Raw genomic sequence first — 56,846 nt, forward strand, 5'->3', positions numbered from 1 at the left:
CCCCGGCCGGGCCCCCCGGGGGGGGGGGGGGGGGGCGCGCCCCCCCCCCCCCCCCGGGGGGGGGGGGGGGGCCCCCCCCCCCCCCCGGGGGGGGGGGGCCCCGCCCCCCCGCGGCTCGCGGACATCGCGGCCCAGTCCGGCGTCAGCGAGGCCACGGTCAGCCGGGTCCTCAACGGCAAGGCGGGCGTGGCCGGCGGGACCCGGCACCGCGTCCTGGCCGCGCTCGACGTGCTCGGCTACGAGCGTCCCGTACGGCTGAAACGGCGCAGCGCGGGCCTGGTCGGCCTGCTCGTGCCGGAGCTGACCAACCCGATCTTCCCCGCGTTCGCCCAGGTCATCGAGCAGGTCCTGGCCGGGCACGGCTACACCCCGGTGCTCTGCACCCAGATGCCGGGCGGCGCCACCGAGGACGAACTGGTCGAGCAGCTGGAGGAGCGCGGGGTCACCGGCATCATCTTCCTCTCGGGGCTGCACGCGGACGCCTCCGCCGACCCGGAGCGGTACGTCCGGCTCGCCGCGCGGGGCGTCCCCTTCGTCCTCATCAACGGCTTCAACGAGCGGATCGACGCCAACTTCGTCTCGCCCGACGACCGGGCGGCCGCGCGGATGGCCGTGCGGCACCTGGTCGAGCTGGGCCACGAGCGGATCGGTCTGGCGATCGGTCCGACCCGGTACGTGCCCTCGCGCCGCAAGGCGGAGGGCTTCGCGGCCGAGCTGCACCAGCTCCTGGGGATGGAGCGCGCGGAGGCCGAACGGTTCGTCCGTCCCACGCTGTTCGGCGTCGAGGGCGGGCACGCGGCGGCCGACATCCTGCTGGACCAGGGCTGCACCGGCATCGTCTGCGGCTCCGACCTGATGGCGCTCGGCGCGATCCGGGCGGTGCGCGCCCGGGGCCTCGACGTGCCCGGTGACGTGTCGGTCGTCGGCTTCGACGACTCGCCGCTGATCGCGTTCACCGACCCGCCGCTGACCACCGTGCGCCAGCCCGTGCAGGCGATGGCGACGGCGGCGGTGGGGGCGCTCCTGGAAGAGGTGGAGGGGAACCCCGTGCAGCGCACGGAGTTCGTCTTCCAGCCGGAGCTGGTGGTCCGGGGCTCCACCGCGCAGCCGCCGGCCGGTGCGTCGCTGCAACTCCTTGCGTAACTCGCTGCATTGAGGGGTCCCAAGGGTTGACCGGGGCTCGGGGCGCTCGTACGGTCACGGCTGAAAACAGTTGCTGTCATTTTCGGCAACTTCTTGCGACAGGGACGTCGTCAGGAGGAATCATGGCCAGAAAGACCGTGGCCGCTGCACTCGCCCTCGTGGCGGGAGCCGCTGTGGCCGTCACGGCGCCGCCCGCCCCGGCCGAGGCGGCGGCACCCGGCCCCAAGGACGTCACCGCGGTGATGTTCGAGTGGAAGTTCGCCTCGGTGGCCAAGGCCTGTACGGACCAGCTCGGTCCGGCCGGTTACGGCTACGTGCAGGTGTCGCCGCCCCAGGAGCGGATCCAGGGCTCGACCTGGTGGACCGCGTACCAGCCCGTCAGCTACAGGATCGCCGGACCGCTCGGCGACCGCACCGCCTTCAAGGCCATGGTCGACACCTGCCACGCGGCAGGCGTGAAGGTCGTCGCCGACACCGTCATCAACCACATGGCGAACGCCTCGGGCACGGGAACGGGCGGGACCTCGTTCTCCAAGTACGACTACCCGGGGCTGTACTCGGGCGCGGACATGGACGACTGCCGGGCCACGATCTCGAACTACCAGGACCGGGGCAACGTCCAGAACTGCGAACTGGTCCAGCTGCCCGACCTCGACACCGGCGAGGACCACGTCCGCGGTCGCATCGCCGGCTACATGAACGACCTGCTCTCCCTCGGCGTGGACGGCTTCCGGGTCGACGCGGCCAAGCACATGCCGGCCGCCGACCTCGCGAACATCAAGTCGCGGCTGACCGACCCGGGCGTCTACTGGAAGCAGGAGGCGATATACGGGGCCGGCGAGGCCGTCTCCCCGAGCGAGTACCTGGGCAACGGGGACGTGCAGGAGTTCCGCTACGCACGGGACCTCAAGCGGATCTTCGGCTCGGAGAAGCTCGCGTACCTGAACACCTTCGGCGAGTCCTGGGGCTACATGTCCTCCGGCGCGTCCGGTGTCTTCGTCGACAACCACGACACCGAGCGCGGCGGCGACACCCTCAACTACAAGAACGGCGCGACCTACACCCTGGCGAGCGTCTTCATGCTGGCCTGGCCGTACGGCTCCCCGGACGTCCACTCCGGCTACGAGTGGTCCGACAAGGACGCGGGCGCCCCGAACGGCGGCCAGGTGAACGCCTGTTACAGCGACGGCTGGAAGTGCCAGCACGCGTGGCGCGAGATCGCCTCCATGGTGGGCTTCCGCAACGCCGCGCGGGGGACCTCGGTCGGCAACTGGTGGGACAACGGCAACAACGCGATCGCGTTCGGCCGGGGCGACAAGGCCTACGTCGCCCTCAACCACGAGGGCGCGTCGCTGACCCGCACCTTCCAGACGGGGCTCCCGGCCGGCACGTACTGCGACGTGCAGTCCAACACGCCGGTGACGGTGAACGCGGCCGGCCAGTTCACGGCCACGCTGGCATCGAACACGGCGCTGGCCCTGCACGTGAACGCCAAGAGCTGCGGCGGCGGTACGACCACCCCGCCGCCCGCGAGCGCCGGAGCCGCCTTCAACGTCAACGCCACCACCGTCGTCGGCCAGAACATCTACGTCACCGGCAACCGCGCGGAGCTGGGCAACTGGTCCCCGTCCGCGGCCCTGAAGCTGGACCCGGCCTCGTACCCCGTCTGGAAGCTCGCCGTCGCGCTGCCGGCCGGAACCGCCTTCGAGTACAAGTACATCCGCAAGGACGCGGCGGGCAACGTGACCTGGGAGTCGGGTGCCAACCGCACCGCGACGGTCCCCGCCTCCGGCCAGATCGTCCTGAACGACACCTTCCGCAGCTGATCGCCCCTCTTCTCAGGGCCGCCCCGCCGGGGCGGCCCCCCTTCCCGTACCTCCAGGGAGAACCCCCGTGATACGCAAGAGAACGGCTGCCGTCGTGGCCGCCGCCCTGTGCGCGGCGATGGTGCCCGCCCTCCCGGCCGCGGCCGCGCCGCCGCCACCGCCCCCGCCGTCCGACCGGGCGCTCGCCGCGCAGCCCGCGCGGCACGACCTCACGCGCGAGCAGTTCTACTTCGTACTGCCCGACCGGTTCGCCAACGGCGACCGGGCGAACGACCGCGGCGGGCTCACCGGGACGCGGCTCGAGACCGGTTTCGACCCCGCCGACAAGGGCTTCTACCAGGGCGGTGACCTCAAGGGACTCACCCAGAAGCTCGACTACATCAAGGGCCTCGGCACCACCGCCATCTGGATGGCGCCGATCTTCAAGAACCAGCCCGTCCAGGGCACCGGCAAGGACGCGAGCGCCGGCTACCACGGCTACTGGATCACCGACTTCACCCAGGTCGACCCGCACTTCGGTACCAACGCCGACCTGGAGAGGCTGATCGACCAGGCCCACGCCAAGGGCATGAAGGTCTTCTTCGACGTCATCACCAACCACACCGCCGACGTCGTCGACTACGAGGAGAAGAGCTACGACTACCTCTCCAAGGGCGCCTTCCCGTACCTGACGAAGGACGGTGCCCCCTTCGACGACCGCGCCGCCGCTGCCGACGGAACGTTCCCGCGCGTCGACACGGACTCCTTCCCCCGCACCCCCGTCGTCCCCGCCGGGAAGAAGGACCTGAAGGTCCCGTCCTGGCTCAACGACCCGACGATGTACCACAACCGGGGCGACTCGACCTTCGCCGGCGAGTCCTCCCAGTACGGTGACTTCGTCGGCCTGGACGACCTGTGGACCGAGCGCCCCGAGGTCGTCCAGGGCATGGAGAAGATCTACCAGCGCTGGGTCCGCGACTTCGACATCGACGGCTTCCGCATCGACACCGTCAAGCACGTCGACACCGCGTTCTGGACCCAGTGGGCCACCGCCCTCGACGAGTACGCGGCCCGGCGCGGACGCGACGACTTCTTCATGTTCGGCGAGGTCTACTCCGCCGACCCGGCGATCACCGCCCCGTACGTGACCGAGGGCCGCCTCGACGCCACCCTCGACTTCCCCTTCCAGGACGCCGCCCGCGCCTTCGCCTCCCAGGGCGGCTCCGCGGACAAGCTGGCGAACCTCTTCGGCCAGGACTACCGCTACACCACCGACAAGGCCAACGCCTACGAGTCGGTGCCCTTCCTCGGCAACCACGACATGGGCCGATTCGGCACGTTCCTCAAGCAGGACAACCCGAAGGCCGGCGACGCCGAACTGCTCCAGCGCTACCGGCTCGCGAACGAGCTGATGTTCCTCACCCGGGGCAACCCGGTCGTCTACTACGGCGACGAGCAGGGCTACACCGGCGCCGGCGGCGACAAGGACTCCCGCCAGACCCTCTTCGCCTCGAAGACCGCCGACTACCTGGACGACGACCAGCTCGGCACCGACCGCACCCACGCCACCGACGCGTACGACACCACCCACCCCCTCTACCGCCAGATCGCCGCTCTCTCCGCCCTCACGAAGAAGCACCCGGCGCTCCGCGACGGCATCCAGGAGCAGCGGTACGCCGAGGGCTCCGTGTACGGCTTCTCCCGTACCGACGCCCGTTCCCGGACCGAGTACGTCGTCGCCGTCAACAGCTCCACCGAGGCGAGGACCGTCGAGATCCCGACCGGCTCCGCGCGCGCGGACTTCACCGCGATCCACGGCGGCGAGGCGCGCGTCACCAGCGCGGCCGACACCAAGATCAAGGTGACCGTCCCGGCGCTCGGCTCCCTCGTGCTCAAGGCCGCCAAGCCGCTCGGCGCGCCCGCCGCCACGCCGAAGATCGCCCTCAAGGCCCCCGAGGCCGGAGCCACCGGCACCGTCGAGCTCTCCGCCGAGGTCACCGGCGGGCAGCTCAACCGCGTCGTCTTCGCCGCCCAGACCGGCAACGGGAAGTGGCAGGTCCTCGGCTCCTCCGACCACGCCCCCCACAAGGTCACCCAGAAGATCACCGCGCCCGCCGGAACGGCCCTGCGGTACAAGGCGGTCGTCGTCGACAGCGTCGGCCGCACCGCGAGCGCGACCGCCGCGACCACCAGCGGAGCCCCGGCCGTCGAGCAGCCGCCGACCGCCACCCAGCGCGACTACGCGATCGTCCACTACAAGCGCGCCGACGGGGACTACGCCGACTGGGGCCTCTACACCTGGGGCGACATCGCCGAGGGCGAGGGCACCACGTGGCCCGCGGGCAAGCCCTTCACGGGCCGTGACGCGTACGGCGCCTTCGCCTACGTCAAGCTCAAGCCCGGCGCCTCCTCGGTCGGCTTCATCGCCGTGAACAAGGACGGCGTCAAGGACACCGACGCCGACCGCACCGTCGACCTCTCCAAGACCGGCGAGGTCTGGATCGAGCAGGGCAAGCCCGAGGTTCTCAACGCCGCGCCCGAGGGCGCCTACCCGCCCCAGGACACGACGAAGGCCGTCCTGCACTATAAGCGCGCCGACGGCGACTACGCCGGCTGGGGCCTGCACACCTGGACGGGCGCCGCCAACCCCACCGACTGGAGCAAGCCGCTGGAGCCGGTGCGCACCGACGCCTACGGCGCGGTCTACGAGGTCCCGCTCGCGGCCGGCGCCACCTCCCTGTCTTACATCCTCCACAAGGGCGACGAGAAGGACCTGCCCACCGACCAGTCCCTCGACCTGAAGGCCGTCGGCCACGAGGTGTGGCTGCTCGGCGGCCAGGAGAAGTACCTGCTCCCGCAGCCCAAGGGCAGCGGCGCCGCGCTGGACCTCACCAAGTCCCAGGCGATCTGGATCGACGAGACCACCCTCGCCTGGAACGGCAGCGACGCCGCCGCCTCCAGCGTGCTCCTCTCCTCCCGCGCCGGCTCGATCACGGTCGATAACGGGACGCTCACCGGCGACGACCGCCGGGTGCTGCGCCTGAACCGCACCGAGCTGACCGCCGCCCAGAAGGCCGCCTTCCCGCACCTGAAGGCGTACGGGGCCTTCACGGTCGACCCGCGCGACCGCGACCGCGTCCGCGAGGCGCTCAAGGGGCAGCTCGTCGCCGCCCAGTACGCGGCGAACGGCGCCGTCCTGACCGCCACGGGCGTCCAGCTCGCCGGCGTCCTCGACGACCTCTACGCGCCGAAGGCGACCGGGGCCGACCTCGGTCCGGTCTTCCGGGGCGGCCGCCCCACCCTGTCCCTCTGGGCGCCCACCGCCCAGTCCGTCGCCCTCGAACTCGACGGCAAGGCCGTGCCCATGCGCCGCGACGACGCCTCCGGCGTCTGGTCGGTCACCGGCACGCGCGCGTGGACGGGCAAGCCGTACCGCTACGTGGTGAAGGTCTGGGCGCCGAGCGTCCGGCAGATCGTCACCAACAAGGTCACCGACCCCTACTCCACCGCTCTGACCACCGACTCGGCCCGCAGCCTGGTCGTCGACCTCGCCGACCCGAAGCTGGCCCCCAAGGGCTGGAAGAGCCTGGCCAAGCCGGCGGCCGTTCCGCTGCGGGACGCCCAGATCCAGGAGCTCCACATCCGCGACTTCTCCGTCGCGGACACCACGGCCGTCCCCGCCCACAAGGGCACCTACCTCGCCTTCACCGACACCGGCAGCAGGGGCTCGCGGCATCTGAAGGCGCTCGCCGCCTCCGGCACGTCCTACGTCCACCTGCTCCCGGCCTTCGACATCGGCACCATCCCCGAGAAGAAGTCCGAGCAGACCGAACCCGCCTGCGACCTCAAGGTCTACGCCCCCGACTCCGAGGAGCAGCAGGCCTGCGTCGCCGCCGCGGCGGCCAAGGACGCCTACAACTGGGGCTACGACCCGCTGCACTACACCGTCCCCGAAGGCTCCTACGCCACCGACCCCGAGGGCACCCGCCGTACGGTCGAGTTCCGGCAGATGGTCCAGTCCCTCAACGGCGCCGGACTGCGCACCGTCATGGACGTCGTCTACAACCACACCGTGGCGAGCGGCCAGGCCGACAGGTCCGTCCTCGACAAGGTCGTGCCCGGCTACTACCAGCGGCTGCAGGCCGACGGCTCCGTCGCCACCTCCACCTGCTGCGCCAACACCGCGCCCGAGAACGCCATGATGGGCAAGCTCGTGGTCGACTCGATCGTCACCTGGGCCAGGCAGTACAAGGTGGACGGCTTCCGCTTCGACCTCATGGGCCACCACCCGAAGGAGAACATCCTCGCCGTCCGCAAGGCCCTGGACGCGCTGACCGTGGCCAGGGACGGGGTCGACGGCAAGGCGATCGTGCTCTACGGCGAGGGCTGGAACTTCGGCGAGATCGCCGACGACTCCCGCTTCGTCCAGGCCACCCAGAAGAACATGGCCGGCACGGGCGTCGCGACCTTCTCCGACCGTGCCCGTGACGCCGTCCGCGGCGGCGGTCCCTTCGACGAGGACCCGGGGGTCCAGGGCTTCGCCTCCGGCCTCTTCACCGACCCCAACTCCTCCACCGCCAACGGCAGCCCCGAGGAGCAGAAGGCCCGGCTCCTGCACTACCAGGACCTGATCAAGGTGGGCCTGTCCGGCAACCTCGCGGACTACTCCTTCACCGACACCTCCGGCCGTACGGTCAGGGGCAGCCAGGTCGACTACAACGGCTCACCGGCCGGCTACGCGGCCGCCCCCGGCGACGCGCTGGCCTACGCCGACGCCCACGACAACGAGACCCTGTACGACGCGCTCGCCTTCAAGCTCCCCGCGGGCACGCCGGCCGCCGACCGGTCCAGGATGCAGGTGCTCGCCATGGCCACGGCGACGCTCTCGCAGGGGCCCGCGCTCTCCCAGGCGGGCTCGGACCTGCTGCGCTCCAAGTCGCTCGACCGCAACTCGTACGACAGCGGCGACTGGTTCAACGCGATCCACTGGGACTGCCGCGACGGCAACGGCTTCGGCCGCGGTCTGCCCCCGGCGGCCGACAACAAGGCCAAGTGGGGGTTCGGAAAGCCCCTGCTGACCGCCCCGGCCCTCACCGTCGGCTGCCAGGAGATCGACGGCGCCTCGGCCGCCTACCGGGACCTGCAGAAGATCCGTACGACCGAGTCCGCCTTCTCCCTCGCCACCGCCGGGCAGGTCCAGGACGCCCTGTCCTTCCCGCTCTCCGGCACCGGTGAGACCCCGGGCGTGATCACCATGCGCCTGGGCGGGCTCGTCGTGGTCTTCAACGCCACGCCGGAGCGGCAGACCCAGCGGGTCGCCGCGCTGGCCGGCAAGGGCTACGGCCTCCACCCGGTCCAGGCCGGGGGCTCGGACGCCGTCGTCAAGTCCGCCTCGTACGAGGCCGGTTCGGGCACCTTCACCGTCCCGGCCCGCACGGTCGCGGTGTTCAGGGCCGGGTGAGCGCCTTCTCCAGGAGCGTGACCCCGTAGAACGTGCCGTCGGCGGCGACCTTCCCGGGCTCCTCGCCGACGACCGTGTAGCCCGCGGCTTCGTAGTACGTACGGAGCCGCGGGTTGCCCGTCACACAGTCCAACCGGGCCACCGCCCTGCCGCCGGCCGCGATCCGCTCCTCCGCATGCGCGAGGAGCACGCGGCCGGCTCCGGAGGGCGCGGCCTCCCGGTCGGTCATCAGCCGGTGGACGTAGCCCGCGACCGGCGGCTGCGGACCCCACGCCGGCTCGTCCTCCCACCACAGCTCGTACGCCCCCACGGCCCGGCCGTCACGGGCCATGAGCCACACCTCTCCGGCGGCCATCCGCGTCCGGAAGTGCTCGGCGTTCTTGTCGCCGGGCTTCCACTGGTCGATCCCGTTGCGGACCATCCAGCCCGCGGCCGTGTCGAACAGCCCCACCAGACGGTCCACATCACGGTCGTCGGCCTGCCGGAAGGTCACCTGTGCGTCCATGACGATCACCGTAGACGGTCCGGCTACCCGCCGGAATCCGCGCCCTCGGACCCCGCTACCGCGAGCCCGGACCGCCCTGGGCCGGCACCCGCGGCACCAGCGCCATGAGCCGGTGGGCGAGCTCGCCGAACGGGCCGTCGGCCGGTTCGTCGGCGAGCATGCGGACCAGGAGGTCCGCCATCTCCGCGTCGTAGGCCGCGCTCACCGCCGCGAGCGCCGCGAAGTCGTGCACCAGCTGCAGCTCCAGCTCGGCGCGCGGCACCCGCCGCCCGTCCAGCCAGAGCAGCGCCGTCGACTCGGCCAGCGACACCCATGAGCGGACGACCAGTTCGAGCCGCGCGGAGGGACGCTCGACGTCCAGGTGGGCCAGGATCTGCTCGTACGCGGCCTGCCGCACCTCGTCGATCATCGCGTTCGTGGTCGACGAGCCCACCGCGGGCCCGCCCCGCATCAGCGCCGCGAACCCCGGCCCGTGATCGTCGACGAAGTCGAAGAACCGGCCCATCACGCGCAGCAGACGCGCTCCCAGCGGGCCCTGCGGCGGCTCCAGGAACCGGGCCGCCAGCTCGTCCGCCGCCCGTCGCAGCGCCGCCTCGTACAGGCTCTGCTTGCCGGGGAAGTAGTGGTAGACCAGCGGACGCGAGATCCCCGCGGCCGCGGCGATCTCGTCGATGGACACCTCGTCGGGAGAGCGGTGGCTGAACAGCTCGAGGGCCACCCCGATCAGCTGCTGCTTGCGCTCCTCGACGCCCATCCTGCGGCGTACCCCGGTCGTCATGCGAACAGCCTAACGGGCGTCCGTTACGCTCCCTCGACATGAGCACCAACGGTTTGAGCCCGAAGCAGGCCCGCCAACTGCGGATAGCCGCCGCGTCCGTGCTGCTGGTCGCCATGGCGGCGGTCCTGGCGATCCGGCTGGCCAGCCGTACGTCCGTGCTGGTCGTGGGCGTCTACGGACTGGCCATGATCCTCTGCGGTGTCGTGATCGAGCTCTCCCGCAACGGTCGTACGCGGCTGGGCACCTGGCTGCTGGTGGGCGGCCTGGCGGCCGCCCTCGCCTTCGACTGGCTGATCCTGCCCTGACGCGCCCGCGGGCCCGGGGGCCTGTCTCGGCCCTCTAGAGGTCGAGAACCAGCCGTTCTCCGGCGCAGCGCGAGACGCAGATCAGCATCGAGCCGGCGCGCTCCGCGTCCGTGAGCAGCTCGTCGCGGTGATCGATCTCGCCTTCCAGGACCCGCTGTTGGCAGGTTCCGCAGAAGCCCTGCTCGCAGGAGTACGCGACCCCGGGCACCGCGCCCCGGACGGCGGCGAGGACCGACTGGTCCGGCGCCACCGTCACCGTACGTCCGGAGCGGCGCAGTTCGAGCTCAAAGGGGGCGCCGCCGCCCGTGGCGGCGGGGGAGAAGCGCTCCAGATACGGTGTCCGGCCCGCCGGCATCGCGGCGGCCACCGCGTCCATCAGGCCGTCCGGACCGCAGCAGTACACCGCGGTCTCCTCGGGCACCTCGGCGAGGAAGCCGAGTGCGGGGCGCCCGGAATCCTCCTCGGCGACCACCGTCACCCTTCCCCGGCCCTCGGCCGGGGGGACCCCCGCCTCGCCGCGCGCCCCGCCGAGCTTCTCGATCTCGTCGAGGTACGGCATCGTGGCGCGGCTGCGCCCGCAGTACAGCAGCCGCCACTCGGCGCCCGCCGCCTCCGCCGCGTGCAGCATCGGCAGGACGGGGGTGATGCCGATGCCTCCCGCCACGAAGAGGTACGCGGGCGCGTCGACCAGCGGGAAGCGGTTCCGGGGGCCGCGGATCTCGATCTCGGTGCCCTCGTGGAGCTGCTCGTGCACCTCGCGCGAGCCGCCACGGCCGTCCTCGACGAGACGGGTGGCGACCGTGTACGCGTCGGTGTCGGCCGGGTCCCCGCAGAGCGAGTACTGCCGTACGAGCCCGGACGGCAGCACCAGGTCGACATGGGCGCCCGGCTGCCAGGCGGGCAGGCCCGTGCCTTCGAGCCGGAGCCGTACGACGCCTTCGGCGGACTCGGTGCGCTCGGTGACCAGGACCTTCCGGGTCACGGTCGCGAGCCGGCCGCGGCCGGAGACCGGCTCGTCGAGGGCGGGCAGGGGCCAGAGCGGGGCGGCTTCGATCCGGCGGCGCATGGCCCGCCTGGCGAGGACCGCGACCCCGGCGATCAGGGCGACGGTGAGCGGACGGGGCATGGTCAGCGGCCTCCGTTGGCGCCGGGGGAGTTGGCCAGGTACGCGACGGCCTGGGCCGTGTTCCCCTCCTGGGAGGGGTGGTAGCCGCGGCTGAGGTAGCGCGGGACGGCCCGGAGCAGATCGGGCGTGGACGGCAGCACGCCCTCCCGGCCCTTGCGGACGAGCTGGCCGACCGACGCCCTGCCGTCGAGGAGGGTGGGGTCGTTCGCCATGAAGAAGCGGGTGCCGCGCTGCCAGAGGAAGACCATCGCGGTGAAGGCGGTGGCCCAGGTCCGGGCGCGGCGCCGGTAGCCGCCGTCGAGGTGCATGAACAGTTCGAAGGCCACGGAGCGGTGCTCGACCTCCTCGGCGCCGTGCCAGCGCAGCAGGTCCAGCATCGTGGGATCCGCTCCCCGCCGGTCCAGCTCCTCCGCGTTGAGCACCCAGTTCCCGAGGAACGCCGTGTAGTGCTCGATCGCGGCGATGAGCGCGACCCGCTCCATCAGCCACCAGCGGCGGGCCCGGCCGGGCGGCAGGGTCCGGTCCCCGAGCAGCTTCTCGAAGAACCAGTCCACCTGCGCGGTGTACGGCGTGGGGTCCAGGCCGAGCTTCTTGAGGTGCGGAAGCACGTCGTCGTGGGCCTGGGAGTGGACGGCCTCCTGGCCGATGAAGCCGATGACGTCGTCACGCAGCCGGTCGTCGGTGATGAACGGGAGCACCTGCTTGTACACGTGCACGAACCAGCGCTCGCCGGCCGGGAGCAGCAGGTGCAGCACGTTGATGGTGTGGGTGGTGAACGGATCGCCGGGAACCCAGTGGAGCGGGGTCTCCTCCCAGTCGAAGGAGACCTTGCGGGCCTTGAGTTCGATGTGCTCCGACGCCACCGGTGCAGGCTGCGTATTAGACATGCCGTCAATGTACTGAGGGGTAAGCAACGGACACCAGGGTCGTGCACGCCGATTTTTCCTGCCCCGCCACGCCGCTGTGGGCAGGCGCCCGTCGTGGCAGGTACCCGTGGTGGCAGGCGCTCGTCGTGGCAGGCGCCGTTCAGCGAAGGGCCCTCACGCGCGTCCCGTCGGCCAGCGTCCCCGTCAGGTCCGCCCGGCTGCCGGGTGCCGCCCGGAGGGCGAGCAGCGGGCCGTCCGCCGTGCCCTTCACCCCGCCCGTGGTCCGCAGCGCCACGAAGTCCCCGCTCCCCGCCGCCAGGACGTACCAGTGGCCGCTCTTCGCCTGCCAGAGCACCCCCGCGAGCACCCGGGGCTCCCGCATCCCGCAGGCCGGGGACTCCTCGGCCTGCGCCACCACGGCGGCGGCCACCCCCGGCGCGGGGACCTGGAACTGGGCGAGGACCCGGCCGCCCGTGCCCCGCCAGGTCTCCGCCCGGGCGCACACCCAGGCCGCCCGGCCCCCGTCCTCCGGCAGCCGCTGCTCGGCGAACGGCCAGGCGTTCACCGACCGCACCCCGAGCGAGCGGACCGCCGTGAGCCGGCAGGCCGCCCGCTCCCAGAGCGACCGCGCCGCCTTCCCGGTCACGTCCACGGGCGCCCCGGGCGGTCCCGAGGTCAGCCGGGCGGGCGCCAGTTCGCCGAGATCGGCGAGGAGCCGCACCCCCGTCGTGTCCCGCACCTGGAGCGTGTTCCAGGCCGCGCACCCCCGTGCCTGGGCGGGACTGAGCAACGGCTCCGTGACGCCGTGCACGTCCCTCTCGAGCCGCCAGGGCTCCTTCGTCGGCGCCAACAGGTCACGCACGGCCGCCTCCCGGACCCAAGGGGCCGTCACATAGCGGACGTTGGCCGTCGTGCGGGAGAGTACGAGAGCCGCGGAGCCGATCTCGTCCGCCCCGTCCGTCCGGGCGAAGTCCAGCGCCGCGCCGGCGGTCCCCGCCGACGGCTCGGCGTACCGCACCGCCCGCAGCCCGTCGTGGAACAGCACCACCCGCGAGCCGTCCACCTCGCCCGCGTACAGCAGATGCGGCGAGCCCATCGGCGGCCCCACCGGCGTCCCCGGCGTCGCCGAGGACCGCACCGAGGCGCCGGGCCGCGCCCAGACCGCGAGCGCCCGCCGCAGCAGCGCCCGGTCGTCCACCAGGGCTCCCCGGGCCGGCCAGACCGAGAAGTCCGTCCGCGTCGAGTGCTGCCAGAACCCCGCCGGGACGCGGCGCAGCCTTCCCGGGTCGAGCGCGGCCTCCGCGGCCGGATTGCGGGCGTACGACGGCGCGGAGGCGCCGCCGGGCCCCCAGCCGTCCCCGGGCAGTCCGAGCAGCGTCCCGCACACCAGGACGGCCGCCGCCGCGGCGAGCGCCGCCCTGCCGTGCTGACGGCGACGCATCAGATCCGTCGGCCGGGCCTGGAGGGAGCACGGATCGAACTCGGGCGAGTCGAGCAGCCCCGCCGCCCCGATGCCCAGCGCCGCCTCCGCCTCGTCGGCGGCCACGAGCGCCGCCTCCGCGTCCGGCTCGGCCACCCCGGCCGCCGCGAGCACCCGCAGCACCTCCGGATCGCCCTGGCGCTCCAGCCACCGCAGCACGTACACCGCCCGCGCCGGTCCGGTCAGGGCGGAGAGCCGCTGGTCCAGAGCGAGCTCGTCGGCGCCGCCCGCGCGCGGGAACAGCCGCAGCCCCCACACGTGCGGCAGCAGCGGCGGGAACTGCGCCCGCCGGGGCAGCGCCCGGCGCCGCAGCGGCAACCCCGCCACGAACGCCTGCCGGAGCACCTCGACCCGGACGTACGCGTACCCGGGGTCGACCGCGTCCTCGGAGCGGAGCGGCCCGGGGATCCCGGCCCCGGAGGCCCTCCGTCCCGGCAGTGAGCGCTGGACGAGCGCGTGCGCCGTCAGCACCCTGCGGTTGCGGCCCAGCGAGGGCGGCAGCACGAGGTACGCGATCCGGACCAGCCGCGGGTAGTGCTCGACGAGCGCGGCCTCGGCCTGTTCGACGTCGACCGGGCCGAAGGGGAAGGAGGCGAGTTCCTGGGTGCTCACATTCAGCAGAACGAGCGAATCATCCGATGGTCACCCCGGCGGACGGGCGCCCGGGGGCGGTCGGAACCGGCCCCGGGCATCGTGTCGCGGCTCAGGCGGCGTGGACCGTCAGGCGCTCGCGGATCACGTCCGTCACCTTGTCGGGGACGCCGAGCCCGTCCCGTACGTACCGCTCCATCGAGCCGTGCCGGACCGCCACCTCGTCCAGCGCCGCCTGCAGGTATTCCGGTACGACCCCGATCAGGGACAGCGCCAGCTCAGGGTCGCCGCCCTGCGCCGTGAACCCCTCGATCATCGGCGCGAAGGCCTGCCGTACCGCCGGGTTGACCGACAGGTACTCGGCCAGGACCGTCTTCTCGTCCGCGCCGAGCAGGGTCAGCACCACCGCCGCCGCCCAGCCCGTGCGGTCCTTGCCCGCCGTGCAGTGGAAGAGCAGCGGGCCGCCGCGCGGATCGCCCAGCGCGGTGAGGAACATCCGGTACGCGACGCGCGCGGAGTCGCTCGACACGAAGGCCCGGTACGTCCGGGCGAACGCCTCCTGGGCCCGGCCCCCGCCGAGCGCCTGCTCGGCCAGCACCGGATTCGTGAGCAGGGTCTTCAGCCGGGCGGCGGGCGGCAGGCCGCTGGCGGCCAGATGGTCGGCGAGCACGTCGGCGGCGAGCAGCCTCACGTCCGACGGGACCCGGTCGGGCCGGTCCGCCCGCTCCTGCGCCGTACGGAAGTCGACGACGGTACGGATGCCGAGCGCGGCCACCGGCGGGTCCGCCGGATCGAGCCGGTCGAGCTGCGCGGACCGGAAGAGCCGTCCCGAGCGGACGCTGCGGCCCTCACCGAGGGGGAGCGTGCCCAGGTCGCGGAGGTTGGCGACGGTGGCGGCGGGGATGGCGGGCATGGCGTCGACTCCTCCGTATCGGTACGTCTTCGGGACATACCCCACCAAACCGTAACCGATGGGATTCCGGCCACCTCGACGCGACCGGGCGGGCAGGATGGGCTGATGCTGATGCGCACGCGACGAACGACGACGACGGTGGCCCTTGCTCTTCTGGCGGCGACGGTCGCCGTGACGGGGTGCCAGTCGCAGGCGAAGGCGCCCGAGGAGGCGAGCGGCACCCTGGAGCAGATCGCGGAGCGGGCCGGCTGCGCCCCCGACCTCCAGACGGACGCGGCCGAGCTCCGTCAGGCGAAGTGCGCGACGGACGACGGGACGTACGTCCTGACCACCTTCGCGACCGATCGCGGACAGCGCGAGTGGCTCAACGAGGCGAAGGACTACGGCGGTTCGTATCTCGTCGGCCGCAAGTGGACCGTGTCCTCCGACGCCGGCACGGTGAAGCAGGTACGCGAACGGCTCGGTGGTCAGGTCGAGACCACCGAGCCGCACGCGCCGCACGCGTCGCAGTCCTCCGGAGACGGGTCGGGACCCGGGTCGGGACACGGTTCCGATCACGGGGCGGGACACGGGTCCGCAGGCCACTAGGAACAGAGGCCACTAGGCACAGCGGCGCCCGTCGTTGATGCAGCTCACCACCCTCCGCATCAGCCTCTGGTCGAAGACGTTGATGAAGTCGCCGTGGTCGGTGATCGGCTTGTGGAGCTGCTCCGGGAAGGAGTCGACGGCGAAACCGGGGCCGGGGGGCACGTCGTAGACGATCCGCTGGACGAGCTGCGGGATGGCCCGGAAGCCGTTGCCGCAGCGCCCGCTCGCCGGGTCCGCGAAGGCCACATGGGTGCGGTGGTTGGCGCTGTCGGTGTTCTGTCCGTCCCAGCAGCTCTGGAAGCGGAAGGTCCGCACCACCTTGCTGCCCTCGGGGCAGATCGGGTACTTGTCCTTCAGCTGGCGGTTCTCGAAGCCGGTGCAGGACCAGGACGCGTTGGCGTTCGCGTCGCCGTTGGTGAAGGCCTTGGCGTCGCCCGTGATGATCCGCAGGAAGCGGGGCATCGCGGTGACCTTGGAGACCGGGCTGCCGACGAAGTTCAGGGTGACCTGGGCGGGTGTCTGGATCTCGCCGACGTTCTGGTCCTTGCCGCCGCCGTCCGCCTGCGCGTCGGCCTCCGCCTGTCCGTTCTGCAGACGCAGCACGGGCCAGTAGTACGTCGAGCGGTCGCCCTGGTTGCGGCAGGTGGTCCGGCCCCGTGCCAGGTCGTCGTCACTGGCGAAGGCGTCGTTGGCCTGGTTGCCGACGTAGTCGTGCATGTGGTGGGCGCCGTTGCTCACACCCGGCGCGACGATGACGTTGTCCGGGTTGAACTTGCCGTTCTTGTTCGTGCCGCAGTTGGTGACGAACGAACCGCGCGAGGCGCCCCGGCGCTGCCGGGGGAGGTTCACGTTCGGCTGGACCGTGGTGATGTCGACGAAGTCCGAGGCCTCGGGCCCGTTCCCCGCCTGGCCCTGGTCCTGCTCCTCCTCGCCGCCCTCCTCCGGCTCGCCCTCGCCGCTGCCGTCGTTCCCGCCGCCGCCGTCGTCCCCGCCGGCCGGCTGCTCGTCGTCCGCGCGCAGGGTGCACGGCGCGAGACTCTCGACCTGCTGACCGGTCATCTGGCCGATCCGCTGCAGGATGTTGAGCCGCTCGTTCCTGAGCGGGGTCAGGATCTGCTGCTCGGCGAAGGCCGGGTCGCTCTCGACCCGCTCCTTGTTGTCGGCGAGGCGCTGGTACGCGACGGTGATCTGACTGTCCAGCGTGGCGAGTTCGCGGTCCACCGCGGTCCGCGAGGACTCCGGGACCTGGGTCAGCTCGTCGCCGACGTCGGGACAGTCGATCGTCGAGACCGCGTTCTGCCCTTCCGGCGGCGGCTGCTGCTGTTGGTTGCCCCAGCCCTGGCCGGCCGAAGCGTAGACATTGGCGGCGATCAGGCCGCCCCCGCCCAGAATCAGGGCGACGGAGGCGGCCACCGCTCGTTTCGCGCGTGTCGAACGTTTTCTTGTGCGTCGCATGGGACTTCATACGGACGACAGGGCCCCTGCGTTCAACGCGATGGATACGGACGTCAGTCCGAGAGGAGTGCCGCCTCCCGCTCCGGGTCGAGTCCCACCGACGGCCGGTCCGCGCGCTGCGGGGCCACCCCGCCGATCGACCGGAGCCACTCCCAGGTGTCCGCGACCGTCTCGGCCACCGGGCGGCAGCGCAGCCCGGTCGTGAGCGCCTTGGAGACATCGGCGTGGTGCATCGCCTCGTACAGCTCGCCCGGCGGGATCCAGATCGGCAGGTCGGACCACGGCTCGACACCGGCGGCGAGGAGCTTCTCCGGTTCCGTCCAGCGCAGTTCGGCGTCCGAGCCGGTCACCCGCACACACGCGTCGAGCAGTTCCTCGGTCGTGGTGTGCCCGGGCGGCGAGACCAGGTTGTACGCGCCCGAGAGCCCGGCCGCGGCGGCGTCGGCCGTCCACTCGGCGAAGTCGCGGACGTCGATGTACTGGAGCGGCAGCGCGCGGGGTCCCGGCGCGAGGACCGGGCCGCCCCGGTCGATCCGCCCCAGCCACCACGGCAGCCGGCCGATGTTCTCGTACGGCCCGATGATCAGCCCCGCGCGGACGAAGAGGGTGCGGTCCGGGCCGAACGCCTCGACGGCCGCCAGCTCGCCGCCGCGCTTGGCCTCGGCGTACGGGACGTCGCCGGCGTCCGGCGAGCCCTCGACCAGCGGCCCGTCCTCGGTCAGCCCCGCCGGCTGCGGCCAGGCGTAGACCGAACGGCTCGACACGTAGACGAAGCGGTCCACGCGGTCCGCGAGCAGCCGGGCCGCGTCGCGGACCACCGAGGGCGCCGCCGACCAGGTGTCCACGACCGCGTCCCAGCCGGCATTCCCGTCGGAGGCGAGGGCGGCCAGCCCGCCCGGGGCGGTACGGTCGCCGATCAGCGAGACGGCCCCTGCCGGGGGCTCGTGGCGACCGCGGTGGAAGACCGTCACCTCCCAGCCCCGCGCCAGCGCCGCCTCCGCCACCGCGCGCCCCACGAACTCGGTACCGCCCAAGATCAGAAGTCTCATGCCACGACTGTGCATCGGGGGGCCGGGCAGCGCCCAACGATTCCTCCACGGGTGAAAACGGGAGGCGGTCTCCCGCTCCGGGCCGGTGGATGTCACCATGGCCGGATCATGACGGATGCCCGCTCGCCGATACGCGCACTGCGAGCCGCCCTCTTCGCGGCGGTGTGCGTGACATTGGCCGCTGTGGGGCATTCCTCCATGTCTGCGCACTCACTCCCTCCGGGCTCGCTGTACACGGCCTTCGCCGTGACGGGCGCTCTCGCCTGGCTGGCGGGCGGCCGTCGCCGGGGCGCGTTCGCGATCGCCGGGGGACTCGCGGCCGTACAGGCGGGCCTGCACCTGATCTTCTCCGCGGGCGAGGGGCACGGCGGCGCCGCGGACCACGCGGCGATGGACCCCATGGCGATGGACCCCATGGCGATGGACCCCATGGCGACGGCCGACCACGCGACCACGGCGCACATGGCGATGGACCCGGCGACGATGTCGGCCATGGCCTCCGTCATGGAGGGCGCCACCGGCCACTCCTCCGCCGGCATGATCGCCGCCCACACTCTCGCCGCCCTTGTCTGCGGCCTCTGGCTGGCCAGGGGCGAGGCCGCGCTCTTCGCGCTCGGCCGGACCGTCGGAGCTCTCGCCTTCACCCCGCTGCGGCTGCTGCTCGCCGTCGTCCGCGTACCCGAACTCCCGCACCCCGTACGCCCGCGCCCGCACACCCGCCGGCTGCACGGCGTCGTCCTCGCGCACACCCTCTCCCGGCGCGGCCCGCCCCGGCTGTCCGTACCCCGCGCCACAGCCCTCGGAGTCCACGTCTGACCCGGGGGCCGATTCCCCCTGTCGACACCGACTCCTAGGACAGTCATGACCATCGACGACCTCGCGCGCCCGGAATCCCCCGAAGCGCCACCCGAGCAAACCGCCACCCGCCCCGGGACCTGGAGCGCGCTGCGCCCCCTCGTCCTGCGCCTGCACTTCTACGCCGGCGTCCTCATCGCCCCCTTCCTGCTCGCCGCCGCCGCCAGCGGCCTGCTCTACGCGCTCTCCTTCCAGGCGGAGAAGATCGTCTACGCGCACGAGCTGGAGGTCCCCGTAGGCGACAAGGTCCTGCCGCTCTCGCAGCAGGTCCACGCCGCCACCAAGGTGAACCCCGACGGCACCGTCACCGCCGTCTGGCCCTCCGCGGAGGACGGCGCCACCACCCGTGTCCTCATGGCCGACCCCGACGTCGAGGAGGGGAAGTCCCTCGCCGTCTTCGTCGACCCGTACACCGCCGAGATCCGGGGCCAGCTGCCCAGCTACGGCAGCTCCGGCGCGCTCCCGCTGCGCACCTGGATCGACGAGCTCCACCGCGATCTGCACCTGGGCGACCTGGGCCGCAACTACAGCGAGCTGGCCGCCAGCTGGCTCTGGGTGATAGCCCTCGGCGGCCTGGCGCTCTGGATCGGCCGGCGCCGCAAGAACCGCCGTGACCTCTTCGTACCGGAGCGCGGACCCAAGTCCCGCCGTCGCACACTCTCCTGGCACGGCACGGTCGGTCTGTGGGCGGTCGCCGGACTCGTGGTGCTCTCCGCGACCGGCCTGACCTGGTCGCGGTACGCGGGTGAGAACATCGGCGCGGTCCAGGACCAGCTGGGCGGCGCGACCCCGACCGTCTCCGCGACGCTGGCCGGTGCGGGCGGCGGTTCCTCGGAGCACGAGGGCCACGACATGAGCGGCCACACGGCCGCCCCCAAGGGCCCGGACGTCGGCATCGACAAGGTGGTGGAGGCGGCCCGGGCGAAGGGCATCGAGGGCAGGCTGTCCGTCGTCCTGCCCTCCGAGGGCAAGGGGTACGTCGTCAAGGAGACCGACACCCAGTTCCCCGTGCACCTCGACTCGGTGGCCGTGAACCCGGCCGACGGCGCGGTCATGGACGAACTCCGGTTCACCGACTACCCGGTGCTCGCCCAGCTCACCCGTTTCGGCATCGACATGCACATGGGTGTGACCTTCGGCCTGGTCAACCAGCTCGCGCTGGCCGCCCTCGCGCTCGCGCTCATCCTGCTGATCGTCTGGGGCTACCGCATGTGGTGGCTCCGTCGCCCCGGCCGCCCGGTCGCGCGCGGCGCCTGGCGGAAGGTTCCGCCGACCATGCTGCTGCCGCTGCTCGCGGTGACGGCGCTGGTGGGCTGGTTCGTCCCGATGCTCGGGATCAGCCTGGTGGCGTTCCTGGTCGTGGACCTCGCCCTTGGCCTGGTGGCCAGGGTGCGGGCGAGGTCCCAGGGATCCCGAACGGCCTGATCAGGGCGTGTACTTGTAGCCGACCCGCCGCACGGTCTGGATCGTGTGGCGGTGCTCGGCGCCCAGCTTGCGGCGCAGGCGCGCCACATGCACGTCGACCGTCCGCCCGTCGCCCACATGCCCGTACCCCCAGACCGTCGTGACCAACTGGTCGCGGGTGTGGACGCGGTGGGGGTGGGCGACGAGGTGGGCGAGGAGCTCGAACTCCAGGTACGTGAGATCCAGCGGCTGCCCGTCCACGATCGCGATGCGCCGGTCGCCGTCGATCGCCACGGGCCCCGGGTCCCCGGCCGCGGCGGCGGGGGCGGCGGCCACGGTGCCGGGTGCGGACGGCTGCTGCTGGTCGACGGGCACCAGCACGAGGTAGCCGACCATCGGCGGCCGTCCGGGCAGCGTGGGCAGCGCGTGCGGCGGTGCGGGCAGCAGCGTGGCGCCGGGCGGCAGGAAGTCCGCGACCCGCGCGAGGTCGACGACCTCGTCGGGATCGACGGCCCGAAGCCGCGGGCGGTGGGAACGGACGGCGGTCAGGGACGCGGTACCGGTCTGGGTGTGGGCCATGAAAGCTCAGCTCTTTCGCGCGAGTCGGAGACGTACGACGTCGTTCGCGCATCGGCCGAAGGCCACGGAACCGGTCTTGTACCGGTCGGGCGTTAGAGGGCCGACGCGTTCTTCACGCGCCGACAGCACCGGTCGAAGTCATGGTGCTGCCGGGAAGGCCAGAACGGCTCGAGGTCGGTGCGACCTGTCGCGGATCCGTTCTGGGTGAGGGCCATATCCCTAGTGTACTACTCGGGAATAGGCGGGACGACCCCCGTGCCCCGGTCCACCTGCTCGGTCCACGCCGGTCGACGTCGGCCCGGACGGGGCAACGCCGAAGGGGCGCCCGCCGGTCGTCGGCGGGCGCCCCTTCGGGGTGAGCGGGGTGGATCAGACCTGGCCGGCCTTCTCCAGGGCCTCGCAGCAGGTGTCCACCAGCAGGCGGGTCACCGTGTACGGGTCCACGTTCGCGTTCGGGCGACGGTCCTCGATGTAGCCCTTCTGGTCCTGCTCGACCTGCCACGGGATGCGGACCGAGGCGCCGCGGTCCGACACGCCGTAGGAGTACTTGTCCCACGGGGCGGTCTCGTGCAGGCCCGTCAGGCGGTCGTCGATGCCGGCGCCGTAGTTCTTGACGTGGTCGAGCGGCTTCGAGCCCTCGCCCAGGGACTCGCACGCGGTGATGATCGCGTCGTAGCCCTCGCGCATGGCCTTCGTCGAGAAGTTGGTGTGCGCGCCGGCGCCGTTCCAGTCGCCCTTCACCGGCTTCGGGTCCAGCGTCGCCGAGACCTTGAAGTCCTCGGCCGTGCGGTAGAGCAGCCAGCGCGCCACCCACAGCTGGTCCGCGACCTCGAGCGGCGCCAGCGGGCCGACCTGGAACTCCCACTGGCCCGGCATGACCTCGGCGTTGATGCCGGAGATGCCCAGACCCGCCTTCAGGCAGTTCTCCAGGTGCGCCTCGACGATGTCACGGCCGAAGATCTCGTCGGCGCCGACACCGCAGTAGTAGCCGCCCTGCGGGGCCGGGAAGCCGCCGACCGGGAAGCCGAGCGGACGCTCGCCGTCGAAGAAGGTGTACTCCTGCTCGATGCCGAAGATCGGCTCCTGGGCGGCGTACTTCGCGTAGACCTCGGCCAGCGCGGCACGCGTGTTGGACTCGTGCGGCGTCATGTCCGTGTTGAGGACCTCGCACATCACGAGGATGTCGGCACCGCCGCGGATCGGGTCCGGGCAGACGAAGACCGGCTTGAGGACACGGTCCGAGGCGTGGCCCTTGGCCTGGTTCGTGCTGGATCCGTCGAAGCCCCAGATCGGCAGCTCCTCCAGGGTGGCGCCCGTGCCCGGAAGGATCTTCGTCTTGGAGCGAAGCTTCGCGGTCGGCTCGGTGCCGTCGATCCAGATGTACTCAGCCTTGAAGGTCACGGGTCTCAATCCTTTGGCGTGCTGCTGCTGGGGGTCCCCCGCGCCGCCGGGCGCGGGGGGTGCTGCGGCTCGCGACGCTGCGAGAGCTGCGTGGTGTGTCTGCGCGCAGCTTCGCAACACGGGATTTCCCGCCCGTTGCCCGTTTGTGAACCCCGTGTTACTCAGCTTTCCCGATCTTCGCGGAGCCGCCGTGCGACGACATGGGCGTCGAGGAGCGAGCCGAGGCCGGCGGCCCGGACGCGCCGTACGAGCTCGGTGTACGTCGTGCCCAGCGCCTCCGCCGTACGACCCAGGTGCCAGTCGGCGTCCGCCAGGCGCCGGAGCAGATGGCCCCGTCGGATCTGGCCAGCGGAGAGGCGGAAGGTCTTCAGGTAGAGCGTCCGGCCCTTGCGGTCGGCGATCAGTTCGCCGATGTGCTGTTCCTCACCCGCCCGCAGGAACGGCGGAAGGAATCGGTACAGATCGTACGAACCCATCCGGTACACGCGCTCGAAGGCGTACGGCGTCTCCAGCAGATCCCGTGCCATCAGCCCGTCGTGGGCCTCCGCCCAGGACCGCTCCTGCGCCCGGGCCGCCGCCCGCAGATCCGCGAGCGTACGGACCGAGCCCCCCTCGTCCCGGATGCGCGCCGTGAACTCCGGTACCGGGGCGCCGTAGTACGCGTACTGGTGGATCAGCTCCCCGTACAGGTCCTCGATCAGGGTCGGGTGGAGGACGCGATAGTCCTCGGGGTGGGGGACGACGAAGGCGGCGGCCAGGGAGTCGGCGACGTACAGCATGAGTCCGCACTGCCCCGGGTGGATCTCGAAGACCCGCAGCGCCTCCGCCAGCCCCGGGACGCTCCACCCCGCGTACGCCGCCTCGGTGCGTGGCGACAGACCCTGGCGTACCGCCTGCTGGGACCACTCGTCCCAGACGACGGACGGGCCGCCGAAGTGGAGCGCCAGATACCCCTCCAGGGCGAGGTGCAGAGGCAGGAAGCGCAGCCGCTTCTCCGCCCGCCCGTCGGCCCGCCGACGCTTGGCGAGCCGGTGGTGACGGCGCACGGGAACGACGTCCGGGCCCGCGCCGCCGGCCGCGTCCTCCCCGAGCCGGGTGCCGTACGCGGCCGACTCCCGCTCGTCCCCGGACCAGTCCGCGACGAAGCCGTGCGGGATGTACGAGGTGTAGGTCGTACGGTCTCCGAGGTCGACCGCTCCACCCGCCCCGTACACCTCACGGTGGAGCCGCAGCCCCTCCACCGGCTCGGCCCGCACCAGCGGCACGAGCCGGACACCGCCCCACACCTGGGCCGGCCGCACGCCGAGGCCGGTCAGATCGATCCGGGTCACCGGGCCGCCTCCCGCAGAAACAGTTCCACCCTGCGGTCGAGATAGGCCCGCAGCTCCGCCAGCCCCGTCCGCCCCTCGGCGAACTGGGCGATCTCCACCAGCGCCGCCAGATCCTCGGCGTCCCTGATCCCCGCGGTCGGCACGCTCGGCGCGAGCCGGCGCACGCCGAAACCCGCCGCGTCGTATACGGGGTTCACATGGACCGCGCTCGTGCGCCGCTCCGGGTCGAGGCGCGTCCGCCAGACGCGGAGCACCTCTCCCGCGAGGCCTGGCGGGGCGTTGTCCCAGCCGTCCGAGACGATCACCAGCCGGTCGGGAGCGGGGCCCTCCAGGGCGTCCAGGATCCGCGTCCCGAGCGGGGTCGGCCCCCAGGGACGGACGAGCAGCGGATCGGTGGCGCCCGACGTCCAGTGCGCCGCGTACGCCCCCGGCGCGGCCAGCGCGTCGAGGAGGAAGTGGCAGCCGAGGGCGACCGCCAGCGGGCGGCGCCGCTTCACGGACGAACCGGAGGCGGAGTAGCTGTCGTCGAGGACCGCCGCGACCCGGCCCCAGGTCCCGGCGTACGGCCCCGCGACGCGGAGCGCGGCCGCCCGCAGCGCGGCCGTCAGCTCGGCGCGCCGCTCCACCCTCTCCCCGAAGGGGAGGGAGAGGACGTAGAGCGCGAGCCGCGTCAGGGGCATCACGGCCAGATCGCTCGCGCGCTCGGTCCGCAGCCGCTCCAGACGGGTCATCCGGGGAGCGATCCGCTCCAGGAACACCGCGTGCGGTACGCCGTGCTTCGCCGCGAACCCCTCGGCGACGGTGAAAGGCAGCTCGTAGAGGGCGGCCTGCTCGTGGCGCGCACGGCGGTAGGCGTCCAGGTACGGGTGGTCGTAACGGGCCCGGCGGCCGGGAGCGAAGAGGAAGTCCCCCGACTCGGCCGCGGCGAGCGGCAGATGGGCGTGGCGGACGGTGGCCTTCAGACCGGCGCGGTACTTCACGGCGTCGTGGCCGGGATCGGCGCGGCCGGCCAGCCAGTCACGGATGATCGCGCGGGTACGCCGGTTGTTGACCTTGGCGGCGCGCAGGGCGCGGAAGAGCCGGTAGACCCGCTGCGGGGGCATCCGCGCGAGCCGGGCGGCGATCAGCCGCCCCTCCGCGCGCTTCCCCTCCGCGCCGCCGGCCTCGTCGGCGGTGCGCAGCAGCTGCTCGACGATCGTCGCCGCGTTGTGGTCGTTGATGTCGAGCGCGAGCGCGGCGGCGTACACGGGCCGGTAGTTGACCCGGACGTACTCGTGCAGAAAGGCGAGCGAGAGCCGCTGTTCCCCGGCGGAGGATCGGAACTCCCGCTGGCCGGTGGCGGTGACGGCCGCGTTGACGAAGAGCAGGACGTCCTCGGCGGCGATGAGGTCGGAGACCGTCTCGGTCGGCGTGGTCATGGGTTCCCTCGCGATGGCCTGGGTGCCGGCCGGGGAATGGGGGCGCGAACAGCGAAAACGTTGCTTCAGAGGCAGGTCCCGGAAGTCGCACCGGAGTCCCGCGGCCGGCGGAGGCAACGTAACACCGGGGGAGGGGAGGGCCGCCAGTGGATTTGCGGGGCCGGTGTCCGTGCGGACCGGCAGACTGGGGGCATGACCACCCACCTGGGCGCGAAGGCCCGTATCGGACTGCTCGGCACCGGCCCCTGGGCCGCGCGGACCCACGCGCCCGCGCTCGCCGCGCACGAAGGCGTCGACTTCGTCGGGGTGTGGGGCAGACGGCCCGAGGCGGCCGCCGAACTGGCCACCGCCTTCGGCACGACCGCGTACGACGACGTCGAGGACCTCCTCGAGGCGAGCGACGCCGTGGCCTTCGCCCTTCCCCCGGACGTCCAGGCCCCGCTCGCCCTGCGGGCCGCCGCCCTGGGCTGCCACCTGCTCCTGGACAAGCCGGTGGCCACGACGGTCGAGGCCGCCCGTGAGGTCGCCGAGGTGTCCGAGCTGGCGGAGGTCGCGTCCGTGGTCTTCTGCACGCTCCGCTTCGCCGGGCCCACGGCCCGCTGGATCGACGAACAGGCCGCCTCGGGCGGCTGGTTCCTCGGCGAGGCGCACTGGCTGGGCTCGCTGTACGGCCCCGGATCGCAGAGCGCGTACGCGGCCTCGCCGTGGCGGCGTGAGAAGGGCGGCCTGTGGGACGTCGGCCCGCACGTGCTCTCCGTGTACCTCCCGGTGCTCGGCGACGTCACCGACGTGACGGCCGTACGGGGCCCCGCGGACACGCACCACCTGGTCCTGAGCCACACGTCGGGCGCGAGCAGCACGGCGACGCTGACCCTCTCCGCCCCGCCGGAGGCGGCGGAGGCCGCGCTCACGCTGCACGGGAAGCGGGGCCGGGCGGCGCTGCCGGCGTGGGACGGCGCGACGGAGGCCTTCGGCCGGGCGGTGGACGCCCTCCTGGATTCGGCCAGGACGGGGGTGCCGCACGCCTGTGACGCCCGTTTCGGCGCGCGGATCACGGAGATCCTCTCGCTCGCCGAGCAGGCGGCGGGCCCGGGGAGGGAGCCCGCCGCCTGACGGCCGGCCGCCTCAGCCCACGCGCTCGATCCGGGCCTTGCGGATCAGGAACTTGCCGGGCTCACGGACCTGCTCGAAGGCCGCGTCGTTGAGCAGGACACAGCTGCCGGAGGCGGAGGTGACCTCGACGGTGGTCGACTTGGCGTTGTCGAGGTTGGTCACCTTGAGGCGCGTACCGAGCGGGAACTGGTTGCTGGACGCGGCGGGGGCACCGGCCTCGCCGGAGAGCGTGACGGTCGATCCGGCGCAGACGACATCCCCGGAGCCGCCCCCGTCGCCGCCACCCGCGGGCGGGGCGGGCTCGGCGGGCTGCGCAGGCGGGGCGGGCTGCGCCTGGGTTGGTGCCGGTTGCGCGGGGACCGGGGCGGCGGGGGCGGCCGCCCCGGTATCACCCCCGCACCCCGAAGCCGCCTGCTGGAGCCGGATCTGGGCGATCACCGCTTCCCGGTTGGCGATCCGCGCCTGCGACTGAGCGTCCGGGTCGGCACGCTGGTCCGCGATGAACCGCTCGTTGTTCGCGAGCGCCGTCTTCAGGCCGTCGCAGGCCACGGACGCCTGACTCGTCCCGGTCAGCACCACCGCCGTCCCCCCGGCGAGCACGAGGGCACCGGCGATCAGCGCGACCTTCTTCTTCCGGCTGAGCGTTTTCCTGCGTGACACGTGAGGCTCCGTTCGTTTCCTGTCGGTTCCTGTGGCGTCAGATACGGAAAGCGAACCGGTTCTGCTCAACGACGGGCTCCGCCCGCGGGCTCATCGCGAACGTCACGCGGGCCCGCGGGTCCGGATGCGCACCCGTGTCGTCCCGGCCCGTCCGCCGCCATGATCTCCCGTACGGCGGCGCGGAGCCGTGACGTTTCAGCGGGACATGGCGTCCCGTACGGCCTCCTCGGTGCGGCCCACCACCGCCGTGCCGTCCTCCGCCGTGATGATCGGGCGCTGGATGAGCTTGGGGTGCGCCGCGAGGGCCTCGACCCAGCGGTCCCGGTTCGCCTCGTCCCGGGGCCAGTCCTTCAGCTCCAGCTCCTTGGCCACGGCCTCCCCGGTCCGCGTGATGTCCCACGGTTCGAGGCCCAGCCGCTCCAGCACGGCCCGGATCTCGTCCGGGCTCGGCACGTCCTCCAGGTAGCGGCGCACGGTGTAGTCGGCGCCCTCCGCGTCGAGCAGGCTGATCGCGCCGCGGCACTTGGAACAGGCGGGATTGATCCAGATCTCCATGCGCCCCACGGTACCCCCTCGGCCTCCTCCCACCACCCCCCAAACCCCCTCTGGCCAGGGGCGATTGTCAGTGGGGGGCAGTAAAATCGTAGGTGAAGGTGAGGGTCCCGGGGAGGGCCCCCACCCACCGTTCGTCAGGAGGTCGCCCGTGGCCACAGCCATGATCCGGAAGCCGTCCCTCGAACCCTGGAAGCCCCTCCGGAAGCAGCCGCTCCCCGCGGGCCGCCCCCGCGAGTGGTACATCACGCACAACCGCCGCCTGAAGGCCATGCGCCTCGCGATCGTCCTCCTCGACGCGGGTGTGCACGACCCCGCGAAGGCGGGCAACGCGAAGATACGCACCACGGCCGAGCTGCTCGGCATCCACCCGCCCTCGGACACCACCTGCCACATGGTCCGCGCCCTGATCCGCTACGGCCGCTGACCCCGGCCCACCGCCCACCGCCCGGCTCCCGGACAGAGACGAGGGCCGCCACCCCGGAATCCGGGGTGGCGGCCCTCACTGTCGTTCAGCGCCGGTCGACCGCTCGAACCGGTCCGCGGTCTAGAGGTCGAAGTAGAGCTCGAACTCGTGCGGGTGCGGGCGCAGCTGGATCGGCGCGATCTCGTTCGTGCGCTTGTAGTCGATCCAGGTCTCGATGAGGTCGGAGGTGAAGACACCGCCGGCCTGCAGGTACTCGTTGTCCGCCTCGAGGGCGTCCAGGACCGCCGGGAGGGAGGTCGGGACCTGCTGGACGTTGGCGTGCTCCTCGGGAGCCAGCTCGTACAGGTCCTTGTCGATCGGCTCGGCCGGCTCGATCTTGTTCTTGATGCCGTCGAGGCCCGCGAGCAGCAGCGCCGAGAAGGCGAGGTACGGGTTCGAGGACGGGTCCGGCGCGCGGAACTCGACGCGCTTGGCCTTCGGGTTCGAGCCCGTGATCGGGATACGCATGGCCGCGGAGCGGTTGCGCTGCGAGTAGACCATGTTGACCGGGGCCTCGAAGCCGGGCACCAGGCGGTGGTACGAGTTCACCGTCGGGTTGGTGAACGCCAGCAGCGACGGGGCGTGCTTCAGGATGCCGCCGATGTAGTAGCGGGCGGTGTCCGACAGGCCCGCGTAGCCCTGCTCGTCGTAGAAGAGCGGGTCGCCGTTCGACCAGAGCGACTGGTGGACGTGCATGCCCGAGCCGTTGTCGCCGAAGATCGGCTTCGGCATGAAGGTCGCGGTCTTGCCGTTGCGCCAGGCGACGTTCTTCACGATGTACTTGAAGAGCATCAGGTCGTCGGCCGCGGCGAGCAGCGTGTTGAACTTGTAGTTGATCTCGGCCTGGCCGGCGGTGCCGACCTCGTGGTGCTGGCGCTCGACCTGGAGGCCGACGTTCTCCAGCTCCAGGGAGATCTCCGCGCGCAGGTCGGCGAAGTGGTCGACCGGCGGGGCCGGGAAGTAGCCGCCCTTGTAGCGGACCTTGTAACCGCGGTTGTCCTCGACCGCACCCGTGTTCCAGGCGCCGGCCTCGGAGTCGATGTGGTAGAAGCCCTCGTTGGCGGTGGTATTGAAGCGCACCGAGTCGAAGACGTAGAACTCGGCCTCGGGGCCGAAGTACGCGGTGTCGGCGATGCCGGTGGAGGCGAGGTACGCCTCGGCCTTCTTCGCGATGTTCCGCGGGTCACGGCTGTACTGCTCGCCCGTGATCGGGTCGTGGATGAAGAAGTTGATGTTCAGCGTCTTGTCGCGGCGGAAGGGGTCCAGGCGGGCCGTCGTCAGGTCGGCGCGGAGCGCCATGTCGGACTCGTGGATGGCCTGGAAACCGCGGATCGACGAGCCGTCGAAGGCGAGCTCCTCGGACGGGTCGAACGCCGTCGCCGGGATCGTGAAGTGCTGCATCACTCCCGGAAGGTCACAGAAACGGACGTCGACCATCTTGACGTCGTTGTCCTTGATGAACTTCTTGGCCTCGTCGGCGTTCTGGAACATCCAACTCCTCCTACTCCCGGCCCGGGGAGGGGCGGGGTTGCAGCTCGGTCGTGCGGCCAGTGCGGGGGCACACGCTGGACCCGACCATAGGCAGACGGGATTTCTCAAGCATGACCCATTTGTTTCACCCAAGTTAACCGGCCCGGGTGTCCCTCCGCTTCCCGGCGCCCCTCGGCGACCCGGGCCGAAGTGATCAAAAACGGGCGCAGTACCGTTGTCGGGTGGACAACAGGCAAGCACTCGGATCATGGCTGTCCGGCCCCCGCGCGGCGGCCGAGGACGCCGGTGTCGACTTCGGTTACCGCGGTCAGCAGCTCGGGCTCCCCGAGGAGGGCCCCGGTTCGATCGCCCGCCCGGGCCGCCGGATCGGCGCCCTCGCCGTCGACTGGGCCCTCTGCATGGTGATCGCATACGGCCTGGTCACCGACGGCTACAGCCAGGCGACCGGCAACTGGGCGCTGGTCATCCTCCTCGTCCTGAGCGTGCTGACGGTCGGCACCGTCGGCTCCACCCCCGGCAAGCGGCTCTTCGGCCTCCGCGTCGCCTCGGTGAACGGCGGCCGGCTCGGACTCGTCCGGGTCGTGGTCCGCAGCATCCTCGTCTGCCTCGCGATCCCGGCCCTGATCTGGGACCGCGACGGCCGGGGCCTCCACGACCGCCTCTCCGGTGCCGTACAGGTCCGGATCTGAGCCACCCGCCACCACGGACACCCCGCACCACCACGGACACCCCGTACGACGAAGGGCGCCCCCGGAACCGACCGGTTCCGGGGGCGCCCTTCGTCGTGGAGGTGGTGAGACCTCCGTAGGTCAGCGCATCTTCCCGCCGCGCGGCATCCGCATGCCCTTCGGCATCGGGCCCTTCGGCAGCGGCATGTTGCTCATCAGGTCGCCCATGGCCCGCAGTCGGTCGTTGGCCACCGTCACCTGGGGGCCGGAGAGCACCCGGGGCAGCTTCAGCATGGTCGTGCGGACCTTCTTCAGCGGCACCTGGCCCTCGCCGTTGCCGACGATGATGTCGGTCACCGGCACGTCCACGACGATGCGGGCCATCTTCTTCTTCTCGGCCGCCAGCAGGGGCTTCACCCGGTTCGGGTTGCCCTCGGCCACCAGCACGATGCCCGCCCGGCCGACCGCGCGGTGCACGACGTCCTGGCTCTTGTTCATCGCGACCGCCGGGGTCGTCGTCCAGCCGCGCCCGATGTTGTCCAGCACCGCGGCCGCCGCCCCCGGCTGGCCCTCCATCTGCCCGAAGGCGGCGCGCTCGGCACGTCGTCCGAAGACGATCGCCATCGCGAGCAGCGCCAGGATGAAGCCCAGGATGCCCAGGTAGACCGGGTGCCCGATCAGGAAGCCGATCGCGAGGAGGACACCGAGTACGACGATGCCCACGCCCGCGACGACAAGCCCGACCTTGGGGTCAGCCTTTCGGGTCATCTTGTACGTGAGGGCGATCTGCTTCAGTCGCCCCTGGTTCGCAGCGTCACCGCTGCCCGTGTTTGCCTTCCTCGCCATGTCCTGAAGTTTACGTGGCCCGGGAAGCGCGGCCAGCCACGGCCTCCATCACATGCTGGGCCTCGACCCGGTCCTTGGCCCGGCGGCGGTCCTCCAGGACCGAGTTCCAGGCGTTCCGGCGGGCCGTCCGCTGCCCGCCGGCGAGCAGCAGGGCCTCGACGGCCCTCAGGGCGTCGGTGACGGACGGGATGGCGGTGGCACGGACGTGTGTCGCGGCCTGCATGCGGGGGTCCTCCCTCAAGCGTGGATGAGACGAGGTGGGGGGTGGAGCGAGTGCGGCGCTCACGATGCTGTGGCGGTGAGTGAAGCCAGGCTCACAGACTGGTGTTACCAGTGCGTGACCCGGTGGTCAAACACTGATGAAACGTTGATGCGGCCATCTGCACGCATTCGCAGACGCCGACGCGACCCGCACTCCCCTCTGACCTGCGGGGGTGTACGGGTCGCGCCGGATCCGGCCACTACCGGCCGGTAACTTCTTGTGCGTGAATTCACACGGTCGTGCGCCGACCACGCGTCTGCGGGGCGATGACGCCTCAGACGGCCTGCGTGGCGTTGTCCACGGCGCCGCGCTTCTCGATCGCCTGCTGGTACAGCCGGCCCGCGCGGTAGGAGGAACGGACCAGCGGGCCCGACATCACGCCGGAGAAGCCGATCTCGTCGGCCTCCTCCTTCAGCTCCACGAACTCCTGCGGCTTCACCCAGCGCTCCACCGGGTGGTGTCGCACGGAGGGGCGCAGGTACTGCGTGATCGTGATGAGCTCGCAACCCGCCGCGTGCAGCTGCTGGAGCGCCTCGCTGATCTCCTCGCGGGTCTCGCCCATGCCGAGGATCAGGTTCGACTTCGTGACCAGACCGTAGTCGCGGGCCCGGGTGATGACGTCCAGCGAACGCTCGTACCGGAAGCCGGGACGGATCCGCTTGAAGATCCGCGGCACCGTCTCCACGTTGTGCGCGAAGACCTCGGGGCGGGAGGCGAAGACCTCCGCCAGGAGCTCCGGCACCGCGTTGAAGTCGGGGGCCAGCAGCTCGACCTTCGTACGGCCGTCGGCGCGGCCCGCCGTCTGCTCGTGGATCTGGCGCACGGTCTCCGCGTACAGCCAGGCGCCGCCGTCCTCCAGGTCGTCGCGCGCGACGCCGGTGATGGTGGCGTAGTTCAGGTCCATCGTGACGACCGACTCACCGACGCGACGGGGCTCGTCACGGTCCAGCGCCTCGGGCTTGCCCGTGTCGATCTGGCAGAAGTCGCAGCGCCGCGTGCACTGGTCACCACCGATGAGGAAGGTGGCCTCGCGGTCCTCCCAGCATTCGAAGATGTTGGGACAGCCCGCCTCCTGGCAGACCGTGTGCAGGCCCTCGCTCTTCACGAGCCCCTGCATCTTCGTGTACTCGGGACCCATCTTCGCCCGGGTCTTGATCCACTCGGGCTTGCGCTCGATGGGGGTCTGGGCGTTACGGACCTCCAGGCGCAGCATCTTGCGTCCGTCGGGTGCGACTGCGGACACGACCGGCTCCCTGTAGCTTCGATTCTTCGGCGCACACCAGGGTACGCCCGTTGTTCGTACGGTTTTGTTTACGCCTGGGCAACCTGTGGCCAGAGCCCGGCATTCCCCGCGATTCCCTAGGCGGAGGTGGCGGCCGTCTCGCGCGCGACCGGGCGCGGCTTGAGCTCCGCGTTCTCCAGGACGGCGCGCAGGTGCTTCTCGACCACCGGCAGGACCTCCTCGATCGTGATGTCCCGGCCCAGTTCGCTCGCGAGCGAGGCCACGCCCGCGTCCCGGATCCCGCAGGGGATGATCCGGTCGAACCAGGCGTTGTCCGGGTTCACGTTCAGGGCGAAGCCGTGCATCGTGACGCCCTTGGCGACCCGGATGCCGATCGCGGCCAGCTTGCGGTCCTCGCGGCGCTGGCCGGCGTTGGACGGGGCGTACTCCGGGCCGTTGAGCCGCGGGTCGAACTCCGGATCGCTCAGCCGCGGGTCGAAGTCCAGCGAGAGCCCGCCGAGCGACGGACGCCGCTCCACCGGGTCGCCGAGGACCCAGACGCCGCTGCGGCCCTCGATCCGGGTGGTCTCCACGCCGAATTCGGCGGCCGTGCGGATCAGCGCCTCCTCCAGACGTCGCACGTGCGCGACGACGTCGACCGGGCGGGGCAGCTTCATGATCGGGTAGCCGACGAGCTGACCGGGGCCGTGCCAGGTGATCTTTCCGCCGCGGTCCACGTCCACGACCGGCGTCCCGTCCAGGGGGCGCTCGCTCTCCTCCGTACGCCGGCCCGCCGTGTACACGGGCGGGTGCTCCAGGAGCAGACAGGTGTCGGCGATCTCGTCGGCGAACCGGGCGGTGTGCACCTCGCGCTGCTTGTCCCAGGCCACCTGGTACTCGACGGCGTCGTCGCCGAAGCCCAGACGGACGAATCGCAGCTCACTCACGGCAGTGCCTCCTCCTGGTGCCGTGGCCGGGTCCGGGGATCGTCCCGGGTCGGCTCGGCACCATGCGTCATTCGCGCCCATGCCACTGTACGGCGGCGCCCGAGAGACCGGTCCGGCAGGTGCGACGGCCCCCGCGCGAGGCCCCTCCGTCAGCGACGGCCCCAATCCTCACACGATCGGATGAATGTGGGGCGAAGGAGGCGGTACAGGCGGTGAGGGCCGCTAAATTCACGCCGTTCCATGAGGGGCCGCACGGGCTTCCACCTGGGCCCGGAAGGCAGGAGACCGCACAGCTGATGACGGAACGACCCCCGCAGCGCATCCCGAACCGCCGGCTCGCCGCGCTCATCGCCGAGGCCGGGTTCTCCAACGCGGGCCTGGCGAGACGGGTGGACCAGCTCGGCCTGGAGCACGGGCTCGACCTGCGGTACGACAAGACCTCCGTGACCCGCTGGCTGCGCGGTCAGCAGCCGCGCGGCACCACGCCCGCCCTGATCGCCGAGGTCTTCACCCGGCGCCTGGGCCGCCGCCTCTCCGCGCAGGACCTCGGTCTGGACGCCTGCGCCCCCGTGTACGCCGGTCTCGAGTTCGCGGCGACACCCGACGAGGCCGTCGACATCGTCAGCGGGCTGTGGAGGAAGGACTCCGGGAGCCACGCGGAGCTGCGCAAGATCGCCTTCACCCCGGCGGGGCTCGTCGTCCCCAGCCGCGACTGGCTGATCGGCCGCGCCGACGACCGGGTGGCGCGGAGCGAGAGCGCCGCGCCGAGCGGGCGGCTCGGCGCGGACGGCCTGCTCGGACAGGACCCCCGGGTGCCGCAGCAGGGCAGGATCTCGGTGCCCCGGCAGCGCGGTACGGACCGGGGACCCGGGCAGCGGGTCTCCAGCGGCGACGTCGCCGCGCTGCGCTCGGTCGGCGAGCTCTTCCGCACCCTCGACCACGCGTACGGCGGCGGCCACGCCCGCCAGGCACTCGTCCGCTACCTGGAGCACGAGGCCGAGCCGATGCTGCGCGGTGTCTACGGGGAGACCGTCGGCCGCCGGCTGTTCGCCGCGGCGGCCGATCTGACGAGACTGGCCGGCTGGACCTCGTACGACATCGCGGCGCACGGGCTCGCCCAGCGGTACTTCGTCCAGGCGCTGCGGCTCGCGCAGGCGGCGGGGGACCGGGCCTACGGCTCGTACGTCCTGATCACCATGAGCCGGCAGGCCGTCTACCTCGGCCACGGGCGCGAGGCCGTTCAGCTGGCCCGGGTCGCCCAGCAGGGCGTCGGCTCCACCGCGCCGCCGGTCGTCCAGGCCCTGCTCCACTCCGTGGAGGCGCGCGGGCACGGGGTGCTCGGTGAGGCCCGGGCGTGCGGCGCCGCGCTGGCCAGGGCCGAGCGGGCGCTGGAGACGGCCAGGCCCGGGGACGACGTGCCGTACTGGGCGCGCCCCTTCGACGAGGCGCAGCTCTCCGACGAGTTCGGGCACTGCCACCGCGACCTCCAGCAGTACCGGGCCGCGGCGCAGCACGCCGAACGCTCCCTCCAGCTCCGCGCCCCGGGCTTCGCGCGCAGCCGCCTCTTCTGCCGGGTGGTCCTCGCCTCCGCCCGCCTCGGCCTCGGCGAACTGGACCAGGCGTGCGCCCTGGGCGCGGAGGCGGCGCAGCAGGCCTCCGAGATGCGTTCGGCCCGCGCGCTCGAGTACGTCCGCGACTTCGAACGGCGACTGGAGCCGTACCGCGACGCGGCCGCGGTCCGTACCTACCGCGACCGCGTGGCGGCCATCGGCTGACGCCCCCGCGCGCCTGCCGGTCGTGCCCTCCTAGGCCGCCGCCTCCGCCGGGGCGCCCTGGGGCGCACGGATGCCGAGGTCCGTCAGGAGTGCGTGCGCCGCACGATGGGCGGAGGCCAGGGCCCCCTGGGGCGTGGACGTGTCCCGATGGTCGCCGCAGACGTAGAGACCGGCGAGCAGGCGGACCGGGCGACGGGCGTCGTGCGGCGGCGGCATCGCGGGGATCGCCTCGGGGGTGTGGTGCAGCGCGAGGAGCTCCCACTCGTCCGTCGACGTCCCGTACAGGGTCGCGAGGTGCTTGCGGACCCGGCGCTCCGCGTCGTCGGGCGGGGTGCCGAGGATCGTCGAGGACACCAGGACGCGGCCCGCGGGTGCCCTCGTGGGATCGACGGCGCTCATGACGGCCGTGTGCGCCACCGGGCCGCCCGGATCGGACTCCAGGATCAGGACGGGGTCGGGCGTGGGCGCCTCGGGGGCCGTGTGATGCAGCACGGTGACCGCGTGGAAGCGTGGCACGCGCAGCCCGGGCAGCAGCTCGGCCGCCGTACGCGCGCCCGTGGCCAGCAGGACCGAACGGCAGCCGTAGACCCCGTGCTCCGCCGTCTCGACCCGGTTGATCGCGAGGTCCGTGACCCGGACCCCCGTGCGCACCGTCCCCGGCGGCAGCGACGCGGCGAGCAGCTCGGGCAGCGAGCCGGCCCCGCCCTCCGGGACGCAGAGCCGCCCGCGCGCGAACGCGCGCAGTGCCAGGTCGGCCTGGCGACTGGACGTGGTCAGGTCGGGATCGCCGAGCAGCGACGCGATCAGAGGCCGTACGGCCGCCTGGACCGTGCGCGCCGGCAGCCGCGCCGTCAGCGCCTCGCGGGCCGTCCGCTCCGGCCGGGCCAGCAGGCGCTGCGCGGGCGTCGCCGCGAGCCGTGCCAGCGAGGCGCCGAGCCGCGCCTGGTCCAGCGAGGCGGCCGGATTGCGGGGGGCGCTCGCGAGGGCGCGCGCCACACTGAACGCTCCCCCTACGCGCCAGGGTGTGTGGGTGGAGCGCCGACGTGGGTGCGGGAACGGTTCTCCGACCCTCGCGTACCGACCGTCGCTGTGCACCAGCGCCCCCGGCCCGAACGGGCGCAGCGTCACTCCCTCCAGGCCCCGGGTCCGGAGCAGTTCGGCGCGCGAGGCCGTGAGCAGCGGCCCGGTCCGGTCGAGGCGGAAGCCCTCCATGTCGTCGGTGGCCATCCGGCCGCCGACCCGTGGACCGGCCTCCAGGACCGTGACGCCGAGCCCGGCGCTGGTCAGCCGGTGGGCGGCCGCGAGCCCCGCGATCCCGGCCCCGACGATGACGACGTCCGTGGCGACGTCCTTGTGGCGTGCGGTACTGAGCACGTGCCCCTCCCCAGGTCGGCGCGGCTGGTGGGAGGCCTATGCCCCCAACCGGCCCCCGGAATGCCCGCATTCGCATTCAGGGCATGCCAGCCTGGGGCTTCGCCCGTGGCCGCGTCAGCGGCGCGCGCGGGGGTGCACGCAGCACGGGGTCGCACCGTGCGGTGTCAGGCCGCCGCGCGGATCGACTCGTCGATCGTCGGAAAGGCGAAATCGAACCCCGACTCCAACAGGCGGCTCGGGAGCACCCGCTGACTGCCCAGCACATCCACCGCGAACTCGCCGAGCGCCAGGCGCAGCGCCGGCGCCGGGACCGTGAAGAGCGTCGGGCGGCGCAGGACCCGGCCCATCGCCGCCGTCACCTCGCGGTTGGTCACCGGCTCGGGGGCGGTCAGGTTCACCGGCCCCGCCAGGGAGTCGGTGTCGATCAGGTGCCGCAGGGCGGCCACCTCGTCGTGCAGCGAGATGAAGCTCCAGTACTGCCGGCCGTCGCCCATCCGTCCGCCTACCCCGGCGCGGAAGACCGGGAAGAGCCGGCCCCACGCCCCGCCCTGTGCGGCCACGACGAGACCGGTGCGGGCGTAGACGACCCGGATGCCGGCCTCCTCTGCGGGGGCCGCCGCCGCCTCCCACTCCACGCAGACCGAGGGCAGGAAGCCCTCGCCCGCGGGTGCGCTCTCGTCCACCGCGCGCGAGCCCGTGTCGCCGTAGTAGCCGAGGGCCGTGCCGCACACCAGGACCTTCGGCGGGTCGGCCAGCGAGGCGAGGGCCTCCGCGATCGCGCGCGTACCGAGCACGCGGCTGTCGCGGATCTGCTTCTTGTACGCCTCGCTCCAGCGGCGCTCGCCGACGCCCGCACCCGCCAGGTGCACGACCGCGTCGACCCCGACGAGCCCCGCCGCGTCCACGTACAGCCGCGCCGGGTCCCACTCGATCTCGTCCGCGGTCCGGGCGGGCCGCCGCACCAGACGGCTGACGTGGTGGCCGTCGGCGCGCAGTGAGCGCACCAGGGCCGTGCCGATGAGTCCGGAGGCGCCGGTGACGGCGATACGCGAGCGTTGCATGGGGACATCCTGCCCTCCCCGTCCCGACGTGGCACAGTGGCGCACATGATCGCGCCGGAGACGCACATACGACAGGCCCTCGCCGCCGACGGGGACGCGCTGGCGGAACTGGACCGTGCGACCTGGTCCCCGCTGCACGCCGTGCTCCCGCCGCCGGAGCCCCCGTACGCGCCGTTCTTCGACGACCGGCACCGGCCCGAGGACTTCCTGGTCGCGCAGCGCGGGCCGGAGGTCGTCGGCTACCTGCGGCTCGTGCCGCCCACCCCGCTCGCCTGCAACGCGCACGTCCGCCAGATCCAGGGACTCGCCGTCGCCGAGAGCGCCCGCGGCCGGGGCGTGGCCCGCGCGCTGCTGCGCGCCGCCTTCGACGAGACCAGGCGCCAGGGCTGCACGCGGATCACGCTGCGCGTCCTCGGCCACAACAAGCCCGCCCGTGCGCTCTACGCCTCCGAGGGCTTCGTGGTGGAGGGCGTCCTGCCCGGCGAGTTCTTCCTGGACGGCGCGTACGTCGACGACGTCCTGATGGGCCGCTCGGTAGCGCCGTAGGAGAACCGTCCTAGGCGTCCGTGTGCCCGGCCCCCGCCGGCGTCAACGGGCCCATCCCGCCCATCAGTTCCCGCAGACAGCGCACCGCGAGCTCGGCCGGCGCGCCCTGGCCGCGGACGGGTGCGTCCGTCTCCGCCCAGGCTTCCAGGGCGACCCGGATGGCGTCCGTGGCCGCCGCCGCGGCGAGCCGTACCTCCAGCGGGTCGGCGCCCGGGCCGGCCAGCTCCGCCACCACCGCGAGGAGCTTCTCCTCCGACTCCTGGTTCACCCGGTACCAGACGGCCCGCAGCGCCGCGTCCTCCGCGGCCGCCCTCAGCAGCCCGCGCGTCCAGCGGAGCCCCTCGGCCGCCTCCTCGTCGGCGGCCGCGAGCGCCTCGGCGATCGACCGCTCCAGGGCGGCCGGCACCGTCGACCCCGGCTCCGCCGCCGCCAGCGACTCCCGCCAGCGGTCCGCGCCGCCCGCGAGGAGCGGGGCGACCGCGTCCTGCTTGGAGCGGAAGTACCGGTAGAAGGTGCGCAGCGCGACCCCGGCGCGCAGGGCGATGTCCTCGGCCGTGGTGCCGTCGGGGCCGCGTTCGGTGAAGAGCTCGGCGGCGGCCCGCGCGATGTCGAGCTGGGTGGCCGCCTTGCGGCGCTCCGTCAGGGAGCCGGGCTTCGGGGAGGGCTTGGTGCTCACCGTACGAAGGGTACGCGGCCCCTGCCGACCGTGCATTTCATGCAGGTATGGCAAATCGTGCCACTCGGGCGTACGGTGTGCCTGCACCGAGACAATCGCCGTCGAGAGGTCGGACAGGACATGAACCGCTACGAAGGACGCCGCGCACTGGTCACCGGTGGCGGCTCCGGCATCGGCCAGGCCACCGTGCTGCGCATGCTCGCCGAGGGCGGCAGCGTCGTCGCCGCCGACATCAGCGAGAACGGCCTGAAGGACACCGTCGCCAAGGCCCGCGCCGACGCCGACCGGCTGACCGCCCTCGTCGTGGACATCGCCGACGAGACCTCGGTACGCGCCGGTGTCACCGCCGCCGTCGAGGCGCTCGGCGGCCTGGACGTGCTGGTCAACGCCGCCGGCATCCTGCGCTCCTCGCACACGCACGAGACGACGCTCGACGCCTTCGAGCAGGTCGTCCGGATCAACCTGACCGGCACGTTCCTGATGATCCGCGAGGCCGTCCCGGCGCTCCTGGAGGGCAACGGCTCCGCCGTCGTGAACTTCTCCTCCACCTCTGCGGTGTTCGCCCACCCGTACATGGCCGCCTACGCGGCCAGCAAGGGCGGCATCCAGTCCATGACCCACGCGCTGGCCGCCGAGTACGCCAAGCAGGGCATCCGCTTCACCGCCGTGCAGCCCGGCTCCATCTCCTCCGGCATGACCGACGGCTCCGGCGCCAGCGGCCGGTCCACCGGGCCCGGCCTGCCCGAGGACACCGACTGGTCCCTCTTCGCCAAGCTCGCCCCGGCCATCGGCGAGGGCTTCGCCGGCCCCGAGACCGTGGCCGGTGTCGTCGCGATGCTCGCCTCCGACGACGGGAAGTTCATCACCGGCACCGAGGTCCGTGTCGACGGCGGGACCCACTTCTGATGAGCGCCGCCACGGTCTTCGGCGGCCGTACGGCGGTGATCACGGGCGCATCCTCCGGGATCGGCGCCGGGCTCGCCCGCCACGCCGCCGGCCTCGGCATGAGGCTCGTGCTCGCCGACATCGCCGCCGACCGTCTCACCGCCTTCGCGGACGAGCTGCGGGAGGCGGGCGCGCAGGCCGAGGCGGTCGTCACCGACGTCGCCGACCCGTCCTCCGTGGAGGCGCTCGCCGACCGCGCGTACAGCCGCTTCGGCGCCGTCGACCTGCTGGTCAACAACGCCGGGATCATGGCCATGGGCTACTCCTGGGAGATCCCCGCCGAGCGCTGGGACGCCATGCTCCGTGTCAACATCGGCGGCTACGTGAACGGCATCCGCGCCTTCGTGCCGCGCATGCTGGAGCGCGGCGAGCGGTCCTGGGTGGTGAACGTGTCGTCGATCGGCGGGCTGCTGCCCAGCCCCCTGATGGCCCCGTACAGCGTCACCAAGTTCGGCACACTCGCCCTGACCGAGTCGCTGCACTACGAGATGCGGATGAAGGGCGCCCCCGTCCAGGTCTCCGTGGTGACCCCCGGGGCCGTACGGAGCGAGATCTTCCGGGCGGCTCGCCCCGGAGCGTCCGAGCCGCCCGAGGTCACCGGCTTCTCCGACCACCTCCAGGCCATGAGCGACGAGCACGGCCTGACCCCCGAGGAGCACGCGGAGCGGGTCTTCGCGCAGGTCGCGGAGGGCAAGTACTGGGTGGTCCCGCAGCCCGACACCCTCCACGAGGCGCTGCCGGCGCGGACGGACATGATCCTCGGTCAGGTGGACCCCGAGCTGCGGCTCGGCTGACGGACCGGTACGGACCCGGGGTGGGGACGGCCGCCCGGGTCTCTACCCCACCCTCCTCGCACGGGAGGCCGGGCCGGCTGCGCGCCGAACCGCTCGGGCCGGCTACGCGCCGAACCGCTCCCACAGGCGCGGGTAGCGCGCCGCGAGCGCCGTGTCGTCCTCCACGTCGAAGGCGACGCCTTCCGGCTCCGCCGGCTGCGGCGGAATCCCCAGGTCCGGTGCCTCCGCGCCGGTGAGCTGCTCGTACGCCTCGTCCGCCGCGAACCCCAGCTCCTCGCCGTCCCCGTCGATCTCCTCGTCGAACTCGTCGAGCAGCTCGGCGAGCGCGTCCGGGTCGTGCACCGCGCCCTCGAAGACCTCCCGGCCCTGCCCGATGAGCCAGCAGCGGAAGTAGTCGAAGGCGTCGTCGCCCGCACCGTCGAGCAGCACCGCCGCCGCGCCCCAGAGGTCCCAGCGGTACGCGCGGTTGTAGCGAGCCTCGAAGTGGCGGGCGAAGTCGAGCACGGAGTCGGGGTCGAGCTGCAGCAGCCGCTCGACGAGCAGGTCGGCGTGTTCCTCGGGGTCGCCCTCGGCGGCCTCGCGGGTGGAGTCGATGATCTCCCAGAACTCCGTCTCGTCCATCACGGACCAAGCATCGACCTTGGGGAAGGGCGACGCACCCGGAAACAGCCAAAATCAAACCGGACAGAAGGTGTCGTACTTTCCTGTCACGCTCGTTCCATGGAGACCACAACGAAGCCGCTCAGCGGCAGGATCGCACTGGTCGCGGGCGCCACACGGGGCGCCGGACGGGCCATCGCCGTGGCGCTCGGCACGGCGGGCGCCACCGTGTACGTGACCGGGCGCACCACCCGGGACAGGGTGAGCGAGGTCGGCCGAACGACCGAGACCATCGAGCAGACGGCCGAGCTGGTGACGGCGGCCGGCGGCGAGGGCGTCGCCGTTCCCACCGACCATCTGGAGATCGACCAGGTCCGGGCGCTCGTCGAACGGATCGACGCGGAGCGCGGCCGGCTGGACGTCCTCGTCAACGACGTGTGGGGCGGGGAACACCTGCTCGAGTTCGGCAAGAAGATCTGGGAGACCGATCTGACCGACGGGCTGCGCATGATGGAGCTCGGTGTGCGGACGCACACGATCACCTCCCGCCTCGCGCTGCCGCTGCTCATCCGCCACCCGGGCGGACTCGTCGTCGAGATGACCGACGGAACCGCCGAGTGGAACACGCGGTTCCGCGAGAACTTCTTCTACGACCTCACGAAGAACGCCCCGATCCGGATGGCGTTCGCGCTCGCCCACGACCTGGAGGACGTCGGTGCCACCGCGGTCTGCCTCACGCCCGGCTGGCTGCGTTCCGAACAGATGCTGGCGGCCTTCGGCGTGACCGAGGAGAACTGGAGGGACGCGATCGAGAAGGTCCCGGGCTTCGAGATCGCCGAGTCCCCGCTGTACGTCGGCCGCGCCGTCGTGGCCCTCGCGGCCGACCCCGACCGGGCCCGCTGGAACGGCCGGTCGCTCTCCAGCGGTCAGCTGGCCCGGGTGTACGGCTTCACGGACGTGGACGGCTCCCAGCCCGACGCCTGGGGCTACATGCTCGCAGGCGAGACCGGCACCCCCTCCGTGGACGACTACCGCTGACCACCCCGCCGTCCGGCCTCCCGGCCGTACAGCGCGGAGAGGCCCTCCGCCGCGGCCGTGAAGCGGGAACGGAGCGGTGCGGGGGACAGGACCTCCACCTCCGGGCCCAGGGTCAGCAGCTGGCTGAACGCGACCTCCTCGTTCTCCACGCGGAGCGTCGCCGTCAGCCGGCCCCCGCCGTCCGTCGAGGCGGCCGCGAGCGCCTCCTGTGCCGCCGCGCGGTCCGTCACGTACGGCAGCCGGCGCGCCCCCGCCTGGGAGAGCCGCAGGACGACCTCGGAGCGCAGGATCGAACGGGCGAACTCCGCGGCCCGCTCCGACCAGAACGCGGGCAGGTCGAACTCCTTGTCCCGCTCGAACCGCTCCTCGCGGAGGGCCACGGCCGCGAAACGGTCCACCCGGTAGGTACGGAACGCCGTACCCGAGCGGGCGCACAGGTACCAGACGCCCGCCTTCAGGACGAGCCCGTACGGTGCCAGCTCGCGCTCCACCTCGGCGTCCCCGCGCCGGTAGCGCGCCGAGAGGAGCCGGTCGTCCCAGACCGCCTCCGCGATCGGGGGCAGCAGCTCCGGCGTCTCCGGCTCCTGGTACCAGCCCGGGGCGTCGAGCAGAAAGCGCTGCGCAGCCGAGTCCGGGGCGTCGCGCAGCGAGGGCAGCAGCGCCGCGGACACCTTCAGCCGGGCCGCCGACGCCGTGTCCTCCAGGCCCATGTCCCGCAGCGCGCCCGGCAGTCCGGACAGGAACAGCGCCTCGGCCTCGCCGCGCGCGAGGCCCGTGAGTCGCGTGCGGTAGCCGCCGATCAGCCGGTACCCGCCGGCCCTGCCCCGGTCCGCATACACCGGAACCCCCGCCTCCGAGAGGGCGAGGGCATCACGGGTGACGGTCCGTTCGGACACCTCCAGCTCCGCGGCCAGTTCGGCCGCCGTCATCGACGGACGGGACTGGAGCAGAAGGACCATCTTGATGAGCCGGGCTGCGCGCATGACCCCCATCATGCGCGCACGCACCGACAGCCGGGCCGGAGTCCGGCCCACGGGCCTTACAGGCCGTAGCGCTCGCGCGCCTCCTTCACGGCCGAGGCCGGGACCTCGCCGCGGCGGGCGAGCTGGGCCAGGGCCGCGACGACGATCGACTGCGCGTCGACACCGAAGTGGCGACGGGCCGCGTCACGCGTGTCCGACAGACCGAAGCCGTCCGCACCGAGCGACGACCAGTCCTGCTCGACCCACTGCGCGATCTGGTCCGGGACCTGACGCATGTAGTCCGAGACGGCGAGGACCGGGGACTCCACGCCCTCCAGCGCCCTGCGGATGTACGGGACCTGCTCCTCGCCGCGCAGCAGCGCCGCGTCGGACTCCAGCGCGTCGCGCCGCAGCTCCGTCCAGGAGGTCGCGGACCACACGTCCGCGCCCACGCCCCACTCGGCGGCGAGCAGCTTCTGCGCCTCCAGGGCCCAGTGGATGGCCGTACCGGAGGAGAGCAGCTGGATCCGCGCGGCGTTCGCCGGCAGGTCGAGGCCCGCCGACTCCGCCGTGTTGAAGCGGTACAGGCCCTTGACGATGCCCTCGTCGACCCCGGCCGGCTTGGCCGGCTGCGGCATCGGCTCGTTGTAGACCGTGAGGTAGTAGAAGACGTCCCGGTCCTCGCCCTCGGCACCCTCGCCGTACATCCGGCGCAGGCCCTCCTTGACGATCGCCGCGACCTCGTAGGCGAACGCGGGGTCGTACGTCAGGGCGGCCGGGTTGGTCGCCGCGATGACGGGGGAGTGGCCGTCGGCGTGCTGCAGGCCCTCACCGGTCAGCGTCGTCCGACCCGCCGTGGCACCGACGAGGAAGCCGCGGCCGAGCTGGTCGCCGAGCTGCCACATCTGGTCGGCCGTGCGCTGCCAGCCGAACATCGAGTAGAAGATGTAGAACGGGATCATCGCCTCACCGTGCGTGGAGTACGCGGTGGACGCGGCGATGAAGTCGGCCATCGAGCCGGCCTCGGTGATCCCCTCGTTGAGGATCTGGCCGTTGACGGCCTCCTTGTAGTACATCAGCTGGTCGCGGTCGACCGGCTCGTACGTCTGGCCCTTCGGCGAGTAGATGCCGAGCGACGGGAACAGCGACTCCATACCGAAGGTACGGGCCTCGTCCGGGACGATCGGGACCCAGCGCTTGCCGGTCTCCTTGTCGCGGATCAGGTCCTTGACCAGACGGACGAAGGCCATCGTCGTCGCCATCGACTGCGAGCCGGAGCCCTTGTCGAAGGCGGCGAACGCCTTCTCCGCCGGGGCCGGCAGCGGCGCGAGCGCGTGCGAGCGGCGGGCCGGGGCGGGGCCGCCGAGCGCGGCGCGGCGCTCCTGGAGGTAGCGGACCTCGGCGGAGTCGGCGCCGGGGTGGCCGTACGGCACCACGCCGTCGACGAACTGCGCGTCCGAGATCGGCAGACCGAGGAGGTCACGCATGTTCTTGAACTCGTCGGTGGAGAGCTTCTTCATCTGGTGGTTCGCGTTCTTCGACGCGAAGCCCTCACCCAGGGTGAAGCCCTTCACGGTCTGCGCGAGGATCACCGTCGGGGCGCCCTTGAACTCCAGGGCGGCCTTGTACGCGGCGTACACCTTGCGCGGCTCGTGGCCACCGCGGGAGAGGTGGAAGCACTCGAGGATCTTGTCGTCGCTCAGCAGCTGGGCCATCGCGACGAGCGCCGGGTCCTTGCCGAAGAAGTCCTCGCGGATGTAGGCGGCGTCGCGGGTCTGGTACGTCTGGACCTGCGCGTCCGGGACCTCGCGGAGGCGGCGGACGAGGGCGCCGGTGGTGTCGAGCGCGAACAGCTCGTCCCAGGCGTTGCCCCACAGCGACTTCACGACGTTCCAGCCGGCGCCGCGGAACTGGGCCTCCAGCTCCTGCACGATCTTGAAGTTGGCGCGGACCGGGCCGTCGAGGCGCTGCAGGTTGCAGTTGATGACGAAGGTCAGGTTGTCCAGACCCTCGCGGGCGGCGAGCGCGAGTGCCGCCGTCGACTCGGGCTCGTCCATCTCGCCGTCACCGAGGAACGCCCACACGTGCGACGCGGAGACGTCCTTGATGGCGCGGTTGGTGAGGTAGCGGTTGAAGCGCGCCTGGTAGATGGCGGAGAGCGGGCCCAGACCCATGGAGACGGTCGGGAACTCCCACAGCCAGGGAAGGCGGCGCGGGTGCGGGTAGGAGGGGAGGCCGTTGCCGCCCGACTCCTGCCGGAAGTTGTCGAGGTGGGCCTCGTTCAGGCGTCCGTCGAGGAACGCGCGGGCGTAGATGCCCGGGGAGGCGTGGCCCTGGATGTAGAGCTGGTCGCCGGAACCGTCGGCTTCCTTGCCCTTGAAGAAGTGGTTGAAGCCGGTCTCGTAGAGCCAGGCCGCCGACGCGAACGTGGCGATGTGGCCGCCGACCCCGTGCTTGGCACCGCGCGTCACCATGGCGGCGGCGTTCCAGCGGTTCCAGGCGGTGATCCTGCGCTCCATCTCCTCGTCGCCGTCGATGACGGGCTCCGCGGAGGTGGGGATGGTGTTGACGTAGTCCGTCTCCAGCAGCTTGGGCAGGGCCAGGCCCGCGCCCTCGGCGTGCTGCAGCGTGCGGCGCATCAGGTAGGCGGCCCGGTGGGGGCCGGCGGCCTTGGTGACGGCGTCCAGGGAGGCCGCCCACTCGGCGGTCTCCTCGGTGTCACGGTCCGGGAGCTGGTCGAGCTCGCTCGGAATCTTGCCTACGGGATCGGTCATGATCGCCGCCTTCCGGACAGATGGGGGTGGAGAAGGGGTGCCTTGTCTGGCAGGACAGGGCGAAGGGCCGGGTAGCGGCCCGCCGAAGACTGTAAGCCGCCGATCGATGATCGATCAAAGGGTAGCCGGGGAAAACCGCTCCAGATCGCGAAAGTCGGCACAGGGTGCCGCGAAAACGGGCACCGGGTGCCTTGTTTTCGCAGGTGAGAGGCCGAATGAGAGGCCCCTCGCACGAATGAGCGGGCCCGTGGAGGGCCCGCTCATCGGGTACGGAGGTGGATCGGGCGCCGCGCGACGCGCCCGTGCGTCAGGCTCTCGGGGCGCAGCCGAGGACGTGGGCCTTGACCAGGCTGCCGATGTGCGGGTCGCCGCGCCGGAAGGCCTCCACGAGCTCCTGGTGCTCCTCGGCGTACGACTTCTGGACCGTGCCGAGCCAGCGGATCGACAGCGCCGTGAAGACCTCGATGCCCAGGCCCTCCCAGGTGTGCAGCAGCACGCCGTTCCCGGCCGCCTTCACCAGCTCGCGGTGGAAGCCCACCGTGTGCCGTACCTGGGCCGTTCCGTCGGCCGCCCGGTCCGCCTCGTACAGCGCCGCCACATGCGGCTCCAGGGCCGAGCAGTCGGCCGCGAGCCGGGTCGCCGCGAGCTCCGCCGCGATCTGCTCCAGACCGGCCCGGACCGGGTAACTCTCCTCCAGGTCGGCCGCGGTCAGATTCCGTACCCGTACGCCCTTGTTGGGGGAGGACTCGATCAGCCGCAGCGACTCCAGCTCGCGCAGTGCCTCGCGGACCGGCGTCTGGCTGACCTCCAGCTCGGTCGCGATCCGGCGCTCCACGATCCGCTCGCCCGGCTTCCAGCGGCCGCTGACGATGCCCTCCACGATGTGCTCGCGGATCTGTTCGCGCAGCGAGTGGACGACGGGCACGCTCATGAAGCCGCTCCTTAAGGGACGCGTTGACACTCAAGACAATACGGCGGCGCCCCCGCCCGGAAACACTTCCGGGCGGGGGCGCCGCAGGTGAGGCTTGTTACGTTGCCAATCCGGCCTCGCCCTACAGGCCGAGGTCGACCTCGAACTCGCCGGCCTCCAGGATCGCCTTGACGGCCGTCAGGTAACGGGCCGCGTCGGCGCCGTCCACCAGACGGTGGTCGTAGGAGAGCGTCAGGTACGTCATGTCGCGGACGCCGATGACGGTGCCCTCGGCGGTCTCGATGACGGCCGGACGCTTGACCGTGGCACCGATGCCCAGGATGGCGACCTGGTTCGGAGGCACGATGATCGTGTCGAACAGCGCACCGCGCGAACCGGTGTTGCTGATGGTGAAGGTCGCACCGGCCAGCTCGTCCGGGGTGATCTTGTTGCCGCGGACCTTGCCGGCCAGGTCGGCCGTGGCCTTGGAGATGCCGGCGATGTTCAGGTCGCCCGCACCCTTGATGACCGGCGTCATCAGACCCTTCTCGGAGTCCACGGCGATGCCGATGTTCTCCGAGTCGAAGTACGTGATGGTGCCCTCGTCCTCGTTGATCCGGGCGTTGATGACCGGGTGGGCCTTCAGCGCCTGGGCCGCCGCCTTCACGAAGAACGGCATCGGGGACAGCTTGACGCCCTCGCGGGCGGCGAACGCGTCCTTGGCACGGGCGCGCAGCTTCATCAGCTTGGTGATGTCGACCTCGACGACCGAGGACAGCTGGGCCTGGCCGTGCAGCGCCTTCATCATGTTGTCGCCGATGACCTTGCGCATGCGGGTCATCTTGACCGTCTGACCGCGCAGCGGCGACGCCTCCAGGGCCGGGGCCTTGGGAGCGGCGGCCGCGGGAGCGGCGGCGGGGGCCGGGGCGGCCTTCTTGGCCTCGGCGGCCGCGAGGACGTCCTGCTTGCGGATACGGCCGCCGACGCCGGAGCCCTTGACGGACGCCAGGTCGATGCCGTTCTCGGAGGCGAGCTTGCGGACCAGCGGGGTCACGTAGGCGCCGTCGTCCGCCGGCTGTGCGGCGGCGGGGGCGGGCGCTGCCGGGGCTACCGGAGCCGGGGCGGCCACGGGGGCCGGAGCGGCGACCGGAGCCGGAGCGGCGGGCGCGGCCTGGGCCGGAGCCGGGGCCGGGGCCGCCGGAGCAGCCGGGGCGGGAGCCGGAGCAGCCGGGGCGGGAGCCGGAGCAGCCGGGGCGGGAGCCGGGGCAGGGGCGGCGGGCGCGGCCTGGGCGGGAGCCGGGGCGGCCGGAGCCGGAGCGGCGGCCGGAGCGGCACCCTCGGCACCGATGACGGCCAGCTTGGCGCCGACCTCGGCGGTCTCGTCCTCGGCGACGACGATCTCCAGGAGGACACCGGAGGCCGGGGCAGGGATCTCGGTGTCGACCTTGTCGGTCGAGACCTCGAGCAGCGGCTCGTCGGCCTCGACGGTCTCGCCGACCGACTTCAGCCAGCGGGTGACGGTGCCCTCGGTGACGGACTCGCCGAGCGCCGGCAGGACGACGTCGGTGCCCTCGGCGGAGCCGCCGCCGGAGGCGGCCTCGGCGGTCGGGGCCGGGGCGGGCTGCTGGGTCTCGGTGGACGGCTGGGCCTGCGGGGCCTCCTGCGCCGGGGCCTCGGCGGCGGCGGCCTCCGGAGCCGGGGCGGCGGCCGGCGCACCGGAGCCGTCGTCGATGATCGCGAGCTCGGCGCCGACCTCGACGGTCTCGTCCTCGGCGACCTTGATGGAGGCGAGGACGCCCGACGCGGGGGCGGGGATCTCGGTGTCGACCTTGTCGGTCGAGACCTCGAGCAGCGGCTCGTCGGCCTCGACACGCTCACCCTCGGCCTTGAGCCAGCGGGTGACGGTGCCCTCGGTGACGCTCTCGCCGAGCGCCGGCAGGGTTACGGAAACCGACATGGTTTCAGTTGCTCCTAACGAATTGCGGTAAGTGGTCGTCGCGCCCGTGATGACGTGAGCGTCAGTCGTGGGAGTGCAGAGGCTTGCCGGCCAGCGCCAGGTGCGCCTCGCCGAGCGCCTCGTTCTGCGTCGGGTGGGCGTGGATGAGCTGCGCGACCTCGGCCGGCAGCGCCTCCCAGTTGTAGATCAGCTGCGCTTCGCCGACCTGCTCGCCCATGCGGTCACCGACCATGTGGACGCCGACCACGGCACCGTCCTTGACCTGGACGAGCTTGATCTCGCCCGCGGTCTTCAGGATCTTGCTCTTGCCGTTGCCCGCGAGGTTGTACTTCAGGGCGACGACCTTGTCCGCGCCGTAGATCTCCTTGGCCTTGGCCTCGGTGATGCCGACGGAGGCGACCTCGGGGTGGCAGTACGTCACCCGGGGCACGCCGTCGTAGTCGATCGGAACGGTCTTCAGACCGGCCAGGCGCTCCGCGACCAGGATGCCCTCGGCGAAGCCGACGTGGGCCAGCTGCAGGGTCGGGACGAGGTCGCCGACCGCCGAGATCGTGGGCACGTTGGTACGCATGTACTCGTCGACGAGGACGTAGCCGCGGTCCATCGCGACACCCTGCTCCTCGTAGCCGAGACCGGCCGAGACCGGGCCGCGGCCGATGGCGACGAGCAGGACCTCGGCCTCGAAGGTCTTGCCGTCGGCCAGGGTGACCTTGACGCCGCTGTCGGTGTACTCGGCGGACTGGAAGAACGTGCCGAGGTTGAACTTGATGCCGCGCTTGCGGAACGCGCGCTCAAGAAGCTTGGAGCTGTTCTCGTCCTCGACCGGGACCAGGTGCTTCAGGCCCTCGATGACCGTGACGTCGGTGCCGAAGGACTTCCACGCGGAGGCGAACTCGACGCCGATGACACCGCCGCCGAGGATGATCGCGGACTCCGGGACGCGGTCCAGGGTCAGCGCGTGGTCCGAGGAGATGATCCGGTTGCCGTCGATCTCCAGACCCGGCAGCGACTTCGGTACGGAACCGGTGGCGAGGAGGACGTGGCGACCCTCGACGCGGCGGCCGTCGACGTCGACGGAGGTCGGGGAGGAGAGCCGGCCGTGGCCCTCGATGTACGTCACCTTGCGGGAGGCGACGAGACCCTGCAGGCCCTTGTACAGGCCCGAGATCACGTCGTCCTTGTACTTGTGCACGGCCTTGATGTCGATGCCCTCGAAGGAGGCCTTGACACCGAACTGCTCCGCCTCGCGCGCCTGGTCGGCGACCTCGCCGGCGTGGAGCAGGGCCTTCGTCGGGATGCAGCCGTTGTGCAGGCAGGTGCCGCCGAGCTTGTTCTTCTCGATCAGTGCGACGTCCAGGCCCAGCTGCGCTCCGCGCAGCGCCGCGGCGTAACCGCCGCTACCGCCGCCGAGGATCACTAGGTCGAAAACGGTGCTGGCGTCGTTCGCCACGTCACGTCCTCCATGCATGTGCGCCGGGCGCCGGTCTCCGATGACCGGGCGGCGGCTGGTGTTCGGCCGCTTTTTCTTCGGCCCTGTGGTGGGGGCCCTGTCCTGCCGAGAACCCATCTTCGCACTTGTTGCCGGACGGCGGGACGCGGGGCCGGTGTGTGAGACCGGGCGATCGTCCGTACGGGCGGGTAACACCGGCGTACGAACCTACGGATTTCGTCGAGAGCGCAACGGCCCCTTCGGACGAGGGGAACGTCACGGCCCCCGGGAGCCTTCCCGGGGGCCGTGACGTTCGGGACGGGCCCGAGGGGACGGTCAGAGCTCGCCGTCGGCCGTGAGCTCGGCCAGCCTCACCAGCGTGCGGACCGCGGAGCCCGTGCCCCCCTTGGGGGTGTAGCCGTACGGCGCGCCCTCGTGGAAGGCCGGGCCCGCGATGTCGAGGTGGGCCCAGGTGATGCCCTCGCCGACGAACTCCTGCAGGAACAGACCGGCGACCAGGCCGCCGCCCATCCGCTCACCCATGTTCGCGATGTCCGCGGTCGGGGAGTCCATGCCCTTGCGCAGGTCCGCCGGGAGCGGCATCGGCCAGGACTGCTCGCCGACCTCCTCGGCGATCTCGTGGATCGCGGTGCGGTAGTCGTCGTCGTTGGCCATGATGCCGAAGGTGCGGTTGCCCAGGGCCAGCACCATCGCGCCGGTCAGGGTCGCGACGTCGACGATCGCGTCCGGGTGCTCCTCCGAGGCCCGGGTGAGGGCGTCGGCGAGGACGAGCCGGCCCTCGGCGTCGGTGTTGAGGACCTCGACGGTCTTGCCGCTGTACATGCGCAGCACGTCGCCGGGGCGGGTCGCCGAGCCCGACGGCATGTTCTCGGCGAGCGCCAGCCAGCCGGTCACGTTGACGGCCAGGCCGAGGCGGGAGGCGGCGACGACGGCGGCGAAGACGGCGGCGGCGCCGCTCATGTCGCACTTCATCGTCTCGTTGTGGCCGGCCGGCTTCAGGGAGATGCCGCCCGAGTCGTAGGTGATGCCCTTGCCGACCAGGGCGAGGGTCTTCTCCGCCTTCGGGTGGGTGTAGGCGACGCGGACCAGGCGCGGGCCGCGGGCGGCGCCCTGGCCGACGCCGAGGATGCCGCCGAAGCCGCCCTTGACGAGCGCCTTCTCGTCGAGCACCTGCACCTTGAGGCCGTGCGCCTTGCCCGCCGCGGTGACGGCGGCGGCGAACGTCTCGGGGTAGAGGTCGTTCGGCGGCATGTTGATCAGGTCGCGGGCGCGGTTGATCTCCTCGGTGACCGCCTGCGCGCGCTCGGCGGCGGCCTTGAAGGCCTTGTCGCGCGGCTTGGCGCCGAGCAGGGCCACCTCGGCCAGCGGCTTCTTCGCGTCCTTGCCGTTCCTGGCCTCCTGGTACGCGGTGTAGGCGTACGCGCCGAGCAGCGCGCCCTCGGCGATCGCCGCGGCGTCCTCGGGGGCGGTGACCGGCAGGGCGAACGCGGCCTTCTTGGCGCCGTTTAGGGCGCGGGCCGCGGTGCCGGCGGCGCGGCGGAGCGCCTCGGCGCCGTACGCCTCGCCGTCCTCGGGGGCGGAGCCCAGGCCGACGGCGAGCACGACGGGGGTCTTCAGACCGGCGGGGGCGGGCAGCTTGATGGCCTCACCCTCGGCACCCGCGGCGCCCAGGGTCTCCAGGACGGCGGCGAGCCTGCCGTCGAACGCCTTGTCCACGGCCTCGGCGCCGGGGGCGACGACCAGGCCCTTGCCGGACTTCGCGACACCGACGACGAGGGCGTCGGCGCGCAGCGTCGCGGCCCCGGCTGTGCTGAGAGTGAGAGCAGTCACGGTGGTGAAATCTCGCTTCCATTGAGTTCTGTGGCGGTCGAGGGTGGGCCGACCATGCCCGCCGCATCGTATTTCGGCCCGGAGAGCGCCGAGAACGAGCCTACGCTCGCTCTACGTGTTCGCTCACGGCGACGGTGATTCACTCATCCGTGGTGTCTCTTTCACGTTTACCCCTCAAGGTCGGAGAGCTCGTCCACACTCGCCTCATTCGCGCAAGGGCGGCAGCCGCCCCTTTGCACCATCCGCAACATCTCCACGGGTCCTTCGCATTCGGCGGGCCCGTCGAGGGGGGACACCACCGATGGACTCTGCTGGATCCCGCACGCCCCGAACCGCGGCCTCGGGCCTGGGGCGTACGCCCAGGACCGCCGCGCTGATCGCGGCCGCGCTCCTCGCCACCGTCGTTCCGACGGCGGGCGCGAGCGCCGCCGCACCGCCGGTCCCGCGGATCGACCTGACCGTCCTGGTCGTCGACGACGGAGGCGGCGCGGTGGAGGCGATCACCGCCGAGCTGCGCTCCACCGGCGTCCCGTACCGCCGGGTCGATCTGGCCGATTCCGGCCGTCCGGTCATCGACGCCGCCTTCCTCAGCGACACGGTCTCGGGGCGCCCCCGCGCCAAGTACCAGGGCGTCGTCCTGCCCCACGAGGCCGCCTTCGGCCCCGACTCCGCGGAGCAGGCCGCGCTCACGGCGTACGAGAAGAGCTTCGGCATCCCGCAGGTCGACGCCTACACCTGGGCCCACCCCGGTGTCGGGCTCGACTACACCAGCGACGGGGGGTTCTCCGGCCCCCTCGACGGAGCCGCCGCCGCCGTCACCGCCGTCGGCAGGACCGGCCCCTTCGGCTACCTGGACGGACCGGTCGCCTTCGAGGACAACGACCCGTCGATCTCCGAGAGCTACGGCTACGCGGGCCGTCCGCGCGAGGGCTTCACCAGCCTCCTCGACATCCCCGTCGACGGCGGCGGACGGGCCAGCCTGATCGGCGAGTACGCCCACGACGGCCGGCGCGAACTGGTCGTCACCTTCGCCTACAACCAGTACCAGCGGCAGTTCCGGGTGCTCGCCCGCGGCATCGTCGAGTGGCTCACCCAGGGCGTCCACCTCGGGCAGAACCGGAACTACTTCTCCGTCCACGTCGACGACGTCTTCGCCCCCGACGCCCGCTGGGACACCACGCGGAACTGCACCCCCGGCGACTTCGACTGCCCCGGCGGCGACGGCGAGGCCGGCGAGAACCCGGTCCGGATGACCGTCGACGACGCCGTGTACGCCGCCGCCTGGCAGAAGTCCGCCGGCTTCACGATGGACATGGTCTACAACGGCGGCCAGGGCGAGCAGTGGAAGACCGAGCACGGCGGCACCGACCCGCTCGCCGCCCGGCTGATCGCCGACCGCGCCCAGTACCGCTGGATCAACCACACCTACACCCACCCCTTCCTGGGCTGTGTGCAGGACAACAGCACCGTCCCCTGGCAGTGCGCGAAGACCGCTGCCGGAGCCACCCGGTGGACGAGCCGGAGCACCATCTCCGCGCAGATCCGCGACAACCACAACTGGGCCGTCGCCAAGGGCATCTCGGTCGACCGCACCGAGCTCGTCACCGGCGAGCACTCCGGCCTCAAGACCTCGCCGCAGCAGCCCGTCGACAACCCCAACCTGTCCGGGGCGCTCTCCGACAACGGCGTGAAATGGATCGCGAGCGACAACTCCCGCGAACCCCAGCAGCGCGCCGTCGGCGCCGCGAAGACCGTCCCGCGCCACCCGATGAACGTGTACTACAACGTCGGCACGGCCGCCGAGATGGCCGACGAGTACAACTGGGTGTACACCTCGCGGGCCCACGGCGGCAGCGGGATCTGCGAGTCCAACCCGGCCTCCACCTGCCTGCCCGCCCCGCTCGACACCGCCACCGGGTACGCCACCCACATCGTCCCGCAGGAGGCCCGCACGGCCCTCTCCCACGTGGTGGCGAACGACCCCCGCCCGCACTACGTCCACCAGTCCAACCTCGCCGAGGACCGCATCCTCTACCCCGTCCTCGACCGGGTCCTGGCCGACTACCGGGCCCTGTTCGCCGACAACACCCCGCTGGTCAACCCGCGCCAGCGTGACGTGGGCACGGAGCTGGACCGCCGCACCGCCTGGGACCGCGCGCTCGCGGCCGGCCAGGTCACCGCGTACCGCATCGGCGACACGGTCACGGTGAAGGCGCCCTCCGGGGTGACCGCCCCCGTCACCGTCCCCGAAGGAACCCGCAAGCAACTCCTCCTCGGCACCGCGGTGTTCGGGACGCCCTACGCCGGAGCGCGCTCGGCCTGGACCGGCCCCGAGGCGCTGCAGTCCACGACCACGCTCAAGCTCCCGACCGCCTGACCACGTGCCCGTACGTTCTGGGGGAAACGAACATGCCGAGCAGTGGCCGTCACGTCACCATGCTCACGGAAGGCACCTATCCGCACGTCCACGGGGGAGTGAGCACCTGGTGCGACCAGCTCGTCCGGGGCATGCCCGAGGTCGACTTCCAGATCCTCGCCCTCACCGGCAGCGGCCGCGAGCCCGTGACCTGGGAGCTGCCGCCGAACATCTACCAGCACACCGCCTTCCCGCTCTGGGGCACCGCCCCGGAGCGGGGGCGGGCCCCGCGAGGGCGTGAGCGCCGCCGGTTCGTCGACACCTACGAGCGCTTCCTGCTCTCCATCCTCGACCCCGGCTCGGGCTGCGACTTCGGCGAGAGCCTCTACGCCCTCGCCGAACTGGCCCGGCGCGGCGGCCTCACCGCCGCCCTGCGCTCCGAGCGCGCGCTGCGCTCGCTGATGTGGATCTGGACCATGCCGCATCTGCCGACGGCAGCCGCCCGGCCCACCGTCCACGACGCGCTCACCGCCACGGACCTGCTCGAACACGCGCTGCGCCCGCTCGCGGCCCGGATACCCGACGACAGCGTCGCGCACGCGGTCTCCAGCGGACTCGCGACCCTGCCGGCGCTGACCGCCCAGCACTTCGAAGGAGTGCCCTTCCTGCTGACCGAACACGGCATCTACCTGCGGGAGCGGTACCTCGGCTACCGCACCGAGGCCCAGCGCTGGCCGGTCAAGGCCCTGATGCTCGGCTTCTACCGCGAACTCAACACCCTCGGCTACCGCAAGGCCGACCTGATCACCCCGTGCAACCAGTACAACCGGCGCTGGGAGGAGCGCGGCGGCGCTCCCGCGGACCGGATCCGGACCGTCTACAACGGCGTCGACCCGGCCGCGTTCCCCGACGCCGGCCCCGAGCCGGAGGTCCCCACGCTCAGCTGGTGCGGCCGCGTCGACCCCATCAAGGACCTGGAGACGCTGATCCGGGCGTACGCCATCACCCGCGCCGAACTGCCGGAGCTGCGGCTGCGGTTGTTCGGGCCCGTCCCGGCGGGCAACGAGGACTACCTGACCCGTCTGGAGAAGCTCGCCGCCGAGCTGGGCGTGACCGACGGCATCACCTTCGAGGGGCGGGTCTCCGACGTGGCCCGGGCCTACGCGGCCGGAAGCGTGGTGATGCTCTCCTCGATCAGCGAGGGGTTCCCGTTCTCCCTGATCGAGGCGATGTCCTGCGGCCGGGCCACCGTCTCCACCGACGTCGGCGGCGTCCGGGAGGCCGTCGGCGACACCGGAATCGTCGTCCCGCCCCGCGAGCCCGCCGTGATGGCCGCGGCCGTCACGGAGCTGCTGCGGGACGGGGCGCGCCGGGCCGAACTGGGGCGCACGGCCCGGCAGCGGGTCGTCGACCGGTTCACGCTGCACCGCTCCGTGGACGGCTTCCGCCGGATCTACCGCGAGCTCGCCGGCCGGCCCGTCCACACCGCGCCCGAGGCGGAGGACTGGACGGCGCTCCTCACCGATCCCTGGCGCCAGGAACTCGTGGGCGGAGGCTCCCTGTCATGAGCGGCTCCCTCTGGCTGAAGAACGGCACGATGCGCGACACCCTGCCCGCGATCCCACGGCAGCGCGTGGACGACACCCCGCACCGCACGGCGTACGCCGACGATCCCGTCGGCGAACTCGCCGACCGCCTGAGCGCGTTGGCGGCCCACGCCGTGCACCCGGACGAGATAGCCGCGATCCTGGAGTCCGACGGCATGACGGACGACCACATACGGCTCACCTACGGCCGCGCCGACTCCTTCGCCCTCGCCGAGGACATCTACGCGCGCGTGGAGCGTCACCACCCCGGGCCCGAGGCCGCGCCCGCGGGCCCGTGGCACCTCGGGCTCACCGGCTGTCTCCTGCGCGGCCTCGTCTTCGCGCTGCCCGGGCTCGCCTACGTCCTGGGAGCCCCGCTCCTGGGCGGGGCGAGCACCACCCCGCTGCTCGCGGGGGCCGTGGCCGGGTGGGTCTGGAACCAGGCCCTCTCCCACCGCGCGTACTCCTGGCTCGGACTGGGCGATCCCCAGGCCGCCGCCAGGGCCCTGCTCCTCGGCGCTCCGGCGAGCGCTCTCCTCGGCTCCGCGGTCGCGTTCGCGGCCGCGGAGCCCGGCGAGTGGCCGGCCGTGGTGTTCGCGGCGGGGCAGGCTCTCTACCTGGGCGCCGCGACCGTCCTGCTCGTCCTCGGCCGCGAACGCGCCCTGCTCTGCGCGCTGTCACCGCTCCTCGGGGCCGTGCCCGCGTTCTGGTACGACCTCCCCGACCCGGTCAGGGCCGGTCTGCCGGCGCTCTCCCTGGTGGCCGCGCTCACCTTCGCGGCGGCGGTGCTGCGCCCGGGGCCCCTGCGGCGGCCCCGCTCGGGTCCCCCGCTGGCCGCCTCCCTCCCGTACGGCCTGTTCGGCCTCGGCACCGGACTCCTGGTGCTGTACGCCGGGACCGGCGACGCCCTCGTCACGGGCGCGGGGCCCGTG

At 72.4% G+C, this 56,846-nt stretch carries 47 protein-coding genes (1 of these 47 running past the window's edge); 18 read left to right on the forward strand and 29 right to left on the reverse strand.

All coding sequences use genetic code 11. The features are described from left to right. Positions 1–123 precede the first annotated feature (123 nt). The 3 genes from ACZ3IJ_RS15605 (at position 124) to pulA (ending at position 8,409) form a co-directional block, all read left to right on the forward strand. On the forward strand, positions 124–1,143 hold the full coding sequence (locus tag ACZ3IJ_RS15605) for a LacI family DNA-binding transcriptional regulator (protein WP_391798125.1): 1,020 nt from the start codon (positions 124–126) through the stop codon (positions 1,141–1,143). 122 nt (positions 1,144–1,265) lie between these two features. Continuing rightward, the gene (locus tag ACZ3IJ_RS15610) at positions 1,266–2,969 is read left to right on the forward strand and encodes a carbohydrate-binding module family 20 domain-containing protein (RefSeq protein ID WP_467468442.1); all 1,704 of its coding nucleotides are present in this window, start codon (positions 1,266–1,268) and stop codon (positions 2,967–2,969) included. Positions 2,970–3,087: 118 nt separating this feature from the next. Next, a complete protein-coding gene (gene pulA, locus ACZ3IJ_RS15615) occupies positions 3,088–8,409 on the forward strand; it encodes a pullulanase-type alpha-1,6-glucosidase (RefSeq protein WP_467469062.1) in 5,322 nt (1,773 codons plus the stop codon). Here pulA and ACZ3IJ_RS15620 read toward each other — a convergent pair. Together ACZ3IJ_RS15620 and ACZ3IJ_RS15625 are read right to left on the reverse strand one after the other, a co-directional pair. Continuing rightward, positions 8,396–8,914, reverse strand: a complete 519-nt coding sequence (locus ACZ3IJ_RS15620; protein WP_467468444.1) for a GNAT family N-acetyltransferase — start codon at positions 8,912–8,914, stop codon at positions 8,396–8,398. The genes pulA and ACZ3IJ_RS15620 overlap by 14 nt on opposite strands. Positions 8,915–8,969: 55 nt before the next feature. Further along, positions 8,970–9,692: a TetR/AcrR family transcriptional regulator gene (locus tag ACZ3IJ_RS15625; protein WP_467468446.1), complete on the reverse strand. Its 723-nt coding sequence runs from the start codon at positions 9,690–9,692 to the stop codon at positions 8,970–8,972. Positions 9,693–9,730: 38 nt separating this feature from the next. Between ACZ3IJ_RS15625 and ACZ3IJ_RS15630 the strand changes: the two genes are divergently transcribed. Then, positions 9,731–9,997: a hypothetical protein gene (locus ACZ3IJ_RS15630; RefSeq protein WP_391797735.1), complete on the forward strand. Its 267-nt coding sequence runs from the start codon at positions 9,731–9,733 to the stop codon at positions 9,995–9,997. A 34-nt stretch (positions 9,998–10,031) separates the two neighbouring features. Here the strand turns inward: ACZ3IJ_RS15630 and ACZ3IJ_RS15635 are convergent, their stop codons facing one another. From ACZ3IJ_RS15635 to ACZ3IJ_RS15650, 4 genes are all read right to left on the reverse strand, one after another. Further along, positions 10,032–11,129 (reverse strand): PDR/VanB family oxidoreductase, encoded by a 1,098-nt coding sequence (locus ACZ3IJ_RS15635; protein ID WP_467469064.1) that lies wholly within the window; start codon positions 11,127–11,129, stop codon positions 10,032–10,034. Further along, entirely contained in the window at positions 11,126–12,010 is an 885-nt protein-coding gene (locus ACZ3IJ_RS15640) for a metal-dependent hydrolase (protein ID WP_467468449.1), read from the reverse strand. Before ACZ3IJ_RS15640 ends, ACZ3IJ_RS15635 begins: the two co-directional genes overlap by 4 nt. A 139-nt stretch (positions 12,011–12,149) precedes the next feature. Continuing rightward, positions 12,150–14,090 (reverse strand): hypothetical protein, encoded by a 1,941-nt coding sequence (locus tag ACZ3IJ_RS15645; protein WP_467469066.1) that lies wholly within the window; start codon positions 14,088–14,090, stop codon positions 12,150–12,152. An 82-nt stretch (positions 14,091–14,172) separates the two neighbouring features. Continuing rightward, positions 14,173–14,973 (reverse strand): tyrosine-protein phosphatase, encoded by an 801-nt coding sequence (locus ACZ3IJ_RS15650; protein WP_467468451.1) that lies wholly within the window; start codon positions 14,971–14,973, stop codon positions 14,173–14,175. Between the two features lie 111 nt (positions 14,974–15,084). Here ACZ3IJ_RS15650 and ACZ3IJ_RS15655 point away from each other — a divergent pair, with 111 nt between their 5' ends. Next, positions 15,085–15,561 carry a hypothetical protein gene (locus ACZ3IJ_RS15655; RefSeq protein WP_467468453.1) on the forward strand — a complete coding sequence of 159 codons (477 nt, stop codon included), beginning with the start codon at positions 15,085–15,087 and terminating at the stop codon, positions 15,559–15,561. Between the two features lie 12 nt (positions 15,562–15,573). On the opposite strand, the gene ACZ3IJ_RS15660 is transcribed toward ACZ3IJ_RS15655, so the two are convergent. Further along, positions 15,574–17,016, reverse strand: coding sequence for a DUF1996 domain-containing protein (locus ACZ3IJ_RS15660; RefSeq protein WP_467468455.1), 1,443 nt, complete (start codon positions 17,014–17,016; stop codon positions 15,574–15,576). A gap of 53 nt (positions 17,017–17,069) precedes the next feature. Next, complete coding sequence (locus ACZ3IJ_RS15665; RefSeq protein WP_467468457.1) at positions 17,070–18,065, reverse strand: NAD-dependent epimerase/dehydratase family protein; 996 nt, start codon at positions 18,063–18,065, stop codon at positions 17,070–17,072. Between the two features lie 198 nt (positions 18,066–18,263). Between ACZ3IJ_RS15665 and ACZ3IJ_RS15670 the strand changes: the two genes are divergently transcribed. Together ACZ3IJ_RS15670 and ACZ3IJ_RS15675 are read left to right on the forward strand one after the other, a co-directional pair. Continuing rightward, a complete protein-coding gene (locus tag ACZ3IJ_RS15670) occupies positions 18,264–18,881 on the forward strand; it encodes a hypothetical protein (protein ID WP_467468458.1) in 618 nt (205 codons plus the stop codon). Positions 18,882–18,926: 45 nt separating this feature from the next. After that, a complete protein-coding gene (locus ACZ3IJ_RS15675; RefSeq protein ID WP_467468460.1) occupies positions 18,927–20,345 on the forward strand; it encodes a PepSY-associated TM helix domain-containing protein in 1,419 nt (472 codons plus the stop codon). On the opposite strand, the gene ACZ3IJ_RS15680 is transcribed toward ACZ3IJ_RS15675, so the two are convergent. From ACZ3IJ_RS15680 to ACZ3IJ_RS15695, 4 genes are all read right to left on the reverse strand, one after another. Continuing rightward, on the reverse strand, positions 20,346–20,903 hold the full coding sequence (locus ACZ3IJ_RS15680) for a winged helix-turn-helix domain-containing protein (RefSeq protein ID WP_467468462.1): 558 nt from the start codon (positions 20,901–20,903) through the stop codon (positions 20,346–20,348). A 369-nt stretch (positions 20,904–21,272) separates the two neighbouring features. Further along, the gene (gene glnII, locus ACZ3IJ_RS15685) at positions 21,273–22,304 is read right to left on the reverse strand and encodes a glutamine synthetase (RefSeq protein WP_361433308.1); all 1,032 of its coding nucleotides are present in this window, start codon (positions 22,302–22,304) and stop codon (positions 21,273–21,275) included. A gap of 161 nt (positions 22,305–22,465) precedes the next feature. After that, positions 22,466–23,635 carry an ARPP-2 domain-containing protein gene (locus ACZ3IJ_RS15690; RefSeq protein ID WP_467468464.1) on the reverse strand — a complete coding sequence of 390 codons (1,170 nt, stop codon included), beginning with the start codon at positions 23,633–23,635 and terminating at the stop codon, positions 22,466–22,468. Next, a complete protein-coding gene (locus ACZ3IJ_RS15695) occupies positions 23,632–25,053 on the reverse strand; it encodes a hypothetical protein (protein ID WP_467468466.1) in 1,422 nt (473 codons plus the stop codon). The genes ACZ3IJ_RS15690 and ACZ3IJ_RS15695 overlap by 4 nt, the downstream gene beginning before the upstream one ends. A gap of 192 nt (positions 25,054–25,245) precedes the next feature. On the opposite strand from ACZ3IJ_RS15695, the gene ACZ3IJ_RS15700 reads away from it, so the two are divergent. Continuing rightward, positions 25,246–26,166 carry a Gfo/Idh/MocA family protein gene (locus tag ACZ3IJ_RS15700; protein WP_467468468.1) on the forward strand — a complete coding sequence of 307 codons (921 nt, stop codon included), beginning with the start codon at positions 25,246–25,248 and terminating at the stop codon, positions 26,164–26,166. A 12-nt stretch (positions 26,167–26,178) separates the two neighbouring features. Here the strand turns inward: ACZ3IJ_RS15700 and ACZ3IJ_RS15705 are convergent, their stop codons facing one another. Then, positions 26,179–26,826 carry a hypothetical protein gene (locus ACZ3IJ_RS15705; RefSeq protein ID WP_467468470.1) on the reverse strand — a complete coding sequence of 216 codons (648 nt, stop codon included), beginning with the start codon at positions 26,824–26,826 and terminating at the stop codon, positions 26,179–26,181. Between the two features lie 195 nt (positions 26,827–27,021). Next, positions 27,022–27,381, reverse strand: a complete 360-nt coding sequence (locus ACZ3IJ_RS15710) for an arsenate reductase family protein (RefSeq protein ID WP_467468471.1) — start codon at positions 27,379–27,381, stop codon at positions 27,022–27,024. A gap of 160 nt (positions 27,382–27,541) precedes the next feature. Between ACZ3IJ_RS15710 and ACZ3IJ_RS15715 the strand changes: the two genes are divergently transcribed. Beyond that, positions 27,542–27,805 carry a hypothetical protein gene (locus ACZ3IJ_RS15715; protein ID WP_352191430.1) on the forward strand — a complete coding sequence of 88 codons (264 nt, stop codon included), beginning with the start codon at positions 27,542–27,544 and terminating at the stop codon, positions 27,803–27,805. Positions 27,806–27,925: 120 nt separating this feature from the next. Here ACZ3IJ_RS15715 and glnA read toward each other — a convergent pair whose 3' ends face one another. After that, entirely contained in the window at positions 27,926–29,335 is a 1,410-nt protein-coding gene (gene glnA / locus ACZ3IJ_RS15720; RefSeq protein WP_391797752.1) for a type I glutamate--ammonia ligase, read from the reverse strand. Positions 29,336–29,556: 221 nt separating this feature from the next. Here glnA and ACZ3IJ_RS15725 point away from each other — a divergent pair, with 221 nt between their 5' ends. Beyond that, positions 29,557–30,024, forward strand: coding sequence for an RDD family protein (locus ACZ3IJ_RS15725; protein WP_391797753.1), 468 nt, complete (start codon positions 29,557–29,559; stop codon positions 30,022–30,024). Between the two features lie 120 nt (positions 30,025–30,144). Here ACZ3IJ_RS15725 and ACZ3IJ_RS15730 read toward each other — a convergent pair whose 3' ends face one another. From ACZ3IJ_RS15730 to lipB, 4 genes are all read right to left on the reverse strand, one after another. Further along, positions 30,145–30,849: a DUF4191 domain-containing protein gene (locus tag ACZ3IJ_RS15730; RefSeq protein ID WP_352191413.1), complete on the reverse strand. Its 705-nt coding sequence runs from the start codon at positions 30,847–30,849 to the stop codon at positions 30,145–30,147. A 10-nt stretch (positions 30,850–30,859) separates the two neighbouring features. Further along, positions 30,860–31,072 (reverse strand): SCO2195 family GlnR-regulated protein, encoded by a 213-nt coding sequence (locus ACZ3IJ_RS15735; protein ID WP_391797755.1) that lies wholly within the window; start codon positions 31,070–31,072, stop codon positions 30,860–30,862. Positions 31,073–31,385: 313 nt separating this feature from the next. Beyond that, entirely contained in the window at positions 31,386–32,354 is a 969-nt protein-coding gene (gene lipA, locus ACZ3IJ_RS15740; protein ID WP_391797756.1) for a lipoyl synthase, read from the reverse strand. Between the two features lie 116 nt (positions 32,355–32,470). Continuing rightward, entirely contained in the window at positions 32,471–33,280 is an 810-nt protein-coding gene (gene lipB, locus ACZ3IJ_RS15745; RefSeq protein ID WP_467468475.1) for a lipoyl(octanoyl) transferase LipB, read from the reverse strand. A 296-nt stretch (positions 33,281–33,576) separates the two neighbouring features. On the opposite strand from lipB, the gene ACZ3IJ_RS15750 reads away from it, so the two are divergent. Continuing rightward, positions 33,577–35,055 carry a regulator gene (locus ACZ3IJ_RS15750; protein ID WP_467468477.1) on the forward strand — a complete coding sequence of 493 codons (1,479 nt, stop codon included), beginning with the start codon at positions 33,577–33,579 and terminating at the stop codon, positions 35,053–35,055. A gap of 30 nt (positions 35,056–35,085) precedes the next feature. Here the strand turns inward: ACZ3IJ_RS15750 and ACZ3IJ_RS15755 are convergent, their stop codons facing one another. Together ACZ3IJ_RS15755 and ACZ3IJ_RS15760 are read right to left on the reverse strand one after the other, a co-directional pair. Further along, positions 35,086–36,429 (reverse strand): NAD(P)/FAD-dependent oxidoreductase, encoded by a 1,344-nt coding sequence (locus ACZ3IJ_RS15755; protein WP_467468479.1) that lies wholly within the window; start codon positions 36,427–36,429, stop codon positions 35,086–35,088. Between the two features lie 164 nt (positions 36,430–36,593). Further along, on the reverse strand, positions 36,594–37,490 hold the full coding sequence (locus ACZ3IJ_RS15760; RefSeq protein WP_467468481.1) for a TIGR01777 family oxidoreductase: 897 nt from the start codon (positions 37,488–37,490) through the stop codon (positions 36,594–36,596). Positions 37,491–37,535: 45 nt separating this feature from the next. Here ACZ3IJ_RS15760 and ACZ3IJ_RS15765 point away from each other — a divergent pair, with 45 nt between their 5' ends. Next, positions 37,536–38,036: a GNAT family N-acetyltransferase gene (locus tag ACZ3IJ_RS15765; RefSeq protein WP_467468483.1), complete on the forward strand. Its 501-nt coding sequence runs from the start codon at positions 37,536–37,538 to the stop codon at positions 38,034–38,036. Between the two features lie 10 nt (positions 38,037–38,046). Here ACZ3IJ_RS15765 and ACZ3IJ_RS15770 read toward each other — a convergent pair whose 3' ends face one another. Next, positions 38,047–38,712 carry a TetR family transcriptional regulator gene (locus ACZ3IJ_RS15770; RefSeq protein ID WP_467468484.1) on the reverse strand — a complete coding sequence of 222 codons (666 nt, stop codon included), beginning with the start codon at positions 38,710–38,712 and terminating at the stop codon, positions 38,047–38,049. Between the two features lie 120 nt (positions 38,713–38,832). Here ACZ3IJ_RS15770 and ACZ3IJ_RS15775 point away from each other — a divergent pair, with 120 nt between their 5' ends. Beyond that, positions 38,833–39,618: an SDR family NAD(P)-dependent oxidoreductase gene (locus ACZ3IJ_RS15775; RefSeq protein WP_467468486.1), complete on the forward strand. Its 786-nt coding sequence runs from the start codon at positions 38,833–38,835 to the stop codon at positions 39,616–39,618. Continuing rightward, the gene (locus ACZ3IJ_RS15780) at positions 39,618–40,451 is read left to right on the forward strand and encodes an SDR family NAD(P)-dependent oxidoreductase (protein ID WP_467468488.1); all 834 of its coding nucleotides are present in this window, start codon (positions 39,618–39,620) and stop codon (positions 40,449–40,451) included. Before ACZ3IJ_RS15775 ends, ACZ3IJ_RS15780 begins: the two co-directional genes overlap by 1 nt. A 102-nt stretch (positions 40,452–40,553) precedes the next feature. Here ACZ3IJ_RS15780 and ACZ3IJ_RS15785 read toward each other — a convergent pair whose 3' ends face one another. Next, a complete protein-coding gene (locus ACZ3IJ_RS15785) occupies positions 40,554–41,072 on the reverse strand; it encodes a DUF4240 domain-containing protein (protein WP_467469068.1) in 519 nt (172 codons plus the stop codon). A gap of 99 nt (positions 41,073–41,171) precedes the next feature. On the opposite strand from ACZ3IJ_RS15785, the gene ACZ3IJ_RS15790 reads away from it, so the two are divergent. After that, positions 41,172–42,089 (forward strand): SDR family oxidoreductase, encoded by a 918-nt coding sequence (locus ACZ3IJ_RS15790; protein ID WP_467468490.1) that lies wholly within the window; start codon positions 41,172–41,174, stop codon positions 42,087–42,089. Here ACZ3IJ_RS15790 and ACZ3IJ_RS15795 read toward each other — a convergent pair. The 6 genes from ACZ3IJ_RS15795 to ACZ3IJ_RS15820 form a co-directional block, all read right to left on the reverse strand. Further along, positions 42,080–43,072: a helix-turn-helix transcriptional regulator gene (locus ACZ3IJ_RS15795; RefSeq protein WP_467468491.1), complete on the reverse strand. Its 993-nt coding sequence runs from the start codon at positions 43,070–43,072 to the stop codon at positions 42,080–42,082. The two genes, ACZ3IJ_RS15790 and ACZ3IJ_RS15795, sit on opposite strands and share 10 nt — an antisense overlap. A gap of 56 nt (positions 43,073–43,128) precedes the next feature. Further along, a complete protein-coding gene (gene aceE / locus ACZ3IJ_RS15800) occupies positions 43,129–45,825 on the reverse strand; it encodes a pyruvate dehydrogenase (acetyl-transferring), homodimeric type (RefSeq protein WP_467468493.1) in 2,697 nt (898 codons plus the stop codon). A 307-nt stretch (positions 45,826–46,132) separates the two neighbouring features. Continuing rightward, positions 46,133–46,756, reverse strand: a complete 624-nt coding sequence (locus tag ACZ3IJ_RS15805) for a GntR family transcriptional regulator (protein ID WP_467468495.1) — start codon at positions 46,754–46,756, stop codon at positions 46,133–46,135. Positions 46,757–46,877: 121 nt separating this feature from the next. Next, complete coding sequence (gene sucB, locus ACZ3IJ_RS15810) at positions 46,878–48,692, reverse strand: 2-oxoglutarate dehydrogenase, E2 component, dihydrolipoamide succinyltransferase (RefSeq protein ID WP_467468497.1); 1,815 nt, start codon at positions 48,690–48,692, stop codon at positions 46,878–46,880. Positions 48,693–48,753: 61 nt separating this feature from the next. After that, on the reverse strand, positions 48,754–50,142 hold the full coding sequence (gene lpdA, locus ACZ3IJ_RS15815; protein ID WP_467468499.1) for a dihydrolipoyl dehydrogenase: 1,389 nt from the start codon (positions 50,140–50,142) through the stop codon (positions 48,754–48,756). A 315-nt stretch (positions 50,143–50,457) separates the two neighbouring features. Continuing rightward, the gene (locus ACZ3IJ_RS15820; protein ID WP_467468500.1) at positions 50,458–51,972 is read right to left on the reverse strand and encodes a leucyl aminopeptidase; all 1,515 of its coding nucleotides are present in this window, start codon (positions 51,970–51,972) and stop codon (positions 50,458–50,460) included. A gap of 301 nt (positions 51,973–52,273) precedes the next feature. On the opposite strand from ACZ3IJ_RS15820, the gene ACZ3IJ_RS15825 reads away from it, so the two are divergent. The 3 genes in view from ACZ3IJ_RS15825 to ACZ3IJ_RS15835 are tightly spaced (at most 32 nt apart) and all read left to right on the forward strand, a layout consistent with a single transcriptional unit that may run on beyond the window. Then, positions 52,274–54,349: a hypothetical protein gene (locus ACZ3IJ_RS15825; protein WP_467468501.1), complete on the forward strand. Its 2,076-nt coding sequence runs from the start codon at positions 52,274–52,276 to the stop codon at positions 54,347–54,349. 32 nt (positions 54,350–54,381) lie between these two features. Continuing rightward, positions 54,382–55,896, forward strand: a complete 1,515-nt coding sequence (gene pelF / locus ACZ3IJ_RS15830) for a GT4 family glycosyltransferase PelF (RefSeq protein ID WP_467468503.1) — start codon at positions 54,382–54,384, stop codon at positions 55,894–55,896. Continuing rightward, positions 55,893–56,846, forward strand: partial view of a hypothetical protein gene (locus tag ACZ3IJ_RS15835; protein WP_467468504.1) — the 5' portion only. 438 nt of this gene lie beyond the right edge of the window; only the first 954 of its 1,392 coding nucleotides appear in the window; the start codon lies at positions 55,893–55,895; its stop codon lies off the right edge, out of view. The genes pelF and ACZ3IJ_RS15835 overlap by 4 nt, the downstream gene beginning before the upstream one ends.

The organism is Streptomyces sp. NPDC013317, from assembly GCF_055563155.1.

Bases quoted from the DNA above. Each gene is read 5' to 3' on its own strand.
- ACZ3IJ_RS15630 (WP_391797735.1), top strand. From the start codon at position 9,731: ATGAGCACCAACGGTTTGAGCCCGAAGCAGGCCCGCCAACTGCGGATA.
- ACZ3IJ_RS15620 (WP_467468444.1), bottom strand. From the start codon at position 8,914: ATGGACGCACAGGTGACCTTCCGGCAGGCCGACGACCGTGATGTGGAC.
- aceE (WP_467468493.1), bottom strand. From the start codon at position 45,825: ATGACCGATCCCGTAGGCAAGATTCCGAGCGAGCTCGACCAGCTCCCG.
- ACZ3IJ_RS15625 (WP_467468446.1), bottom strand. From the start codon at position 9,692: ATGACGACCGGGGTACGCCGCAGGATGGGCGTCGAGGAGCGCAAGCAG.
- ACZ3IJ_RS15780 (WP_467468488.1), top strand. From the start codon at position 39,618: ATGAGCGCCGCCACGGTCTTCGGCGGCCGTACGGCGGTGATCACGGGC.
- ACZ3IJ_RS15665 (WP_467468457.1), bottom strand. From the start codon at position 18,065: ATGAGACTTCTGATCTTGGGCGGTACCGAGTTCGTGGGGCGCGCGGTG.
- ACZ3IJ_RS15680 (WP_467468462.1), bottom strand. From the start codon at position 20,903: ATGGCCCACACCCAGACCGGTACCGCGTCCCTGACCGCCGTCCGTTCC.
- ACZ3IJ_RS15790 (WP_467468490.1), top strand. From the start codon at position 41,172: ATGGAGACCACAACGAAGCCGCTCAGCGGCAGGATCGCACTGGTCGCG.
- ACZ3IJ_RS15695 (WP_467468466.1), bottom strand. From the start codon at position 25,053: ATGACCACGCCGACCGAGACGGTCTCCGACCTCATCGCCGCCGAGGAC.
- ACZ3IJ_RS15775 (WP_467468486.1), top strand. From the start codon at position 38,833: ATGAACCGCTACGAAGGACGCCGCGCACTGGTCACCGGTGGCGGCTCC.
- ACZ3IJ_RS15610 (WP_467468442.1), top strand. From the start codon at position 1,266: ATGGCCAGAAAGACCGTGGCCGCTGCACTCGCCCTCGTGGCGGGAGCC.
- ACZ3IJ_RS15730 (WP_352191413.1), bottom strand. From the start codon at position 30,849: ATGGCGAGGAAGGCAAACACGGGCAGCGGTGACGCTGCGAACCAGGGG.
- pulA (WP_467469062.1), top strand. From the start codon at position 3,088: ATGGTGCCCGCCCTCCCGGCCGCGGCCGCGCCGCCGCCACCGCCCCCG.
- ACZ3IJ_RS15760 (WP_467468481.1), bottom strand. From the start codon at position 37,490: ATGCAACGCTCGCGTATCGCCGTCACCGGCGCCTCCGGACTCATCGGC.
- pelF (WP_467468503.1), top strand. From the start codon at position 54,382: ATGCCGAGCAGTGGCCGTCACGTCACCATGCTCACGGAAGGCACCTAT.
- ACZ3IJ_RS15700 (WP_467468468.1), top strand. From the start codon at position 25,246: ATGACCACCCACCTGGGCGCGAAGGCCCGTATCGGACTGCTCGGCACC.
- ACZ3IJ_RS15795 (WP_467468491.1), bottom strand. From the start codon at position 43,072: ATGCGCGCAGCCCGGCTCATCAAGATGGTCCTTCTGCTCCAGTCCCGT.
- ACZ3IJ_RS15825 (WP_467468501.1), top strand. From the start codon at position 52,274: ATGGACTCTGCTGGATCCCGCACGCCCCGAACCGCGGCCTCGGGCCTG.
- ACZ3IJ_RS15655 (WP_467468453.1), top strand. From the start codon at position 15,085: ATGCGCACGCGACGAACGACGACGACGGTGGCCCTTGCTCTTCTGGCG.
- ACZ3IJ_RS15805 (WP_467468495.1), bottom strand. From the start codon at position 46,756: ATGAGCGTGCCCGTCGTCCACTCGCTGCGCGAACAGATCCGCGAGCAC.
- ACZ3IJ_RS15765 (WP_467468483.1), top strand. From the start codon at position 37,536: ATGATCGCGCCGGAGACGCACATACGACAGGCCCTCGCCGCCGACGGG.
- sucB (WP_467468497.1), bottom strand. From the start codon at position 48,692: ATGTCGGTTTCCGTAACCCTGCCGGCGCTCGGCGAGAGCGTCACCGAG.
- ACZ3IJ_RS15640 (WP_467468449.1), bottom strand. From the start codon at position 12,010: ATGTCTAATACGCAGCCTGCACCGGTGGCGTCGGAGCACATCGAACTC.
- ACZ3IJ_RS15735 (WP_391797755.1), bottom strand. From the start codon at position 31,072: ATGCAGGCCGCGACACACGTCCGTGCCACCGCCATCCCGTCCGTCACC.
- ACZ3IJ_RS15660 (WP_467468455.1), bottom strand. From the start codon at position 17,016: ATGCGACGCACAAGAAAACGTTCGACACGCGCGAAACGAGCGGTGGCC.
- ACZ3IJ_RS15670 (WP_467468458.1), top strand. From the start codon at position 18,264: ATGTCTGCGCACTCACTCCCTCCGGGCTCGCTGTACACGGCCTTCGCC.
- ACZ3IJ_RS15675 (WP_467468460.1), top strand. From the start codon at position 18,927: ATGACCATCGACGACCTCGCGCGCCCGGAATCCCCCGAAGCGCCACCC.
- ACZ3IJ_RS15785 (WP_467469068.1), bottom strand. From the start codon at position 41,072: ATGGACGAGACGGAGTTCTGGGAGATCATCGACTCCACCCGCGAGGCC.
- glnA (WP_391797752.1), bottom strand. From the start codon at position 29,335: ATGTTCCAGAACGCCGACGAGGCCAAGAAGTTCATCAAGGACAACGAC.
- ACZ3IJ_RS15715 (WP_352191430.1), top strand. From the start codon at position 27,542: ATGATCCGGAAGCCGTCCCTCGAACCCTGGAAGCCCCTCCGGAAGCAG.
- ACZ3IJ_RS15710 (WP_467468471.1), bottom strand. From the start codon at position 27,381: ATGGAGATCTGGATCAATCCCGCCTGTTCCAAGTGCCGCGGCGCGATC.
- ACZ3IJ_RS15750 (WP_467468477.1), top strand. From the start codon at position 33,577: ATGACGGAACGACCCCCGCAGCGCATCCCGAACCGCCGGCTCGCCGCG.
- ACZ3IJ_RS15650 (WP_467468451.1), bottom strand. From the start codon at position 14,973: ATGCCCGCCATCCCCGCCGCCACCGTCGCCAACCTCCGCGACCTGGGC.